Here is a 56,598-nt window from a genome sequence, read left to right on the forward strand (position 1 = left end):
TCGTCGTTCGCCGACGAGGTGACCCGGGTGGCCCGTGAGGTGGGTACCGAGGGCAAGCTGGGCGGTCAGGCCCAGGTGCGCGGCGTCGCCGGCACCTGGCGGGACCTGACCGACAACGTGAACTCGATGGCGTCGAACCTGACCAGCCAGGTGCGCAACATCGCCTCGGTCACCACCGCGGTGGCCAACGGTGACCTGTCGCAGAAGATCACGGTCGACGCGCAGGGCGAGATCCTGGAGCTGAAGAACACCGTCAACACGATGGTGGACCAGTTGTCGTCGTTCGCCGACGAGGTGACCCGGGTGGCCCGTGAGGTGGGTACCGAGGGCAAGCTCGGTGGCCAGGCCCAGGTGAAGGGCGTCTCCGGCACCTGGCGCGATCTCACCGAGAACGTCAACCAGCTCGCCTCGACGCTGACCACCCAGCTGCGGGCGATCGCCCGGGTCTCGACCTCGGTGACCCGGGGCGACCTGACCCAGCGGATCGCGGTGAAGGCGCAGGGCGAGGTCGCCGAGCTGAAGGACAACATCAACCAGATGATCGTCACCCTGCGGGAGACGACCCACAAGAACGCCGAGCAGGGGTGGCTCGACTCCAACCTCGCCCGGATCGGCGGTCTGCTGCAGGGCCAGCGCGACCTTGGTGAGGTCTGCCGGATGATCATGCAGGAGGTGACTCCGCTGGTCGACGCGCAGCTGGGCGCCTTCTTCCTGGCGGACAACTCCGAGGGGGTGATGCGGCTGAGGCTGACCGCCTCGTACGGTTACGTCTCCCGGGGGCACGACGTGACCTTCGGACCGGGCGAAGGGCTGGTCGGACAGGCCGCGCTGTCCCGGCGCACCATCCGGGTCGGTGCCGTACCGGACGGTCGGATCACGCTGCGCTCCGGACTGGCCGACACGCCACCGGCGGACCTGGTCGTCCTGCCCGTGCTCTTCGAAGGCGAGTTGCTCGGCGTGATCGAGTTCGCCACCGTCACGCCCTTCTCCGAGCTGCACCTGTCGTTCCTGGAGCGGCTGGTCTCCACCATCGGCATCGCGGTCAACACCATCCAGGCGAACCGGCGTACGGAGGAGCTGCTCGCCCAGTCACAACGGCTGGCGCACGAGTTGCAGGAGCAGTCGGCGGAGTTGCAGCGGACCAACGCCGAGCTGGAGGAGAAGGCCAAGCTGCTGTCGGAGCAGAAGGCGAACATCGAGACCCAGAACCGCGAGATCGAATTGGCCCGGCTCGGCCTGGAGGACAAGGCGCAGCAGCTCACCCGGGCGTCCGCGTACAAGTCGGAGTTCCTGGCGAACATGAGCCACGAGCTGCGTACGCCGCTGAACTCCCTGCTGCTGCTGGCCCGGCTGCTCGTGGAGAACTCGGAGCAGAACCTCACGCCGAAGCAGATCGAGTTCGCCCGCACGATCCATGGCTCCGGCTCCGACCTGCTGCGCCTGATCGACGACATCCTGGACCTGTCCAAGATCGAGGCGGGGCGGATGGATGTCGAGCCGACCGAGGTCCGGTTCACCGAGATCTGCAGCTACGTGGAGCAGGCGTTCGCCCCGCAGGCCGAGGAGAAGGGCCTGGACTTCCAGGTACGCATCGGCAAGGACCTGCCGCCGGCCGTGGTGACCGACGCGCAGCGGCTCCAGCAGATCCTGCGCAACCTGCTGTCGAATGCGGTCAAGTTCACCGACAACGGTGCGGTGACGTTGCGCATCTCCCGGGCGCCGGAGCACGCGGTCTTCGACGTACCGGCGTTGACCAACGCCCGGCAGGTGATCGCCTTCACGGTGATCGACACCGGTATCGGCATCTCCGACGACAAGCTGTCGCTGATCTTCGAGGCGTTCCAGCAGGCGGACGGCACCACCAGCCGCCGTTACGGCGGCACCGGGCTGGGCCTGTCGATCAGCCGCGACCTGGCCCGGCTGATCGGCGGCACGATCACCGTCTCCTCGGCGCCCGGCCAGGGGTCGACGTTCACGCTCTACCTGCCCGACGTACTGGCACCGGACGCGGTGGTGGCACCGGCCCCACCGTCACCGCAGCGGGCGGGCCTGCCGTCGTCACTGCTGATGCCGCCGATGGAGCTGCTGCCGGAGGCGCCGGAGGCGCCGAAGACCCGTCAGCTCGACGGCGCCACCGTGCTGATCGTCGACGACGACGTGCGTAACGTCTTCGCGCTGACCAGCGCGCTCGAACTGCACGGGATGACCGTGCTCTACGCCGACAACGGTAGTGACGGGGTGCGCCTGTTGGCCGAACACCCGGAGGTCGATATCGTCCTGATGGATGCGATGATGCCCGATCAGGATGGATACGAGACGACCCGACAGATCAGGCGCAACCACAGGTTCGCGGATCTGCCGATCGTCTTCCTGACCGCCAAGGCGATGCCAGGGGACCAGGAGTCGGCGATCGCGGCCGGGGCCAGTGACTACATCACCAAGCCGGTCGACCTGGACCAGTTGATCGAGCTCATGGGTACCTGGATCAGTGGCAGCCGTACCGAGGAGGGCTCGTGACGCAGGTGGCGAAGGCGCTGCTGGTCGATGATCGCCGAGAGAACCTGATGGCCCTGGAGGCGATCCTCCAGGGGCTGCCGGTGCAGTCGGTCGCCGTGGAGAGCGGTGAGGCGGCCCTCAAGCAGTTGCTCGTGGACGACTTCGCGGTGATCCTGCTGGACGCCCAGATGCCGGAGATGGACGGCTTCGAGACGGCCAGCCACATCAAGCGGCGGGAGCGTACCCGACACATCCCGATCATCTTTCTGACCGCTGCCGACCGGGACGCCCAGTTGGCGCTCCGCGGCTACCAGGTCGGTGCGGTCGACTACCTCACCAAGCCCTTCGACCCCTGGGTGCTGCGGGCCAAGGTGTCCGTCTTCGTGGAACTGTGGACCAAGACCCGCCAGTTGGCGGCACAGTCGGAGATGGTGCGCGAGCGTGACGCCCAGTGGCGGCTGCTGACCGACGCCGTCGACGAGGCCACCACCCTGCTGCGCAACGTCGACGACCCGGAGTCCCAGGCCCGCGCGGTGGCCCTCCTGGAACAGGCCCGCTGGGGCACCACCCCCTGATCCTGCCCGTGAACCGCCCCGTTGATCATGAGGTTGGCGGCAGATTTGGAGATCAACTTCGCCGCTAACCTCATGATCAACCCGCCTGGTGGGGCGGGGTGGGGTCAGGTGGTGGGGGCGTCGTTGCGGATCATCAGGGCGCTACGTAGGCCGGTGATGTCCAGGACGCGAAGCAGGAACTCGCCGACGTTGGTCAGGACGAGCAGGCTCTGCGCGTGGCTGGCCTTACGGCTGAGGACGACCAGGGTCCCCAACCCCTGCGAGTCGCAGAACGTCACCCCACCGAGATCGAGGACGATCCGGGGCGGTGGTTCGGTGAGCACCTCGTTGACGACGGTCGACAGCTGGGCGGCCGTGAGCATGTCGATCTCACCGGCAAGGCGCAGCACTGCTTCGTCGCCCGTCCGGTGTACGGTGATGGACAGTTCGGCACGATCCACCGGGTCAGCCTATCGCGATCTCGGTTGCCCGGCCTGTCGAGGCGTGCCGTTCCCGCGCAGCGTGCCGGGGGTGAGCCCGGTAACCCCGATCCGGGGTGCCTGCCGATCCGCCGTCGGACGCTGACACAATGGCGACATCGTGACCGAGGTGTTTACCGCCGGATCCGACCGCTACCCGGTCGACGCGCCGGCCTCAGCGGCCCTGTTCGACCGCGCCTGCGCCATCGTGCCGGGCGGGGTGAATTCTCCTGTGCGCGCCTTCCGGGCGGTCGGCGGCACCCCACGTTTCATGGTCCGGGGCGAGGGCCCCTGGCTCCACGACGCGGACGGTCGCCGCTACGTCGACCTGGTCTGCTCCTGGGGGCCGCTGATCCTCGGCCACGCCCACCCCGAAGTGGTCGCGGCCGTGCAGGCCGCCGCCGCGTACGGCACCAGCTTCGGTACGCCCACCCCCGGCGAGGTCGACCTGGCCGACGAGATCGTCGCGCGTACCCCGGTCGAGCAGGTTCGCCTGGTCAACTCGGGCACCGAGGCGACCATGTCGGCGATCCGCCTGGCTCGTGGGTACACCGGCCGCGCGAAGATCATCAAGTTCGCCGGCTGCTACCACGGGCACGTCGACGCGCTGCTGGCCGCCGCCGGCTCCGGCGTGGCCACCCTCGGCCTGCCCGACTCACCGGGGGTCACCGGCGCGGCGGCCGGCGAGACCATCGTGCTGCCCTACAACGACGTCACCGCCGTCGAGGAGGTCTTCGCGGCCGAGGGCCCGCACATCGCCGCCGTGATCACCGAGGCCGCCCCGGGCAACATGGGCGTGGTCGCCCCGCGCGACGGATTCAACGCCCAGTTGGCCCGGATCGCGCACGCGCACGGCGCGCTGCTCATCATCGACGAGGTGATGACCGGTTTCCGGGTCTCCCGCGCCGGCTGGCACGGTCTTGACCCGGTCGACGCGGACCTGTGGACGTACGGCAAGGTCATGGGCGGTGGCCTGCCCGCCGCGGCGTTCGGCGGGCGCGCGGAGATCATGTCCCGACTGGCTCCCGCCGGCCCCGTCTACCAGGCGGGCACGCTCTCCGGAAACCCGCTCGCCTGCGCGGCCGGGCTGACCACTCTGCGACTAGCCGACGACGCGCTCTACCGCCGGCTCGACGAGACCGCCGCCACGGTGGGCAGGCTCGCCACCGACGCGCTGGCCGCCGCCGGGGTTCCGCACCGGCTGTCGTACGCGGGCAACATGTTCTCGATCTTCTTTACCGACGCCGATGTGATCGACTACGACAGCGCCCGTACCCAACAGGTGCCGGCGTTCAAGGCGTTCTTCCACGCGATGCTGGCCGCCGGGGTCTACCTGCCGCCGAGCGCGTTCGAGTCCTGGTTCGTCTCGGCGGCGATCGACGACGCCGCCCTGGAACAGATCGCCGGCGCGCTGCCGGCGGCGGCCAACGCGGCGGCAGCGGCAGGTACAGGGGGGTAAGCCACGGTGAGCAAGACGGTGGTCCACGTGCTCCGGCACGGCGAGGTGTACAACCCGGACGGCATCCTCTACGGCCGGCTGCCCGGTTTTCGCCTCAGCGAACTGGGTGTCCAGATGGCCAAGGCCGCCGCGCAAGGACTCGCCGAACGCGAGGTCGTCCACGTCGCGGCCAGCCCGCTGGAACGCGCCCAGCAGACCGCCGAACCGATCGCCGCTCAGTTCCGCCTCCCCGTCGGGGTGGACGAGCGCCTGATCGAGAGCGCCAACTGGTTCGAGGGCAAGAAGGTCTCGCCCGGTGACGGCTCCTTCCGCGACCCGCGTAACTGGTGGGTGTTGCGTGACCCGGTCACCCCGTCCTGGGGTGAGGCGTATCGGGCGATCGCCGAGCGGATGTTCGCCGCGCTGCACGCCGCCCGGATCGCCGCCGAGGGGCGGGAAGCCGTTCTGGTCTCGCACCAGCTGCCGATCTGGACGCTGCGACGTTACGTGGAGCGCAAGCGGCTGTGGCACGACCCGCGTCGCCGGCAGTGCGCACTGGCCTCGCTCACCACGTTCCACTTCGACGGCGCCAAGATCGTCGGCATTGGCTACTCCGAACCGGCGGCGCACCTGGTGGCGATGTCGCCGACCGCGCGGACGGCCAAGGGGGCCTGAGGTGGGCTCCCGGAGGCTGGCCGCCGGCCTGCTCGCCACCGTGACCGCCGCGGTGGTCCTGACCGGCTGCACCGCCGACGGTCGGGAGTCCGCCTGCGACAGCGCCGGTGGCATCGTCGAGTGCTCCCCGGACCAGCGCTCCACCGCCCCCACGATCGTCGGTGAACTGCTCCAGGGCGGGTCGTACGACGTGGCTGGCCAGCGGGGACAGGTCGTCGTGGTCAACTTCTGGGGTTCGTGGTGCGCGCCGTGCCGCGCCGAGGCCGACGACCTGGAGAACACCTACCAGGCGACGAAGGACTCCGGGGTGACCTTTCTCGGCATCAACGTGCAGGACAGCCGGGACAAGGCGATCGCCTTCGAGGAGGGCCGGGTCAGCTACCCGAGCATCTTCGACCCGGGCAGCCGGCTCGCCCTCGCCATGGACATCCCGCCGAACACCATCCCGGCCACTGTCGTGCTCGACCGGGAAGGACGGATCGCCACCGTGATCCGGGCGGCGGTCCGGCAGGAGGGGCTGCAACCCATCGTCGAGCGGATCGCCGCCGAGGCGCCCGCGCCGGCCGGTCAGCGCTGATGGGCGGAACCTTCGGCCAACTCGCCGAGTCCGGCCCGCTGCTGCTCGCCCTGGGCGCGGCGGCCCTGGCCGGTCTGGTCAGCTTCCTGTCCCCGTGTGTGCTGCCGCTGATGCCCGGCTACCTGTCATACGTCACCGGCCTCGCCGGCGCCGACCTCGAAGGCCGAGATGAAAGGAAGGGCCCCCTATTAACGCCTCCGGTAGAGCAGGGGCCCCTTGTTAACACCGGAACCAGCGAGCAGACGGGCAGCGTCGGCACAGCCGTACGGGAGGACGTCCGGGCCCGTCCGGCGGTGAAGGGGCGGGTGCTCGCCGGGACGCTGCTCTTCATCGCCGGCTTCACCGTCGTGTTCACCGCCACCGCGGTCCTGTTCAGCGGCGTCGGCCGGGTCTTCTTCGACCACGAGCGGACGCTGGAGATCGTCGTCGGTGCGCTCATCGTCGTGCTCGGCCTGGGCTACCTCGGCGTGCTGCCCGGGTTCCAACGCGAGTTCCGGATCAACCGGCTGCCCGCCGCCGGCCTGCTCGGGGCGCCCGTGCTCGGTGCGGTGTTCGCCCTGAGCTGGGTCCCCTGCACCGGGCCCACGCTGGCCGCGGTGCTCGGCATGGCCACCACCAGCGGCCAGACCGACCGGGCGGTGGTGCTGGCCGTGGCGTACTGCCTCGGGCTGGGCGTTCCGTTCGTCATCTTCGGGCTCGGCTTCAACCGCCTGCTCGGGGTCTTCCGTGCGGTGCGTCGGCACAGCCGCTGGGTCACCCGGATCGGCGGGGTGCTGCTGATCCTGATCGGGTTGGCGCTGGTCACCGGCGGATGGACCAATGTGGTGATCTGGTTGCAGACCACCGTCGGGGTCGGCAGTTTCGAGGTGAGCATCTGATGACCGCCGTGGACGAGCGGCCGGCCACGCCGGCCGAGGCGCCCCGGCGCCGCCCCAACCCGCTGCTCGCCCTGCTGCGCAACTCGTGGCGGCAACTGACCAGCATGCGTACCGCGCTGGTGCTGCTCTTCCTGCTCGCGGTCGCCGCGATCCCCGGGTCGGTGCTGCCGCAACGCGGCGTCAACCCGGAGGACGTACGCGACTTCTACACCGCCCATCCCGACCTGGCCCCGCTGCTGGACCGGATCGGCGCGTTCGAGGCGTTCAGCTCGGTCTGGTTCTCCGCGATCTACCTGCTGCTGTTCACCTCGCTGATCGGCTGCATCACGCCCCGGCTGCGCGACCACGTTCGGGCGTTGCGGGCCCGCCCGCCGGCCGTGCCGAAGCGACTGGACCGGCTGCCACAGCACGCGGTGCTGCCCGCACCCGACGGCGGCGCGGCGACGGTCGCCGAGACGCTGCGGCGACGGCGGTGGCGGGTGGTGGTACGAGGCGACGAGGTCTCCGCCGAGAAGGGCTACCTCAAGGAGACCGGCAACCTGATCTTCCACACCTCGATGGTGGTGGTGCTGGTCGGCGTCGCGCTCGGCTCCTGGTACGGCTGGCACGGCAACCGGCTGCTGGTCGCCGGGGAGGACCAGATCTTCTGCAACACCCGCCAGCAGTACGCAGAGGCAAAGCTCGGGCCGCGCGTCGACGACCTGCCCCGCTTCTGCATGCAGCTCGACGAGTTCGACGCCCGTTTCCTGGAGACCGGTCAGCCCGCGTACTACAACGCGAAGGTGACCGTCGACGAGAACGGCGGTGCGCCCCGGCCGGCGGAGTTCTCGGTCAACTCGCCGCTGCGTCTCGACGGCGCGAACGTCTACCTGCTCGGGCACGGGTACGCCCCGGTGATCCGCTACACCGACCGGTTCGGCCGGAGCCAGACCAGTGCCGTGCCCTTCCTCAGCAACGGCGACGTCGGGCTGACCAGTGAAGGGTTGGCCGCCTTCCCGGACGCCAACGTCGATCCGGAGACCGGCGAGCGGAATCCAGACCTACAGATGGCCTTCGACGGCCTGTACCTGCCGACCGCCCCGCAGGAGCCGCCGTTCATCCGGTCGGAGCATCCGACCGAGCAGAACCCGCTGCTCGGTCTGGTGGCCTACCGGGGCAACCTGGGACTGGACGGCGGTATCCCCGGCTCGGTCTACCAGCTGGACCAGCGTCAGGTGCGCAACGGTCGGCTCACCGAGATCGGTGCCAAGGAACTGCGGACGGGTGAGAGCTGGACGCTGGACGACGGCACGACCGTCGAGTTCCTGGGTACCCGCCCGTTCATCACGCTTTCCGTACGCCACGACCCCGGGTCGACCCTGCTGCTGGTCAGCTCCATCGGGTTGGTGCTCGGGCTGATGGGTTCGCTCTTCGTCCGACGTCGACGGGTGTTCGTGCGGCTGCTCCCCACTGGTCCGGGCGACCCCGACAGTGGATCTCCGACGGGCGGTAGTAGTTTGGTCGAGGTGGCTGGCCTGCCGCGTACCGAGCATCCCGGGTTCGCCGCCGAGTTCGCCCAACTGGTCGCCGCCATCGGTGCCGGTGGACGAACCGGCGACGCCGGCGACCGGGGCGCGCCGGACCGGGCGCGGGAAGGAGCCGAATGATGTCCACACTCTCCGATCAGCTGGTGTCGATCGCCACGCTGGTGTACCTGATGGCGATGATCAGCCACGCCGTCGAGTACGCCCTTGGCAACTCCCGGGCAAGGACGGTCGCGGCACCGGCTCGCGAGCTGGTCGGCGCGGCGGTGGGTGCAGCCACGAGCGGTGCCGTGGCGGCTGAATCGGGAACGGGTGGCCCTACTGCGGCCGGCCCCGCCGCAGTTGGTCACGGTCTCGACGGCGACCGTGCCGCCGCCCCGCTGGTCGGCGCTGGGCCCACCGGGTCGAGCCGGGCCGAGCGCACCGCGCGGCGGGCGGAACTGGGCGGCCGGATCGCCGTCGGGTTGACCGCCGTGGCCGCCGCGCTGCACCTGGCGGCACTGGTCACCCGCGGCCTCGCCGCCGACCGGATGCCGTGGGGCAACATGTACGAGTTCGTGCTCACGGTCTCGTTCATCGGGGTCGCCGCCTGGCTGGCGGTGCTGGTGAAGTGGCCGTACCTGCGCCGCCTCGGGCTCTTCCTGACCCTGGTGATGGTGCTGCTGGTGGCCACCGCCGAGCTGGTGCTGTACACCCCGATCGTGCCGCTGGTGCCGGCGCTCAACTCGTACTGGTTCATCGTGCACGTGTCGACCATCGTCTTCGCGTCGGGCCTGTTCCTGCTCGGCGTGGTGCCGGCGGCGGCGTACCTGATGCGGGCCGGGTACGAGAACGGCAAGCGCAGCTTCCCGTACACCCTGGCGAAGCGCCTGCCGGCGGCGGCCGGGTTGGAACGGCTCACCTTCGTGCTGCACGCGTTCTCGTTCCCGATCTTCACCTTCGCGGTGATCGCCGGGGCGATCTGGGCCGAAGCGGCCTGGGGCCGGCCGTGGGGCTGGGACCCGAAGGAGACCTGGGCGTTCATCTCCTGGGTGGTGTACGCCGGCTACCTGCACGCCCGCGCCACGCCGAGCGTGCGGCGGAACGTCGCCACCTGGCTGGCCATCCTGGGCTTCCTGACCGTGCTGATGAACCTCTTCGGCGTGAACATCTTCTTCGAGGGCCTGCACTCCTACGGCGGCCTCTGACCGGTTACCCAAGGAACGGTGTTCCGCCGGTATGGCGGTGACCGCGCGTGCCTGACACCGCCATACCGCCAAAAGGGTGTCGATCTCAGCGCCGATGTGGGGCCGGAAGCGGCCGGCGTCGCCGCAGCGTCTCGCTCACTCGCAGGGTGATCTGGTAGGCGACCTCCGGTACATCTGCCAGCTCGATGCGCTCAGACCGCAGCCCGAGCTGTGCGTGCAACTCACGGGCGATGGCGTCGCGCAACTCGACCTGTAGCGGCGACAGCCCGTCCGGTTGGCCGACGACGTACGCATCCGACATGCCTCAATGCTGTCGTCGCCCAGCGTCCCCGGTCCACCGCTGGTGAGGTTTTCCTCAAGTAAGTCGAGATCTTGGACAGTTTCCGTTAGTCGCTAACGGAAACTGTCCAAGAATCACTCCGAGTCAGCGGCGTCGACGGTCACGCAGGGTTCCGCGGGTCCTGGGTTACCGCCGGCTCGTCGGGGGAGCAAGGCTGGTCGGCAGGGACGACCGTCATGAGGTGCGAGCGCACGACCAATCGCGGGACACGACAGTCGGCCGTCAACGCCTCGGCGGTCAGGCGGTGGATTGTGGGCGGGGAGCTCGTGGGGCGGCCCAGCCGAGGAAGCGTTCGTGCAGCGCGGCGGGCTTCGGCGCGTCGTGCGGGTTGAGGCGGTACAGGTCCTCGACCGCGTTGTACAGCATCCCGGCGAGGTAGAGCACCAGCACCCGGAGCAGCACCAACGGCGGCAACTGCGTCGAGGTGGCCGACAACCTGCCCGGCCTGGTCGCGGTCCGCGACAGCAAGGATCGCGACGGCGCGGTGTTGACCCTCAGCCCGACGGCCTGGCGCAGGTTCGTGGCCTCGGCCCGCCGCTGATCAGCCCGAAGGCCCTTCAGTGCCCAACGAAAGGCTGAGCGGCCCGACGGGCCGTCAGGCCCGAAGGTAGGGCTAACCGGGCGGTGAGCGCGCCGGTTGCCGTCAGGTATTCGACAGGAGCACGGCGAGGAGCATCAGCCCTGCCACACCCAGCACGGCGACGACCGCGGCGACGATGATCTGCCGGCGTGCCCGCCGACGCTTGAACTCGCGGATCGCTGCCCGCCCCGCCTCGGTGTCGCGTCGCCAGGCGGGTTCGAGCTTCGCCGTGCCGGCCGCGATTTCGTCCTGGACCCGCTGCACGTCCTCGGCTTGGTAATAGTCATTGGTGATCTGCCCTGTCGTGAGCGCCGTTACGACGTGATTGATCCGCACGCCGTTGGCCGCAGCCACCGGCCGGACCAGCCACACGACCGGCCAGGCGCTGGCGACCTCCCCGTAACTGAGGTAGCCCTCGGGCGGATGGGGGGCGTTCGGCTGTCGCCCCTGAAGGATCTCGGCCACCGTCATGGGCGTCGGGATAGTCCGCGGCTCCCCATCGTCGTCGAACTCCAGATCGTCGGTCATTCCACAATGCTATTGAGGCATGGCAATCACTCGGGCACGCTGAGTGGCCGGCGGCAGCGGCCCGGCAAGCCCGGGGAGAGGGCAGCAGCGGGTGCGCCGATGACGAGTCATCGTTGCCCTCCGCCTCATCGGGGGGCTCGACGACCCGACTGCCGACGGCGACGGTCAGATCGGTTCTTCGCGGCCACGCACGTCGTTGCGGACGGTGGCGGGGACGCGCAGTCGCTCGTCCGCGCAGAGCTGCCGCAGTTGCTCGGCGTGCTCGTCCGGGTTCCGGGTGAGCCGGGCCAACTCGTCGAAGAGGGCCATCCGTTCCTCGTCGATCGTCTCCTCCGGGGCGGGCATCGCGCCCCAGACGTCCCACGGCAGCAGCTCCACGGCGTGCAGAGCGGCGGCGTCCCGCATCAGGTTGCCGGCGATCCACCACCAGCCGCCCTCGTCGGTGATGCTCAGCCCGAACGTGTCCGGCTCGGCCTCGCCGGCCCGGCAGCGGGCCCACGCCTCGCCGGCGACCAGGAACCGGTCCCGGGGTACGTCCGTCAGGTCGAAGTCGACGCCGAACAGCTCCCGTTGGAGTTCGTCGACCTGCGCGTCGACCATGATCCACCGGTGCTGCTCGACGTCCCAGTACTCACCGACCCAGTGGTCCTCGCACCGGTTGGTCGTGAAGTAGTCGCCGAAGCCACAGCGGGCGCGGGCCGGTACACCGTGCGCCCGCAGCACGGTGACCAGCAGGACGGTGAAGTGCCGGCAGTTGCCGGCCAGCCGTTGCCCGGGCGCGCGGGGGATGTTCAGTGGCCGGCCGTCCCGAGCCGAGATGCGGGCGAGCCACTCCTCGGCGGGCCGCACGTGCACGCTCTGCCGCTCGGTGTCGGACAACGTGACGCCGTAATGGCCGGTGAGGTGCTCGTGGATCACCAACCCCTGGATGCTGCGGGCGATCCCGGCGGGGTCGTGCGGCACGGCTTCGAGGAGTGCCGCGTACGCCCCGGCGGAGGTGAGCCGGCCCGGTCGCGCGTACCGGGAGAGGTTTGTCCGGCCCTGATCCATCTGGGCTCCTTGGGAGGGACGAGTGCTCAAGCATCCCAGAATTCGCCGGATCGAGGTGTCCCGCAGTGCTCCGTCCGCGTGGTGCCTGTTAAGAAGGGGCCCTTTCTCTACCGCAGGCGTTAATAAGGTGCCCTTCCTTACATCACACCCCGGCGTGGGCAGGAGCAGGGGACGTAGGACAGACTTGCTGGCATGGCGGCTCGTGGCTTCCCGTACACCGATCTGAAGGATTTTCTCGCGGCGCTGGAGCGGGAGGGCGAACTGCGGCGCGTCAGCGTCCCGGTCGACCCGACGCTGGAGATCAGCGAGATCGTCACCCGGAACGTGCGGGCGGGCGGGCCGGCGCTGCTCTTCGAGCAGCCCACCCGGGGCGAGATGCCGGTGGCCATCAACCTCTTCGGCACCGAGAAGCGCACCGCGATGGCGCTCGGCGTCGAGTCCCTGGACGAGATCGGCAACCGGATCGGCGAGATGCTCAAGCCGGAGCTGCCGGTGGGCTTCTCCGGCATGATGGGCGGCCTCGGCAAGGTGATGCAGCTCAAGTCGATGCCACCCAAGAAGGTCAGGACCGCGCCCTGCCAGCAGGTGGTCTACCGGGGTGACGATGTCGACCTGAACCGGCTGCCCGGCCTCCAGGTGTGGCCGGGAGATGGCGGGATCTTCCACAACTTCGGGCTGACCCACACCAAGCACCCGGAGACCGGCAAGCGGAACCTGGGCCTGTACCGGCTCCAGCAGCACAGCCACAACACGCTCGGCATGCACTGGCAGATCCACAAGAATTCCACCGCGCACCACGCCGTCGCCGAGCGGCTCGGCCAGCGGCTGCCGGTGGCCATCGCGATCGGCTGCGACCCGGTGGTCAGCTACGCGTCGAGCGCGCCGCTGCCGGCCGACATCGACGAGTACCTGTTCGCCGGCTTCCTGCGCGGTGAGCGGGTGGAGATGGTCGACTGCCTGACCGTCCCGTTGCAGGTGCCGGCGCATGCCCAGGTCGTGCTGGAGGGTTACCTGGAGCCCGGCGAGCGGCTGCCGGAGGGCCCGTTCGGCGACCACACCGGCTTCTACACCCCGGTCGAGCCGTTCCCGGTGCTGCACGTCGAGGCGATGACCATGCAGCGCGACCCGGTCTACCACTCGATCGTCACCTCGAAGCCGCCGCAGGAGGACCACGGTCTCGGCAAGGCCACCGAGCGGATCTTCGCGCCGCTGCTGCGCTTCCTGATTCCGGACATCGTCGACTACGACCTGCCGGCGGCGGGTGTCTTCCACAACTGCGCGATCGTGTCGATCCGCAAGCGGTACCCCAAGCACGCCCAGAAGGTGATGAACGCGATCTGGGGCGCGCACATGATGTCGCTGACCAAGCTGATCGTGATCGTGGACGAGGACTGCGACGTGCACGACTACAACGAGGTGGCCTTCCGCGCCTTCGGCAACGTCGACTACGCCCGCGACCTGCTGCTCACCGAGGGCCCGGTCGACCACCTGGACCACTCGTCGTACCAGCAGTTCTGGGGTGGGAAGGCCGGCATCGACGCCACCCGCAAGCTCCCCGAGGAGGGCTACCACCGGGGCTGGCCCGAGGAGATGACCATGACCCCCGAGGTGGTCTCGCTGGTCGACAAGCGCTGGAAGGAGTACGGCATCTGATGGCGACCGACGACTCCGCCCGCGATCTTGCACTTTCGGTCGCCGATTCGTCGGCTTCGTCCAGCTCTGCCCCGACGGAAAGTGCAAGATCGCGAGGGCGGGTGAAGGCGTTCCTCAGGCTCGTGGCGATCGAGCACTCGGTGTTCGCGCTGCCGTTCGCGTATCTGTCGGCGTTGACCGCGATGTCGGTGAACGGGGGGCGGGTGCGGTGGGGGGACCTGCTGCTGATCACGGTGGCGATGGTCGGGGCGCGGACGTTCGCGATGGCGGCGAACCGGATCCTGGATCGCCGGATCGACGCGCGGAACCCGCGTACGGCCAACCGGGAACTGGTGACCGGGGCGGTGAGCCTGCGGACGGCCTGGACCGGAGCGGCCGTCGCACTGGTGGTCTTCCTGGCCGCCGCCGCCCTGCTCAACCCGCTCTGCCTGGCGCTCGCGCCGCTGGCCGTGGTGCCGCTGGTGGTCTACCCGTACGGCAAGCGGTTCACCAACTGGCCGCACGCCATCCTGGCCGTCGCCCAGATGGTCGGCCCGGTCGGCGCCTGGCTCGCGGTGACCGGCACGTTCGCCGGCTCCGGACCGGCCTGGTTGCTCGGTGCCGCCGTCGGGCTGTGGATCGGCGGCTTCGACCTGATCTACGCCTGCCAGGACGCCGAGGTGGACCGGAAGATCGGCGTACACAGCGTGCCGGCCCGCTACGGGCTGCGCTTCGCGCTGCACGCCTCGACGGTCGCCCACGTGGTCACCTTCGCGCTGTTCGGCTGGTTCGGTGTGCTGGTCGGCTTCGGCTGGCTCTGGTGGATCGGGCTGGCGTTCACCGCTGTCGCGTTCGGCTACCAGCACCTGGTGGTCACGCCGACCGACCTGAGCCGGGTCAACCGGGCGTTCTTCACCGCCAACGGTTTCGTCGGCATCGCGCTGTTCGCCTTCGCCCTGCTCGACCTCGTCGTCCGCCTCGGCCTGCGAGCCTGAATCGTCCGTCCGGCCGGTGGGCCTGGGTCGTCCGCGCCGGCCCTGAGGGCCTGGGTCGTCCGCGTCGGTCTGCGGACCGGTCAGCCGCTGGTCGATACGGCGTAGCGGGCGCTTTCCAACGTCCAGTCGATGGTGCCGCGAACGGCCCGGGCCACTCCGTCGAGGTGGGCGGTGACGGCCGGATCCAGCGCCGGGCCGAACGACGGCACCGCGGCGCGCAGGTCGACGAACCGGCGCATCGACTCGTGCCAGCGCGCGGCGGTCAGCTCGACGGCGGCGGGCACCGGCACGCGGTGCGCCGCAGCCAGTGCCAGCACCAGGTTGTGCCCGCCGGCGGTTGCCGCGTCCCGGTCGAGCGAGGCGAGGTCGTTGTACCAGGAGAGCAGGTCGTTTCCGACGTCGCGGAGGCGCGCCAACCGCGGGTGGTGGTAGACCGGCTCGGGCAGGGTCCGGCCGCTGACGAACTCCACCAGCGGATACGACACGTACGCCGCCGAGGTCGCCCGACGCAGCTCGACGTACTCCTCGACGCCGGGCACGTGCCCGGTCGCCTTGTTGACCGCCTCCTGCCAGGTGCCGTCGAGATGGTGGGCGACCGCGTCGGCGAACCGGAGCCGCCAGCGGGCCGGCATCCGGCGGTGCGGCTCCCGCCAGGCGTCGACCAGCAGTCGGCGCAGCGGCCCGGCCAGACCCGGGTGCCGTACCCGGAGGCCGCCGCGCAGCAGCGCGACCGCGCCGTCGCGCAGGGCTCGGATCTCGTCCAGGCCGGTCCGGTCGGGCCCGTCGCAGGCGTCGTCGACCAGGAAGAACCAGGTGAACAGCGTGGTCAGGACGCGCAGGTCGACCTCGGTGGCGTCCGGGTAGAGCCGACCGGCGTAGCGGGCGAAGCCGGCCCGACCCAGCCGTTCGCGGGTCGAGGCCGCCAACGGCAGCGAGGACACCAGCCATTCCTGCACATCGTCGGCGTACGGGGAGAGCTGCGGCGGGATGGGGCAGGCGGCACGCAGGCAGGTCAGGACCTGGTGGGCGGGAGCGGCCGACGACGAGATGATCTCGTCGCTCATCCCACACCCTTCCTCTCCGGCACCACCGCGCATGTGTACCGGGGCAGCATGCCAGCTCCCGGCGACCCCCGCAGACCCACCGGGCATCGGTGGCGTAACGGTCCACCCGCTGGCGATCAGGGGCAGGTTGCACATGCTTTCCGGGGTGCCTGACCGGGACGGACGGTGACCAGGCAGGCTGAGGGCATGCGTGAACCATGGGTGGTCGGGGTCTCCGGGGCTTCCGGCACGCCGTACGCGGCCGCGGTCGTACGCGGGCTGCTCGACGCCGGACAGCCGGTGGACCTGATCGTCTCCCGGGCCGCCCGGCTGACCGTCCTCGACGAGACGGGACGGCCGTTCCGGGACGCCCACTGGACCGAGGACCTGGCCGCCTGGCTCGGGCGGGACATCGGTGCGGCGGACCTGCGCCACTGGCCCGCCGGTGATCTGGCCGCCGGACCGAGCAGCGGCTCCTACCCGGTGCGCGGGATGGCGGTGGTGCCGGCCAGCACGGCCGCCTGCGCCGGAATCGCCATCGGCCTGTCCAAGGACCTGTTGCAGCGGGCGGCCGAGGTGAACCTCAAGGAGCGTCGGCGGGTGGTCGTGGTGCCCCGCGAAACGCCGGTGACCCGGAGCCACCTGGAGCACCTGATCGCGCTGCACGACGCCGGCGCGGTGGTGCTGCCGGCGAGTCCCGGCTTCTACGGCGCGGGAGCGGACGCCTCCGCGGCCCAGCTGGTGGACTTCGTGGCGGGCAAGGTGCTCGACGCCCTCGGCGTGCCGCACACGCTGTTCAAGCGGTGGGCCGGGAAGTTGAACGCGGACCGGACCTGACGGCCGGCCCGCGTCCCGACCCGCACCCTTCAGTACATGCCGGCGTTTGCCGGCCCCGCAGGGCCGGTCGAGGCGGCCGGGCCCGCATTGCGCGGTCTACCCATCTCATCCGCCTCGTCCAGCATGCCCTCCCCTTCAAGCAGGGCTCGCACCTCGGATTCCCGAAACCGGCGATGCCCTCCTGGAGTCCGGATGCTCCCGATCCGGCCCGCCGCCGCCCATCGCGTCACAGTCTTGGGATCCACCCGAAACAGTGCGGCGACTTCACCCGGTGTCAGCAGGCGATCTCCAGTGTCCACAGCCCCCTCCTCGCGTCGACGAAGCCCCCGGCTGAACACACTGCCCCCGGCCGGTGCGAGCCCAGAGCCGTCATGAGGGACGTATGGCAATTACAGCACCAGCGACCTGGCCTGTCCGCCAAACGCGAAAAACGCACTGAGTGGGAAGTTAGTAAATGGTACCGGCGTCGCGCCCTTCAAACCCCGGGTATGCGAACTGTCACCCGCTGCCAGTTCAAACGGATACCGGAGTCCGAGTGTCACGCCGTGCCGACTAGGGTCTACAGTCCGTGGACGCCATCGACCTCAATCTCGTGGACCTGCTCCGCGGTAACGCCCGCCTGTCGTACGCCGAACTCGCCCGCCAGGTCGGCCTCTCCGCTCCGGCAGTGCACGAGAGGGTCGGCAAGCTGGAGTCCGGCGGCGTCATCCGGGCGTACCGGGCGGAGGTCGAGCCGGAGACCATCGGGCTGGGCGTGACCGCGCTGATCGGCATCGTGGAGGACTCCGGCGCCGACACCGACGACGTGCTGGAGGCGTTCCGGGCCATGCCCGAAATCGAGTCCTGCTACTTCATGGCCGGCGTCGAGTCGTTCCTGCTCAAGGCCCGGGTGGGCACCATCGCCGAGCTGGAGCAGCTGATCGTACGACTGAACCGGACACCCGGGGTCGCCTCCACCCGTACCGGCATCGCCCTGTCTACCAAGTGGGAGAACCGCCCGCAGCCGGTCGCTCCGCCGTCGGCCTGAGCCCCGGCGCCGCAGGCCTGCTTGCTAGGTTTCCGGCGTGACTCAACTCGACCGGTGCGACGAGGCCAGCCGGCGGTGGGTGACCGACGCGATCGCGGCCGTGGAGGCGGACGCGAACCGGTCCGCCGACACCCACCTGCTGCCCTTCCCGCTGCCCCGGCAGTGGGGAATCGACCTCTACCTGAAGGACGAGTCGGTCCACCCGACCGGGTCGCTGAAGCACCGGCTGGCCCGCTCGCTGTTCCTGTACGGGCTCTGCAACGGCTGGATCGGGCCGGAGACCACGATCATCGAGGCGTCGTCGGGCTCCACGGCGGTCTCCGAGGCGTACTTCGCCCGGATGCTGGGGTTGCCTTTCATCGCGGTGATGCCCGCCTCCACCTCGCCCGAGAAGATCGCGCAGATCGAGTTCCAGGGCGGCCGATGCCACCTCGTCCAGGATCCGGCGAAGGTGGTCATCGAGGCACGCTGGCTCGCCGAGGACTCCGGCGGGCACTACATGGACCAGTTCACCTACGCGGAGCGGGCCACCGACTGGCGCGGCAACAACAACATCGCCGAGTCGATCTACGCGCAACTCGCCCTGGAACGGCATCCCGTGCCGGCCTGGATCGTGGTTGGTGCGGGTACGGGCGGCACCAGCGCCACCATCGGCCGGTACGCCCGCTACCGGCGGCTGCCCACCAAGCTCTGCGTGGTCGATCCGGAGAACTCCGCGTTCTACCCGGCCTGGCAGGCGGCCGACTGGTCGGTGCGGACCGGTCGGGGGTCCCGGATCGAGGGAATCGGCCGGCCGACCGTCGAGGCGTCCTTCCTGCCCTCGGTGGTGGACCGGATGGTGCAGGTGCCAGATGCGGCCTCCCTGGCGGCCATGCGGGCCGCCTCGGCGGTACTGGGCCGACGGGTGGGCGGGTCGACCGGCACCAACCTGTGGGGTGCCTTCGGTCTGATCGCCGAACTGCTGGCCGCCGGCCGGACGGGCTCGGTGGTCACCCTGATCTGCGACGCCGGTGACCGGTACGCCGACACCTACTACGCCGACGAGTGGGTCGCCGGGCAGGGACTCGACCTGTCGCCGCACCTGGCCACCGTCGAGCGTTTCCTGGCTGACGGCAGCTGGCCGGCCTGAGCTGCCGGCCAGCGCGCTCACTGGAACAACCGCACGATGAACTGGGCCGCGGTGCCGGCGATCGTGTTCTGCAACACCGGGCCGAAACCGTTGCTGACCGCTCGGCCGAGGTTGCCGAAGCGGGACTTTTCCGCGTCGACGTGAGCGGTGGCGGCCGCCGGGTCGACGAGGTTGCCGTGGTTGTCGACGTGCCCTTTCTCCTGAAGCGCGGTGATCAGCTGCATCAGCTCGGAAAGAGCTGGTCCAACAATTTTTCCGATCTGCACCTGGCCGTTGTACATGTTTATCTGATCGCCGTCGACATGCTCAGTCACCGCGCGCCACCTTCCCGATCTGGACGCCGCCGCCCATCATGTTGATTTCGTCGCCGAATACCAACTTCCGGTTGTCGATGTTCTGGACGATCTCCCGGGCCGGCGGGTTCTCGAGGGCGTCCGCGATCAGGTTGACCAGACCCTCCACCATCGCGCGATCGGTACTCACCAGCGCGGCACTGGTCGCACCGTTGGTCTCGACCACGAGCGCGTACTGGGTCGCCTGGCGGGCAATTCTGATGGCCTGCCGGACGTGGTACGCGACCACGCCCAGGCCGGCGGCGGCGACCAGTAGGAACACGACACCTGGAGCTTCCGTCTGCCCGACGCAGCAGAGCAGCAGCACGCCGCCAGCGAACCAACCGCAGGCGCGGGCGATAGCACGCCCGACGCCCCGACGATCCGGTTCGGACATCAGTGACCGGACGCGGGCGATGCTGCTGAGCTGATAAACGTCACCGCCGATCCACAATGTGGCACGGTTGACCCGTATCTGTGTGACTCCGGAATGCTCCGTCACGTTACTCCCCTCCTTGCGGACGCTTGGGTGTCGGCCGTCCGAGCCGCGCGAGGAATTGCATCTCGTGCGGCTCGGAGGCTCGGAGCGATAAAGGCTGTCGCGAATTGATTACGCGAACCATACTCCGGCAGTCGATCCAGTCCCATCGGCAGGACTGTCGGGAAAGTGACATCCTGACATTTGTCTCCGGATATTGTTCAGCAATTGACGCTGTCAATCAGTGAACCGTGGGAAGCGCTTCCCCAATCGTGGCCGGGCAGCCATCAGACGTGCCGGAGGGGCACCCACAAGGAGGAGCGTGCCGTCCCCGCAGCGGGTGGGCGTGGAGCCATCGGCCGGTGGTGTGCAGCCGAAGGGGCCCGGCACCGTGGCCCGTACGTCGGCCCGATCGGTTACGCCAGACCTCAGCGCGCCGCCGCGCGTTCGGCCAGACCGGGGTAGCGCAGCACGTAGCCGTCGGCGTCCAGCTCCACCTCGGCGCTGAAACCGTTGCTGGCGTACCGGAAGCGACCCGGGCCCAGCCCGGTGTAGACCTGCTCGGTGGGGAGCACCGTGAGGCTGGGCAGCAGCACCCAGGCCACGCTGATCCGGTGCGCGGTGTCGGCCGGCGCGGTGGTGAGCCCGAGTCGGCGGAGCGGCAGGGTGTTGAACAGCGGCGAGCCGCCCAGATCCACGTCGAGGGCGTCGGCCAGCCGGTCCGGGTCCTCCACGCCGGGCAGCCCGGCCGGGGCGTGCCCACCGGCGACCAGGACCGCGTCGAGGTCACCCTGCTCGGCGGCGGTCACCCGCCACCGCTGCGTCGCCCGCTCCAGCCGTACGCTGCGCCGCCATCCGGCGCCCTCGACCTCGACCTCCAGCCGGACGCTCGTCCAGTCCGCGTCGGTGGTCACCTGGTAGCGACACGTGTAGGGAACCGGGTCGACCGCCACCTGCGTACCCTGCGCCGTCAGGCCGTGGCCGTCGTCGACCAGGGCGTGTTCGGCCCCAGCGGTATCCGTACGGGTCCACAGCAGCGACTTCGGCGTGGTCGGCATGAGCCGGACGTTACGCCACCCGAGGGAGCAGGGCAGCGGATGCGCCGAAGACCAGCACACCGCCGCCCGCGCCGCCGTGACGCGCCCGCCGCGAATCGGGTGGGCACCGCAGCGATGGTGATGCCGCCCGATCCAGGGCCGGGCGGCATCATGCCTCGTGGCGTGCTGCGGTCAGTAGCTACGGGCCCGTGGCCGGCCGCCTGCCCCGCGCCGCTCCTCGCGTGGCCGGTCGTGCGTGCTCCAGCCCTCCGACCGGCCGCCCCGCTCACCGCCGAACCGGCGCTCCCCGCGCGGATGGTCGTGATAGCGGCGCTCGCCGGGTGCCTGCTCCGGGAAGCGGCGCTCGCCCCGGTGGCCGTGGTCGTAACGGCGCTCACCGCCCGCACGGTCGCCGTAGCTGCTGGACCGGTCGCCGTAGCCGCCGGGCCGGTCGCCGTAGCGGCGGGGGCCACCCGGCCGGCCGCTACGGCGGGGCTGCTCCGGCTCGTCGCGTACCGGCACTCCGCTCGGCTCCCGCGCCCCGGTCAGCTCGGCGAGCACGGGGTCACCGGCGCGCACCCGGACCTGGGCCGGCTCCACACCGGCCTTCTCCAGCATCGCCAGGGTGCTGCGGCGCTGCTTCGGCAGCACCAGGGTGGCCACCGCGCCCGCCTCCCCGGCCCGGGCGGTACGCCCGGCGCGGTGCAGATAGTCCTTCGGGTCCTTCGGTGGGTCGACGTGCAACACGAGCGAGACCCCGTCGACGTGGATGCCTCGCGCCGCGACGTCCGTGGCGACCAGGACGTTGGTCCGTCCCTCGCGGAACTCCGCCAGGGTGCGGGTACGCATCCGCTGGGTCTTGCCGCCGTGCAGCCCTCCGGCGCGTACGCCGACGGCGGCGAGCTGCGTGACCAACCGGTCAACCCCCAGCTGGGTACGGGCGAAGACGATGGTCCGGCCGGAACGTGCGGCGATCGACGCGGTCACCGGGAACTTGTCGTGCGGCGGGATGAGCAGCAGGTGGTGGTCCATGGTGGACACCGCTGCGGTCGGCGGCGCGGTCGAGTGGGTCACCGGGTCGGTCATGAACCGCTGCACCAGCGCGTCGACGTCAGCGTCCAGAGTGGCCGAGAAGAGCAGGCGCTGGGTGCGCGCCGGAGTCTTGGCCAGCAGTTCGGTGACCTCGGGCAGGAAGCCCATGTCGGCCATCTGGTCGGCCTCGTCGAGGACCGTGATCTCGACGTCGTCGAGCTGGCAGACACCCCGGTCGATCAGGTCCGCGAGCCGGCCCGGGGTGGCCACCACCACCTCCACGCCGCGCCGCAGCGCGTCGACCTGACGGTCGTAGGGCACCCCGCCGACCGCGGTCTTGAGGAACACGCCGACCGCCTTGCCGAGCGGCAGCAGCGCGTCGTTGACCTGCATGGCCAGCTCCCGGGTGGGCACCAGGACCAGAGCCCGTGGATGCCGGGGCCGGGCCCGCTCGCCAGCGGCGATCCGGGCCAGCAGCGGCAACCCGAAGGCGAGGGTCTTGCCGGAGCCGGTCTGCCCACGGCCCAGCACGTCGCGTCCGGCCAGGGCGTCCGGCACGGTGGCCTGTTGGATCTCGAACGGGGTGGTGATGCCCTGCCGGTCCAGGGCCCGGACCAGCGGTCGGGGAAGCCCGAGCGAGTCGAAGGTGACCGGGGCGGTCGTGCCGGCCGACTGAGGGTCGGCGGGAAGGTCGGTGGAGAACGGGGGCATGCCGAGGTCGGCGGAGGTGGTCAAGAAATGCCTTTCGAGCGGGGCGCATCTTCGCGATGTCCCGCTGCGGCCGTGGCCGCCGGATCTTCCGCAAGAACGCCCATGGGCGCGTGGTCACGCGCCAGGTCAATGATCACCGACCAGTGTACGGCGGTTGACCCGCGCCCACGCGTCTCGTGGCCGGGTAGTGGGCGGACTCACCCGCGCTGCGCGATCCGTCCGTCACTCCGGCGGGACGCTGCTCGCGGCGGCCAGGGCGTCGTTCGCGAACAACACCACCAGCACGCTGATCGCCACCAGCACCGCCATCGCGACCCCCATCAGGATCACGACCCGGAGCGTGCTGCTCGACCTCTCGGCTGCCGTGTCCGCCCAGCCCTGCGCCAGGATGTGCCCGGTCAAGGAGCCCGAGTTCTCCTGCTCGCCGGTGGGAAAGGCCAGGGTCGCCGAACTCTCCGTTCCGGCGTAGTACGCACTCAGGTCGGACCCACCGGGACGGTGCGTCTCCGCCGAGCCCTTGAGCAGTCCCGGACGGGACGAGGGCCGGGGTGCGGCACCCGTCGAGCTGGGCGAGGGTTCGTCCCGGCGACCGGCGGGGCTGGCCGGTGGCGGCCAGACGGGCAGCGCCGGTGCCGGTACGACAGGAGCCGGCTCGCCGCCCTCGCCGCCGGGCGGGACGTTGCGGGGCACGCCGACCACGGACGTCCCGGCCGGGGCGGCGCCGGCCGTCGCGGGCGGCGGCGGGAACGGCGGTGCCGGCATCGGCCCGGGCGGCGGCGGTGGTGCCGGCACGGGCGGACCGGGAGGCGGCGTCGGCGGGCCCGGAACCGGTGGTGCGGGTCGGGGGCCGGGCGGCGGAGCTGGTGCCGGTCCCGGCGGGTACGGCCCGGGAGTCGGCGGTGCCGGGGCCGGGGAGGGCGGTGCCGGCGAGGGCGGGGTCGGTCCGGGTGGAGTCGGTCCGGGCACCGGAGGATGGGGTGCGGGATCCGGCTCGGGTGCGGGGGGCGTCGGCGGCTCGGCCGGCTCCGGTGGCCGGGCGGGCTCCGGCGGCTCGACCGGTCGGGGGTCGACCGGGGTGGACCGGTAGACACCGGAGGCCCTGCCGCCGCTGCCCGCGGCCTGTGCCTCGTCCACGCTCACCTGGCTGACTCCAGGAACCCGGACGCTGGCCCGCGCCGGTCTCGGCGCTCCGGCCTGGCCGCTGGGCCGGCCGGTAGCCCGCTGACCGGGAACGTCGGGGTTGCCCGTCGCGGCAGCGGCGACACCTCCGCTCGTACCCGCCGGCCCGGCAGTGGCCGTGGCCCGGTACGTGGTGCCTCCGGGTGAGCCGGGCGGTCCGGCGTCGGCCGGTCGCTGGGACACGCCGCCGGGGACCGTCACCCGGGCGACACCTGCCCGCCCCCGGGCCGGCCCCGCCGAGTGGTCCGTGCCGCCCGTCTGGCGACGGGCGGAGGGCGGGGTGGAACCCGCGGGTCGTACGCCGCCCTGGGCGGTGCCGTGGGCGTCATCGGTGGCCGGACCCGAGGCAGCAGCGGCCGGTTCGGGCTCGGCGGCTGCGGTAGGGGTAGGGACCGGCCCGGCCGGGCCCGCCGCAACCTCGTGCTCCGTCATCGTCGCCTCCACGCCACGCTTGCCACCGGACCCGTGCCGCCGGACCGGGAGTGCCTGAGAGACACCGTGCCACATTCCGCCCGTGCGGCACACCCGGAGCACGGACAGCGCACCGGGTGTCATCGGCCGCCGGCCGGATGGTCACCGGGCGACGGCCGACGCGTCGGTCCCGCCGAGCCGCAGGTGGCTCCTGGTAGGCGGCGCGATGGCCGCCGTCACCATCCGCGCCGGTCAGCGTCAGTCGTCGGCGGACGGGCCGGCCGAGACGCTCTCCGCCGGCGCCCCACTGCTGGCCGCCATGGTCGGACCGGTGCTGGTGGCGGACGTGGTCGGAGCGAGACTGCTGGCACCGAGCGTCGGTGAGGACTCGCCCGACGGCGAGCTGGTCGCCGACGGGGTCGCCGAGGGAGTCGTGGAGCCCGACGGCGTCGGTGTCGGGGTGGTGGATCCCGACGGGGTCGGTGACGGCGAGGTGCTGCCCGACGGGGTGGGCGAGGGAGTCGGCGTCGTGGTCGGCTTCGGCGTCGTGGTCGGCTTCGGCGTGGGCTTCGGCGTCGACGTCGGCTTGGGCGTGGGCTTGGGCGCCGGCGGCTGCGACGGTGTGGGGGAGGATGTCGGTCCCGGAACCGCGCCCACCACCCGGGTCGCCGCGTACAGCCGGGACCACCGGACGGTCGAAATCTTCACCACGTCACCGGTGGTCGGTGCGTGGATCATCTTGCCGCCGCCGATGTACATCCCCACGTGGTGGATGCTCGTCCAACTGCTGCCGGAGGCGAAGAAGAGCAGGTCGCCGGGGAGCAGGGCGGTGCGGGGCACCGTCCGCGAGCTGGTCGCGCGGTACTGGTCGCGGGAAACCCGCGGCAACTGGTAGTGACCCGCCGAACGGTATGCCGCCCACATCAGGCCCGAGCAGTCGAACGCGTTCGGTCCCTCGGCCGCCCAGACGTACGGGTCGCCGAGTTGCTTCCGGGCGTACGCGACGGCGGCCAGCGCCGTGGGGTGGGCGACCAGCCCGCCGGCGGACTGGTCGACGTAGTCGGCACCGAGCTGTTGCTCGGCGGCCTCCTGCTGGCGGGCCAGCTCGATGAGCTGCGCGGCGTTGTCCTCGCGCAGCTTGAGCAGCTTCGCCTCTTCGTCACGCAGTGCCCGTTGGGTGGCGGTGTACTGCTCCTGGACACCCTGGAACCGGGACTGGGCGGCCGTGTAAGCCTGCGTCGCCACCTGCTCCTCGGCCCGGGTGCGGGCCAGCGCGCCCGATGCCGGTCCGGTGGCGTGGTCGACCTTCTCACCCCGGTTCGCCCGGCTGAGCAGGTCGAGGTCGCGCAGGGCGGTGGCGAAGTCCCCCGGCGGCAGCGCGGCCGCCGCCTTGATCGCTTCGGCGGCGACCTGGTCGGCGCGCTGCTGCGCCTGCTGGACCGCACCCCGGGCGAACTCGAGGTCACGCTCGGCGGTGCGGAACTGGGTCTCCACGTCGTTGCGCTGCTGCTCCAGTTCGAGCAGCCGGGTGCCCAGCTCGGCGACGCGCGCCTCGGCGGCGTTGATCTGGATTTCCAGTGCGCTGGCACCCGGGGTGCCGAGCGGCGGGGTCACCAGGCCCGGGGTGGCTCCGGCGGGCGCGCCGGGCAGTTGGAGGGGGCCGGTGACGACCGGGCGGGAGCCGGTGTCGGGCACGGTGACGGGTACGCCCGGCTCGGCGTACGCCGGTGCGGCGAGGACCGCGCTGGCGACCGCGGCGAGCAGTGTGGACCAGAGCGCCGGCCGTAGCACCGGCGAGACCACCGGATCCCGTCGCCGCTGCCGTCCGCCCGCGCTGTCGATCATTCCGCTCCCCGCTTGTCTTGCACTGCCACGCCGGGTCGGCGCGGCGGTTCGGGACGCTACCAGGGTGTGTCGTGCCCCACCCTGTCTTACCTCACCGGACGCAGTGATGTCGATGTCTGCCCGGGTAACAGGAGGCTGAGAGTCCGGTGTCCGGCGCACTTTCGGCAGACCACGGTGTGAGCTGCGGGTGCGGCCGACGTAGGCTCGGGTTGCGACCGGGACCCGGTCGCAACCGCAGGTGGGAGGGACGGGCTTTCGATGGACGCCGGACTCAAGCGTGAGCTCGAAGCGAAGGTGTACGCGGGGGAGCGACTGACCCGGGAGGACGGGATCGCCCTCTACTCCAGCGACGACCTGACCTGGTTGGGTCGGCTGGCCCACCACAGGCGCACCGAGATGAACGGCGACCGGGTGATGTTCAACGTCAACCGGCACCTGAACCTGACCAACGTGTGCAGCGCGAGCTGCGCGTACTGCTCCTTCCAGCGCAAGCCGGGCGAGAAGGACGCGTACACGATGCGCATCGACGAGGCGGTCCGCAAGGCCAAGGAGATGGAGGACGAGCAGCTCACCGAGCTGCACATCGTCAACGGCCTGCACCCCACGCTGCCCTGGCGCTACTACCCCAAGGTGCTGCGCGAACTGAAGGCCGCCCTGCCGAACGTCAAGCTCAAGGCGTTCACCGCGACCGAGGTGCAGTGGTTCGAGAAGATCAGCGGGCTCGGTGCCGACGAGATCCTCGACGAGCTGATGGACGCCGGTCTGGAGTCGCTGACCGGCGGCGGCGCGGAGATCTTCGACTGGGAGGTCCGCCAGCACATCGTCGATCACGCCTGCCACTGGGAGGACTGGTCGCGGATCCACCGGCTGGCGCACAGCAAGGGGATGAAGACCCCGTCGACCATGCTCTACGGCCACATCGAGGAGCCCCGGCACCGGGTCGACCACGTGCTGCGGCTGCGCGAGCTGCAGGACGAGACCGGCGGTTTCCTGGTCTTCATCCCGCTGCGCTACCAGCACGACTTCGTCGACTCGGCGGACGGCAAGATCCGTAACCGGATCCAGGCCCGGACGACGATGGCCTCGCCGGCCGAGTCGCTGAAGACCTTCGCGGTCTCCCGCCTGCTGTTCGACAACGTCCCGCACGTGAAGTGCTTCTGGGTGATGCACGGCCTGTCGGTGGCTCAGCTCTCGCTCAACTTCGGCGTGGACGACCTGGACGGCTCAGTCGTCGAATACAAGATCACCCACGACGCCGACTCCTACGGCACGCCGAACACCATGCACCGTGACGACCTGTTGCACCTGATCTGGGACGCCGGGTTCCGCCCGGTCGAGCGCAACACCCGCTACGAGGTGGTCCGCGAGTACGATGCCGCCCCCACGCTGGCGGAGCGCCGCGCCGAGCCGCAGCAGGTCTGGGCCTGACCGACGCGTACCCTGGCACGACCATGACCGAGCAGCAGAGCGCGTTTCCTCGCCGGGACGAGGAGGGGCGTATCCGGACCCTGGGCGACCTGTTGGGTGTCGGCCTGGCCGGGGTGGTGATCGGGCTGCTGGTGCTGCTGCTCTTCGACGTGGCCTTCGCGTGGCTCGGTGCCGGTGACTTCGGTCAGGCCAACGGTTGGCTGGCCGTGATCCTGCCGGTCTGGCTGTTCTGGGAGGACTTCCGGGCCTGGGAGTTCGGCGCGGCCCGGGTGGTGGCCGCGCTGATGGCCGTCGCGCTGGCGGTGGTTTCCGGGCTGCTGGCGGCCGGCGTGGCGACGGCGACGGCGCTGCCGCCGCTGCTGTCCGGTGCGCTCGCCGCCACCACGTTCACCGTGGTGTACGCGTTGGTCTGGTTTCCCGGAGTGCGCTGGCTGGCCAACCGGACGGGCTGAGGCCACCGGACCGGTCGGGTGGGACTGAGGGCGCCGTCACGGGACGGCGGAGAAGGAGTGGCGACGTGAGCGAGCGGAGCGAACGAACGTGAGTGCGGCGGTGAAGTACACGCTCGGCCGGATCGGGCTCTTCGTGGCCGTGGTGGCGGCCCTCTGGCCGGTCGACATGGACATCTTCCTGAAGTTGATCCTGGCGCTGCTGTTCTCCGCCGCTGTCTCGTTCTTCCTGCTCAAGGGGTGGCGCGACGAGATGGCCGAGGAAATGGCCGCCGCCGCCGAGCGCCGTCGTTCGGAAAAGGAGCGCCTGCGGTCCGCCCTGGCCGGCGACGACCAGGCGGGCGGCGACGGTGACGACCGGCCCGCCGACGGGAAGAGCTGAGCGTCGCTCGGCTTCGTGGAGTGTCGGTCGGCGGAAACATGTTGCCGGCATGAGGATCCGGCTGGGATGGACCAAATAGCGATCGATATTGATATGACCATGTGACCGGTGGTGGGCTGTCCGCTACCGAGCGGGGGATCCCCGCGCCTCCAGGAGGTTGTCCATGGCCTTCCGTTCCATCCCCGTCCGCCGTGCCCTGGCGCTCATCGTCGCCGCCGGGCTCGGCCTGCTCACCATCGCCGCGCCACCGGTGTCGGCCGAACCGGCGCCCAACCGGGACGCCCAACCGGCCGCTGTGCCCTACCGGGTGCTCGGCCCCAAGACACTCGCCGACCGCAACGCGGTCGCCCGAACGGGTGCCGCCATCGACTACTCCGAACACGGGGTGCTGCACGTCTCGGCCACCCGGGCCGAGGCAGCCGCCATCACCCGGCTCGGCTTCCGGCTGGAGGCGATCGCCGCACTGCCGACCGACCGTGGTCGGGTCGACCCCGGTCAGGCCGACGGTGACGTCGGGATCCTCGGCTTCCCGCCGGCCGACTCCAACTACCACGACTATCCCGAGATGATCGCGGCGGTCAACAAGGTGGTCGCCGACCACCCCACGATCGCGCGGAAGATCAGCATCGGCACGTCGTACGAGGGTCGCGACCTGGTCGCGGTGAAGATCTCCGACAACGTCGCCACCGACGAGAACGAGCCGGAGATCCTGTTCAACGCCCAGCAGCACGCCCGTGAGCACCTGACCGTCGAGATGGCGCTCTACCTGCTCGACCTCTTCACCGACAATTACGGCTCCGACTCCCGGATCACCAGCCTGGTCAACAACCGGGAGATCTGGATCGTGCCGTCGGTCAACCCGGACGGCAGCGAGTACGACATCGCCACCGGCTCCTACCGGTCGTGGCGCAAGAACCGCCAACCCAACAGCGGATCCTCGTACGTCGGCACCGACCTGAACCGTAACTGGAGCTACAACTGGGGTTGCTGCGGTGGCTCCTCCGGCTCCACCTCCTCGGACACCTACCGCGGGCCGTCGGCGTTCTCCGCCCCGGAGACGCAGGCGCTGCGCAACTTCGTCAACAGCCGGGTGGTCGGCGGCGTACAGCAGATCAAGGCCAACATCGACTTCCACACCTACTCGCAGTTGGTGCTCTGGCCCTACGGCTACACCTACAACGACACCGCGACCGGGATGAACGCCGATCAGTACAACACCTTCGCCACCATCGGCCGGCAGATGGCGGCGACCAACGGCTTCACCCCGCAGCAGTCCAGCGACCTGTACATCACCGACGGCAGCAGCATCGACTGGATGTGGGCGGTGCACGGCATCTGGGCGTACACCTTCGAGCTGTATCCGGGCTCGGCCTCCGGCGGCGGCTTCTACCCGCCCGACGAGGTGATCCCCGCGCAGACCTCGCGCAACCGCGAGGCGGTGCTGATCCTCTCCGAGTACGCCGACTGCCCGTACCGGGCGATCGGCAAGCAGGCGCAGTACTGCGGCGGTGGCGGGGGGACCACGGTCTGGTCCGACACCTTCGAGACCGCGACCGGCTGGACGATCAACCCGAACGGCACCGATACCGCGACCTTGGGTCAGTGGGAGCGGGGTGCCGCGCAGGCCACCAACTCCAGCGGGGCCAAGCAGCTCACCCCGTACGCGGGCAGCAACGACCTGGTGACCGGCCGGCTGGCCGGCAGCGCCGCCGGTGACCACGACGTCGACGGCGGCGTGACCAGCGCCCGGTCCCCGGCCGTCACGCTGCCGTCCAGCGGCACCTTGACCCTGTCGTTGGCCTGGTACCTGGCCCACGGCTCGAACTCGTCCTCGGCGGACTACTTCCGGGTCAGCGTGGTGCACAACGGTGGCACCACCGCACTACTGACCCAGGCCGGTGCGGCCAGCAACCGCAACGGTGCCTGGACGGTGTCGAACCTCAACCTCACGCCGTACGCCGGTCAGTCAATCCGGATCCTGGTGGAGGCCGCGGACGCCTCGACCGCCAGCCTCGTCGAGGCTGCTGTGGACAACGTCACCATCACCGCCTCCTGAGTCGGGCGGGGCCCCGCCACCCCCCTCGCGCGGGGCCCCGCCGCAGGACCAAACGGACAGACCGGGCTTCTTCCGGTGGTCCGTGATCGGGTCCCCACCTGGGCGACGACCTTCTCAACGGGACCCGGTCGCGGGGTGCGCTACGGTCTTAGCGACCCGCCCCAGCGAAGCCGGTGCGACACCGGCGCTGTCCCGCAACTGTGATGCCCCGTTCCCGGGGACGAGCCAGGTCGCCTGGGGCGCGGTCGCGATCCGCGCTCTCGAGGAAGGGCGCCTCGCGGACGGGCGCCCCGGCTCCCTGTCGGCGAAGCAGCACACTCCTCGACCGACAGGAGGACCGATGTCCAGACGTACCCCCAGGCTATTCGCCGCCAGCCTCGCGGTGGCCGCGATCGCTCTCGGCGCCTGCGCCGAGAAGACCGACGACACCCCCGCCACCGGTGGCAGCCCCGGCGCCGCCGCCTTTCCCGTCACCGTCGGCTCGCTGACGCTGGAAGAGCGGCCCGAGAAGATCGTCTCGCTGTCGCCGACGGCCACCGAGATGCTCTTCGCCATCGGCGCCGGTCCGCAGGTCACCGCCGTCGACGACCAGTCCAACTTCCCGGCCGACGCGCCGAAGACGGACCTCTCCGGCTACCAGCCGAACGCCGAGGCGGTCGCCGCCAAGGATCCCGATCTGGTGGTGCTCAGCGACGACCGTAACAAGATCGTCGACCAGCTCGGCGCGCTGAAGATCCCGGTCTACGTCACTCCGGCGGCGCAGACCCTGGACGACTCGTACCGGCAGATCAGCGAGCTGGGCACGCTCACCGGCAATGCGGACGCGGCGGCCGACGTGGTCCAGCGGATGAAGGACGACATCACCAAGATCGTCGCCGAGGTGCCGCAGCGGGTCAAGGCGCCCACCTACTTCCACGAGCTGGGGCCGGAGCTGTACACCGCCACCAGCAAGACCTTCATCGGTTCGATCTACGCCCTCGCCGGCCTGGAGAACATCGCCGACGCGGCCGACGCCGACGGCAGGAGCGGGGGTTACCCGCAGCTGTCCCAGGAAGTGATCGTCAAGGCCAACCCGGACTTCGTCTTCCTCTCCGACGTGAGGTGCTGCCAGCAGAGCGCCGAGACCGTCAAGGCGCGCAGCGGCTGGTCCGGGATCAACGCGGTACGCAACGACCAGATCGTGGAGCTCGACGACGACGTCGCCTCCCGCTGGGGGCCGCGCGTGGTGGACCTGCTACGCACCATCGTGGACGCCACCGCCAAGGCGTCCGAGTGAGCGAGGTCAGGCGTTAACAGGGGACCCTTCCTATGCACCAGGCGTTAAGAAGGGGCCCTTCCTTCACCCCGGCCGGGGCGGCGGTTGCGTCCCGGCCGGCGGGCCTGCGGCGGCGCTGGCTCGCGGCCGGCGTACTCGCCGTACTCGTCGCGCTGGTGGCGGGGGTCTCGCTCGGCCCGGTCAGCCTGCCGCCCGGCAGTGTCGCGATCGAACTGCTCAACCTGCTGCCCGGGGTGCACCTGGAGAGCGGGCTGACCGAGCGGGAGATCGCCATCGTCACCGAGCTGCGGCTGCCCCGGGTGGTGCTGGGTCTGCTGGTCGGCGGGCTGCTCGCGCTGGCCGGCGGCGCCTACCAGGGGGTGTTCCGCAACCCGTTGGCCGACCCGTACCTGCTCGGCGTCGCGGCCGGGGCCGGGCTGGCGGTCACCGTGGTGCTGACCCTGGGCGTGGGGGCCGGCGGTGCACTCACCGGGCTGCCCGTCACCATCCCGCTGGCGGCCTTCGTCGGTTCGCTCGGCGCGGTGGCGATGACCTACCTGCTCGGCTCCGCCGGTGGGCGCAGCCGATCACCCGCCACGCTCATCCTCGCCGGGGTGGCCGTCTCCGCGTTCCTCAGTGCCGGGCAGACGTACCTGCTCCAACGGCACGCGGAGAGCATCCAGCAGGTGTACTCCTGGCTGCTCGGGCGACTGGCCACCGCCGGTTGGCAGGACGTCCGTCTGGTCCTGCCGTACTTCCTGCTGACCAGTGTGATCATCCTGCTGCACCGGCGGGAGCTGGACGTGCTCTCGGTCGGTGACGACGAGGCGGCCAGCCTCGGCCTGCACCCGCAGCGGTCCCGGTACCTGCTGATCGCCGCCGCCTCGCTCGGTACTGCCGCCGCGGTCTCCGCCTCCGGCCTGATCGGGTTCGTCGGCATCATCGTGCCGCACACCGTCCGGATGCTCGCCGGATCGAGCTACCGGGTGATCCTGCCGCTGTCGCTGCTGTTCGGCGGCGCCTTTCTGGCCCTGACCGACGTGGTGGCGCGGACCGCCGCCGCGCCGCAGGAGATACCGATCGGGGTGGTCACCGCCCTGCTGGGCGGCCCGTTCTTCGTGGTGGTGCTGCGCTCCGTCCGGCGGGTGCTCACATGACCCCGTCCGCACCCGCCGTCGAGGTCCGGAAGCTACGGATCAGCCTGGACGGTGCGTCGATCCTCGACGGCGTCGACCTGACCGTCAGCACCGGCGAGTGGGTCACGGTGATCGGTCCCAACGGTGCCGGCAAGTCGACGCTGCTGCGCGCCGTCGGCGGCCTGCTCCCCGCGCCCGACGCCGTCCGGCTCTTCGGTACGCCGCTCAACGGGCTGCGCCGCCGGGAACGGGCCCGGGTCGTGGCCACGGTCGCCCAGTCACCCGTCGTGCCGCCCGGCATGGCGGTGCTGGACTACGTGCTGCTGGGCCGCACCCCGTACATCCCTCCGCTGGGTCGGGAGTCGGCCGCCGACCTCGCCGTGGTGCACGAGGTGCTCGACCGACTGGATCTCGCCGGCTTCCACGCCCGGGAACTGGCCACCCTCTCCGGCGGGGAACGGCAGCGGGTCTTCCTGGCCCGGGCGCTGGCCCAGGGCGCCACCCTGCTGCTGCTCGACGAGCCCACCAGCGCTCTCGACATCGGTCACCAGCAGGAGGTTCTCGAACTGGTCGACCAGCTACGCCGCACGCACGGCCTTACGGTGCTGGCCACCATGCACGACCTCTCCATCGCCGGCGAGTACGCCGACCGCATGGTGCTGCTGGCCGACGGTCGGGTGGTCGCCACCGGCCCACCAGAGCAGGTCCTCACCGAGGACCTGCTCTCCCGCCACTACCGCGCCCACGTGACGGTCATCCCCGGCCCGCACGGCCCGCTGGTCCTGCCCACGCGTCCCGCTAGGGGGTGAGGGCGATGAGGGAGAAGAGGGCACCGTGCGGGTCGCGCAGGGCGGTGATCCGGCCGGCGGGAATGTCGCGTGGCGGGACCAGGATCGTGCCGCCCAGTTCGGCGGCGTGCGCCGCGGTGGCATCCGCGTCGGCGACGGAGAAGTAGACCGTCCAGTAGGCCGGTGAGTCGTCCGGAAACTCGGTACCCAGCGGTGGCATCATGCCCGCCACCACCCGGTCACCCAGGCGCCAACCGGTGTAGGCGGCCTGGCCCATCGGCTCCTCCTCCGGCTGCCACCCGAAGACCAGTTCGTAGAAGACCTTCGCCCCGTCCGGGTCGGGAGTGACCAGTTCGGTCCAGCTCATCGCGCCGGGGACGTCGAACACCTCGGCACCGGCGAAGGTCATCGGCTGCCAGACACTGAAGGCGGCCCCGGCCGGATCCGTGAAGACCGCCATCCGACCCCGGTCGAAGACCTCGAACGGCGGCACCACCACCTGCCCGCCGGCCCGCTCCACCCGGCCGGCGACCAGGTCGGCGTCGTCGGTGGCGACGTACGTCGACCAGATCGGCACCTGGTCCGGCACCGCCGGTGGACCTGCTCCAGCCACCGCCCGTCCGCCCAGCAGGAAGACCGTGTACCCGCCCGTCTCCGGCTCGGGGTCCACCCGGCCGGTCCAGCCGAACAGCTCCGGGTAGAACCGCCGGGCCGCGTCGAGTCCCGGTGTCGCCAGGTCGGCCCAGCAGGGGGTACCCGGTGCGACGCTGACCACGGCCACCCCTCTCACCCCCGGGGGACCACCGGCGGGCCACCCTCCCCGGCATGGTGGCACCGGTCCGCCGTCGTCCGGGGCGGAAACGGGCCGAACGTCAACTGAACCGGCGACCCCCCGGCCGTGCCGGCGGAGGCCTCAGCGCAGCGGCGCGGGCAGCGGCTCGGCGTGCAGCACGGACAGCCGGGACACCGCCCGGGTGAGCACCACGTACAGCCGGTGCAGGCCGCGTGGCTCGGCCGCCACGATGGCGGCCGGCTCGACGGCGATGACGTGGTCGTACTCCAGGCCCTTGACCAGGGTCGCGGGCATCACCGTGACCCGCGCGCCGCCGGTCGGCTCGTCGGCGGTCACCGTCTCGATCCCCGCCTCGGCCAGCGCCGTGCGCAGCCGGTCCACCGCGTCGTCGGCGGCGATGACGCCGATCGACCCCTCGTGCGCGAGCGCCGCCCGTACCTCGGCCACCGTCTCCCCGGAAAGATCGGTCACGGTACGCACCTCGAGCGCGCCGTCGCCGCGCAGCGACTCGGCCGGCGGCACGTCGACGGCCAACGCCGGAAGCAGCCGGTTCGCGAAGGCGAGCACGGCGGCGGGCACCCGGAAGCCGATGGTCAGTGGCACCACGGTCGCCTCCGGCTTGCCCAGGTGACGCAGGGTCTCCCGCCAGTCGGTGGCCGCCCACGGCGCGGTGGCCTGCGCCAGATCGCCGAGGAGGGTGAGCGAGCCGTGCTCGCTGCGCCGGGCGACGACCCGGCACTGCATCGGGGAGAGATCCTGGGCCTCGTCCACCACGACGTGGCCGTAGCCCGTCGACCGTTCGAGCAGGCCGGCCGCCTCGTCGATCAGGACGGCGTCCGCCGCCGTCCATCGGGTCGCCCTGGGCGTACGCCCCAGGCCGGTGCCGACCCGGCCGAGCAGGGCCTGCTCGGCCGGATCGAGCAGTCCGTGGGCGGCGGCGGCGAGCCGGTCCGGATCCGTGTACAACGCATGCAGCAGGCCCTCCGGGGTGAGCGCCGGCCAGACCGCGTCCAGGAACGCGGTGACCGGTTTCGAGCGACTCATCCGGCGCAGCCACGCGTCGCTCGGCGACTCCGCCCGCCGCGCCTCGGCCTGCCGTTGCAGCAACCCGACCACCCGGGCGCGGATCCGCTCCCGTCCCACGGTGTACGGGGGACGCTCCGCCCGGGTCTCGTGGACCAGCCGGTGCAGCGGCTCCAACCCGATCCGCCAGCGGAGCGAGCCGTCGGAGACGACCATCGGCTCCACCGGCTCGCCGACGTACGCGTCGACCGCCCGGCGCAGCACCTCGGCCATCCGGGCGTCGTGCTTGAGCGTGGCCACGACCGGGGGGTCCACCGCCCGCACCGACACCCGGTCGACCAGATCCTCCACGGTGGCCTGCTCCACCTCCACCTCGCCCAGCGCGGGCAGCACCGCCGCGATGTAGCCGAGGAAGGCCCGGTTCGGACCCACCACCAGCACCTTCGACCGCCGCAACCGCTCGCGGTGCAGATAGAGCAGGTACGCCGCGCGGTGCAGCCCCACGGCGGTCTTCCCGGTGCCCGGTGCGCCCTGCACACAGATCGAGTCGGCCAGGTCGGCTCGGACGAGTTCGTCCTGCTCGGGCTGGATGGTGGCGACGATGTCGCGCATCGGTCCGACCCGGGGCCGCTCGATCTCGGCGGTGAGGATCCGGCTGGCCGTGCCGAGTTCCTCGCCCCGGTCCAGATGCTCGTCCTCGAAGCTGGTCAGCACCCCGTCGCCGAACCCGAAGCGGCGGCGCACGGCGAGACCCTGCGGGTCCCGGGCGCTGGCCCGGTAGAACGCGCGGGAGACCGGCGCCCGCCAGTCCAGCACCAGCGGTTCGCCCTGCTCGTCGGTGACGTGCCGGCGACCGACGTGGTAGCGCCGACCGGCGTGGTCGGCCTCCGCGTCGCCGAAGTCGAGCCGGCCGAAGAAGAGTGGGGTGCGGGGGTCGTCGGCCAGCTCGGCGACCCGCCGGGCGAGGTGCCGGCCGAGCTGTTCGGCGGTGTAGGCGTCCCCGGCCACCTTGTCGCCGGTGGCGAAGAGCGCTTCGGCGCGTTCCCGCATCCGGTGCAGGGCCTCGCGGGACCGGGACAGGTGCGCCCGTTCCGCGGCCAGTTCGTCCTCCAGGGAACCCCTCTGGGCGTGCAGGCTCATCCACGTACTCCTCGAAACGGGAAGAAGGCTGCCGCTCGCGTTTCCGACTCGTGGGTCGGCGCGGGGACGTCCGCTGCGGTGCTACTCACCGCGGCCGTCGGGCGGAACGAACAGCCTACTCCCGGGCGTGCCGTGGACAACCGGTTTTCCGCCCGGCCGGGGATCATGGGGGCATGACGCAGGCGCACCCCGAGCCGCCCCGGGTGACGATCAGCGACCCGCAGACGCTGCGGGCGCTCGCCCACCCGGCCCGGCTCGCGATCATGGAACACCTGGCGACGACCGAGGGCGCGGTGACCGCCACCGAGTGCGCCGAGGTGGTCGGCCTGTCGCCGAGCGCGACCAGTTACCACCTGCGGGCACTGGCCAGGTTCGGGCTGGTGGAGCAGGCGCCGAGCCGAGGGGACGCCCGTGAACGGCTGTGGCGTGCCGCGATCCAGCAATGGACCATCGACGCCGGCCGGGACGCCGACCCGTCGGTACGCGACGCCGAGCAGACCCTGGTCGAGGTGTTCCTGGCCCGGGAGTTGGAGCGCAGCCGGGACTGGCTGCGCCGGGCACCGGACGAGTCCGAGGAGTGGTACCGCAGCGCGATGATCAGCGAGTCGTTGCTGCTGCTCACCGCCGAGGAGTTGGCGGAGTTGAACGAGGCCGTGACCGCCCTGCTCAAGCCGTACCGGAAACGCACCCGGACCGATCCGCCGCCGGGCGCGCGCCGGGTGGCCGTCCAGTACCGGGCGCTGCCGCTGGCCTGACGCGCTTGCACCGACAAGATGTGAAGCATTACTTTCGAAGCATGTCTTTCACATCGGGGGAGTCACGGTGGACCGACGTCGCCCTGGCCACCTCCGCCCGTGGCCTCGCCACCTGCGGGCAGTTCCTCGCGGCCACCACGTTGACGTTGACCCTCCAGAGCAGCGGGGCCGGTGGCCGTGCCGTCGCCGGTCTGCTGCTGGCGGCGGCCCTGCCGCTCGTGGTGCTGGCTCCGCTGACCGGGCGGCTCGCCGATCGGGTGGACAGCCGGACGCTGCTGGTCGGTGCCGGGCTGGCCCAGTCGGTGATCTGCCTCGCGCTGGCGTACGCCGGAGACCCGCTGCTGGTCGTGGGCCTGGTCGCGCTGCTCGCCTCCGGGCTGGCCGTCGCCCAGCCCGTGCTCGCCGCCCTGGTGCCCGCCATGGTGCGCGCGGTGGACCTGCCCAGGGCCACGGCGCTCAACCAGACCGCCGGCATGCTGGGGGTGCTGACCGGGCCGGCCATGGCCGGGTTCCTGGTCGGCGGCTTCGGCGCCCGGGTACCTCTGTTGATCGCCGCGGTCGGCTACCTGGCGCTCGTCGTCGCCGGCCTGCTGGTGCGTACCCGCCGGGGCGGTCGGCGACGCGCGGCGGTGACCGGCGGTGCCGCGCCGGTGGACGCGGTGCCCGCCACGACGGCGGAGGACGACGTCGCGAAGGCGCGGAGCTGGCGGCTCCGACGGGACCCGTTGCTGGTGGCGATGGTGGCGACCCTGGCCGGGGTGATCGCGGCCATCGGCGCGATCAACGTCATCGAGGTCTTCTACGTACGCGAGACCCTCGGTGCCTCGGCCACCGCCTACGGCCTGGTGACCGGGGCGTGGACGCTCGGCGTGCTCTGTGGTGCCTGGATCTTCGCCCGGCTGGCTCGGCGGTTCGCCGACGACGCCGCACTGATCCAGGGCGGCCTGCTCCTGCTCGGTGGGTGCTGCCTGATGGTGCTGGTGTCGGTGACGGTCCCCGCAGCGATGCTGCTGGTGCCGATCTGGCTCGTCGGCGGCATCTGCAACGGCGGCGACAACGTGTTCCACAACCTGGTGCTGGCGCGGCGGGTGCCGGAGGGCGCGCGCGGGCGGGCCTTCGCCGCCGTGGGTGCCGCGGTGCAGGGTGCGGCGATGTTCGGCTACCTGCTCGGTGGCCTGCTGCTGGAGGTGACGCAGCCGCGGCCGTTGATCGTCGCCTGCGGGACGGCCGGCCTGCTCGTGCTGCTCGGCTTCGTCGTGCCCGTCCGCCGGGCGGTCCGGGCCGAGCGGGCCCGCGCCCGCCAGATTCCGTCGTCGAGCCCGGCGGGTGCGGGGTTGGCCACTTCGACGGCGTCCGGCTGAGCAGGTCACGGGGGGCGGGGATACGGTCGGGGCATGGTCGAGCGCCTCGCCCGCCCCCGCGTCGGGCACATCCAGTTCCTCAACTGCCTGCCCATCTACTGGGGGCTGATGCGCTCCGGCGCCCTGCTCGACGTCGACCTGCGCAAGGACTCACCGGACCGGCTCAGCGCCCAGCTCGTCGCCGGTGACCTGGACATCGGGCCGATCACCTTCGTCGAGTACCTGCGACACGCCGACGAGCTGCTGCTCCTGCCCGACCTGGCGGTGGGCAGCGACGGGCCGGTGCTGTCGGTGAACCTGGTCAGCACCGTGCCGCTGGCCGATCTCGACGGTGCCCGCGTCGCGCTGGGCTCCACCTCGCGGACCGGGGTGCTTCTTGCCCAGTTGCTGCTGCGCGAGCGGTACGGGGTCCGCCCGGAGTACTACCGGTGCCCGCCCGATCTGACCCAGATGCTGCTGGAGGCCGACGCCGCGGTGCTCATCGGCGACGTGGCCCTGCGGGCGATGTACGAGGCACCCCGACAGGGGCTGACCGTGACCGACCTGGGTCAGGCGTGGCGGGAGTGGACCGGCCTGCCGATGGTCTTCGCCGTCTGGGCGGTCCGCCGCGACTTCGCCGCGGCCCATCCCGGCCTGGTCAAGGAGGTGCACGACGCGTTCCTGCGCTCGCGTGACCTGTGCCTGGCCGAGCTGGACCAGGTCGCCGAGTCGGCGGCCCGGTGGGAGCCCTTCGACGCGGCCACCCTCGCGGAGTACTTCCGTGCCCTGGACTTCTCCCTCGGCGAGCGTCAGATCGCCGGCATCCGCGAGTTCGCCCGCCGAGCGGCGGCCCTCAACGAAACCCCCGCGCTGCCCCCCGCCGGCCCCACCTTCTTCACCCGCTGACCCCAGCCCTCCCCAATCTCCCCGCGATCTTGCACTTTTCGTCGCCGCTTTTCGGGGACAAGCCGTGTTCCGGCGACTGAAATTGCAAGATCGGCGCGGGTCAGGGTGCGGCGCGGATCAGGGGGCAGTGGTGAGCAGGGCTTCGGTGACCTTCTGGCAGTTGTCCATGCCGTACTCGTAGCCCTTGTTGATGGGGTACTGGAGCATCACGCCCATCGTCCAGGTGTCACCGATCGCCAGGCAGTTGACGTGGATCTCCTGCTCGCGGGTGCGGTCGACCCAGCCGTTCTTGATGGCGATCTTCTTCGCCTCGGCGGCGGGGAACGCCTTGCGGATGCCGAAGTCGCCGGCACCGCGTACCTGGCGCATCTCGCTGAGCAGCCACTTGGTCCACTTCGGGCCGGCGGCGGTGCCGTCGGCGATGCAGTTGCCGAGGCGGGCGGTGTCGCGGGGGGAGAGTTCGGTACGGCTCCACCCGAGATCGCTGGACACCTTGCTGTCGGTCAGCTTGCAGGTGGACAACAGCCGCTTGATCGAGGCGGACCGGCCGATCTGGGTGTAGAGCTGCTCGGTACGGGTGTTGTCGCTGTCCCGGATGATCCGGGTCAGATCGTCCAGCTTCGCGTCGCTCGGCGTCTGCCCGGCGTCGGCGGTGCGGCGCAGGTAGTCGGCGACGATCCAGGACTTGATCAGGGAGGCGGTGGTGCTGGTCTCGGACATGTTGTCCGACCCGATGATCTCGCCCGACCGGCGGTCCAGCACGCTCCACGCGTACCAGCCGTCGATGTCCAGGTCGATCTCCTTCGCCTCGAACGGCAGCGGCTCGGGCTCCGGCGAAGGGCTGGGCGACGGTGACGGCCGTACGCTGCGGTCGGTCAGGGTGCCGCCCCGGGCCGCCGGCGACTCGCCCCGGCCCCACTGGGCGGCGGCGGTGGACTCGAAGGGTGAACCGGGCAGCAGGCGCAGCGACACCAGGACCAGCCCGATCAGCACGGCCGCGATGGCGATCAGGCGCAGCGGCGATGTCTCACCGTTGCGGTCGCGGCGGCTGCGGCCGGCCATCAGAGCTTCCCGACCGGCTGCTGGGGCACCTTGAGGGCCCCGCCGGGCTGCGGCGTCACCAACTGGCTGGCGACGCTGGCGCAGACGTCGGATCCGTAGTCGAGCCCGTTGCCACGGGGGTAACGCAGCATCACCGCGAGGCTCCACTTCTCGGTCACGGCCAGGCAGTTGACGTGCCAGTTGCCGTCGTAGTTGAGGACCGTCCAACCGTTCTTCATGCCGACCGGCCCCTGGCTGGTGATCGACTCGGGCAGGCCGTCGATGATGCCCCACTTTCCGCCGCCCGAGCGGGGCCCCTGGTCCTTGGCCGCGGTGCTGCCGCGAACCTTGCTCATCTCCGAGAGCAGCCACTTCGTCCACTTGGGCCCGGCTGCCCGGCCGTCGGCGATGCAGTCGCCGAGTCGGACGGCGTCCCGCGGGGACATCAGGGTGAAGCTCCAGTACCCCTCGTAACCCTTCACGTTGCCGCGCTTGGTGTCGGTGAGGTCGCAGGTGTTGATCGCCCGCTTGATCACCGGGTTCGGCTGGCCACCGGCCGGCACCGCGTACGAGCCGCCGGCGGCGCGGTAGACCAGGTTGGTCGCGTCGTCGTCGCTGTCCCGGATGGCCAGGCTGGCCGCCTTCTTCATCGCCGCGGGTGGCTCCTTGTCGCCGAGTTGACGCAGGTAGTCGGCGACGATCCAGGCCTTGATCATCGACTCGGTCGAACTGGTCGCGGCCATGTTCTTCGAACCGGAGAGTTCATCGGTCTCCCGGTCCAGCAGCGCCCACGAGAAGAACTCGCCCTTGAAGTTCACCGACACCTTGCCGGCGGCCAGGGTCGGCGGCGGCGGTGGGGTGGGGGCGGGCGCGGCGACGCTCTGCTGGCGGGCGTTCTCCTCGCCGGCCGCGAGCCGGGCGTATGCGGCCGGCACCAGCATGACGCCGCCGAGCAGCACCGCCGTGACGGCGAGCACCATGGTCACGCGAGATCGCATGAGCGGGTGAGCTCCAGATGTCGGGGCCGGGAGGACCGGCTTGTTGCCAGGACTGACCGGTGCGGATCGCCCGGGCCGGGGGAAGTGGCCCTGTCAGCCGGCGATCGTCGTCAGCCGATCGGTGTGACGCAGGAAGTCTACGTGCGGATCGGCGTTATGCCAGGACTCGACACTGGGCAACTCGCCGTGAAGGCGGGATAACGAACCGCTATGCATCTGTTGCGAGGATTTGTCGCGGCTTGGTGACCTAACTCATAGTCACCGGTCGTACCGATGGCGATCGCCCGGTGACTGTGGGAAGTCCTGGAAGTGTATGACACCCTCTGGTGTCCTAGACCGCTAGCTGTAACACTTAGGGCATGTATGGCAATGACTTCCCGGGCGAGGACCCGCCCGGCGGCCTGCTCGGCGAGGTCGAGGCCGCGGAGGCGGCGCTGCGCGCGGCCGCGGAACGCGGTCGCGGTGGCGCCGAGCCTGGTGAGGACCTGGCCGCCTACTTCGCCGAGGTCGTCGAAGCCGACCAGAAGATCGAGCCGCGCGACTGGATGCCGGAGGCCTATCGGCGGACGCTGATCCGGCAGATCGCCCAGCACGCCCACTCCGAGATCATCGGCATGCAGCCGGAAGGCAACTGGATCAGCCGCGCCCCGTCCCTCAAGCGCAAGGCGATCCTGCTGGCCAAGGTGCAGGACGAGGCCGGGCACGGCCTGTACCTCTACGCCGCCGCCGAGACCCTCGGGGTCAGCCGGGACGAACTGGTCGACCTGCTGCTCAACGGTCGGCAGAAGTACAGCTCGATCTTCAACTACCCCACCCTGACCTGGGCCGACGTGGGTGCGATCGGCTGGCTCGTGGACGGCGCCGCGATCGTCAACCAGGTGCCGCTGTGCCGCTGCTCCTACGGCCCGTACGCCCGCGCGATGATCCGCGTCTGCAAGGAGGAGTCGTTCCACCAGCGGCAGGGCTACGAGATCCTGCACACCCTGGCACACGGCACCCCGGCCCAGAAGGCGATGGCTCAGGACGCGGTCGACCGGTGGTGGTACCCGTCGCTGGCCATGTTCGGACCGCCGGACGGCGACTCCACCCACTCCGCCCAGTCGATGGCCTGGAAGATCAAGCGCTTCTCCAACGACGAGCTGCGCCAGCGTTTCGTGGACATGTGCGTCGGCCAGGCCGAGGTGCTCGGGCTGACCCTGCCCGATCCCGACCTGCGCTGGAACGACGAGCGCCAGGCGTACGACTTCACCCAGCCGGACTACGACGAGCTGATGCGGGTGATCAAGGGCAACGGGCCGTGCAACCGGCAGCGGATGGAGCACCGGCGCCGCGCCCACACCGAGGGCGCCTGGGTGCGTGAGGCCGCCGAGGCGTACGCCGCCAAGCGGGCGGAGAAGGAGAAGGTGGCCGCGTGAGTCAGCAACACACTCCGCTCTGGGAGGTCTTCGTCCGGGCCCGGCGCGGGCTGGCGCACACCCACGTCGGCAGCCTGCACGCGCCGGACGCGGAACTGGCCCTGCGTAACGCCCGCGACCTCTACACCCGACGGCAGGAGGGCGTGTCGATCTGGGTGGTGCCGGCGAGCGCCATCACCGCCTCCAGCCCGGACGAGAAGGACGCCTTCTTCGACCCGGCCGCCGACAAGGTGTACCGCCACCCCACCTTCTACGAGGTGCCAGAAGGGGTGGCCCACCTGTGAAGAAGCCCCTCGCCTTCACCCTCGCCCTCGGCGACGACGCGCTCATCGCGGCGCAGCGGCTGGCCGAGTGGACCACCCGGGCACCGGAGATGGAGGAGGACATCGCGCTGGCCAACATCGCCCTGGACCAGCTCGGCGCCGCCCGCCTCCTGCTGTCGTACGCGGGTGAGCTGGAGGGTGCCGGCCGGGACGAGGACGCGCTGGCCTACCTGCGCGACGACCGGGAGTTCCGCAACTGCCTGCTGGTCGAGCTGCCGAACGGTGATTTCGCGGTGACCATGGCCAAGCTGCTCGTCCTGGCGGCGTACCAGGTGCCGCTCTACACCGCGCTGGCCGACTGTCCGGACGAGCGGCTGGCCGCCATCGGCGCGAAGGCCCGCAAGGAGTCCGCGTACCACCTGGACCACGCCGCGCTCTGGGTGCGGCGGCTGGGCGACGGGACCGAGGAGTCGCACCGGCGGATGCAGGCCGGTGTGGACCAGATCTGGCCCTACGCCGACGAGTTGTTCACCCCGTGGCCGGACGCACCGGTCGACCCCGCGAACCTGCGGTCCGAATTCGACGACACGGTGACCGCGGTGCTCGCCGAGGCAACGCTGACCATGCCGGAGTCCGGCTGGACGCCGACCGGCGGGCGCGACGGGGTGCACACCGAACACCTGTCGTACCTGCTCGCGGAGATGCAGGTGCTGCACCGCGCCCATCCCGGGGCGCGCTGGTGAACACATGAGCAGGGCGAGGCAGGCGGTGGCGGCGGTGGTGGACCCGGAGATCCGGGTCGTCACCATCGACGATCTCGGCATCCTGCGGTCGGTGCAGGAGGATCCGGCCAGCGGCCGGGTGGTGGTGACCATCACCCCCACCTACACCGGCTGCCCCGCGATGGACGTCATCCGCGCCGACATCCGTCGCGCACTGGCCGCTGCCGGTCACCCGGAGGTCGAGATCCGTACGGTGCACAGCCCGGCCTGGAGCACCGACTGGATCAGCGACGCCGGGCGGGCCAAGCTGGCCGCCGCCGGCATCGCTCCACCCGCCCCGGTCCGGCGCGACGGGGTGGTGCCGCTCACCCTGGCGGTGCGCTGCCCACGCTGCGGTTCGCCGGAGACCGAACAACTCAGCCGCTTCGGCTCCACCGCCTGCAAGGCGCTGTGGCGCTGCCGCTCCTGCTCCGAACCCTTCGACCATGTGAAGGCCCTGTGACTGTCACCATCACCCGCCCGGTCCGTCGCCGGCCGGTGTTCCACCCGCTGCCCGTCGTCGCCGTGGACCGGCTCACCTCCGACGCCGTCGCGATCACCTTCGCCGTGCCCGAGGAACTGCGCGAGACGTTCGCCTTCCGCGCCGGCCAGCACCTGACCGTACGCCTGCCGGCCGTGGCCACCGGCGCGGAGCGCGACGCTGCCGGCGCGGCCGGTGCGGACGTGCGCCGTTCGTACTCGATCTGCTCGACCCCGGCGGAGCTGGAGCGGCACGGCCGGTTGCGGATCGGCGTGCGGGAGATCCCCGGCGGAGCCTTCTCCAGCTACGCCTGCGGGGCGCTGCGGCACGGGGACACCGTTGAGGTGCTGCCGCCGCTGGGGCACTTCACCACGACGTTCCGGCCCGACCGGGTCCGACGCTACGGCGCGGTGGTCGCCGGCTCGGGCATCACTCCGGTGCTGTCGCTGGTCGCCACCGCGCTGGCCGTCGAACCGGCCAGCACCTTCACCCTGGTGTACGGCAATCGCACGGCCGGCAGCGTGATGTTCGCCGAGGAACTGGCCGACCTGAAGGACCGCTACCCGACCCGGCTGCACCTGGTGCACGTGCTCTCCCGTGAGCAGGGCGACTCGCCGCTGCTGTCGGGCCGGATCGACGCGGAGCGGCTGCGTCGCCTGCTGGACACCATCGTGCCCGGTGACGCGATCGAGGAGTGGTTCCTCTGCGGCCCGTACGGACTGGTGGTGGATGCCAAGGCGGTGCTCGCCGAGCGGGGCGTGGCCGAGTCGGCGGTGCACACCGAACTGTTCCACGTGGACGCGCCGCCCGAGCCGATGCGCCGCACGGATGACGCGTCGGGTGGCACCGACGTGACGATCATGCTCGACGGGCGCTCGTCGAGCTTCACCATGCGCCGCGACGAGCGGGTGCTGGACGCGGCGCTCAAGGTTCGCGGCGAGCTGCCGTACGCCTGCAAGGGTGGGGTCTGCTCGACCTGCCGGGCGAAGGTCGTCTCCGGCGAGGTCGAGATGGCCCGCAACTACGCCCTGGAGCCCGACGAGGTGGCCGCCGGCTACGTGCTGACCTGCCAGTCCAGCCCGCTCACCGACACCCTCTCCATCGACTACGACGCGTGACGTGTAGAACATCTCGTTCCACACTCGTTCCGTGGAGCAGATCGCGGTACGGGAGCTGAACCAGCACACGAGCGGGGTGTTGGCACGGGTGCGCGCCGGAGAGACGGTCGAGGTGACCGACCGGGGTGAGCCGATCGCCCGGCTGGTTCCGGTTGTGGCGGGTGACGCCCTGCTGGGGCGGTTGGTGGCGGAGGGCCGAGCGACCGCCCCTGCTTCCACCGGGCCCCTGCCGCTGCCCCCGGTCTTCGGCGACCCCACGGTCGACGTGGCAGCGGTGCTCGCCGCGTCGCGGGACGAGGAACGCTGGTGATCTACCTCGACTCGGCAGCCGTCATCAAGCTGCTCCGTCGAGAGCAGGAAACCGAGGAGCTTGTCACCTGGCTCAACGACCGCGGAGCCACCTGAGGTACCTCCGCGCCACGCCGTGCGACCGGACCGCGTCGGCGAGAAGGATGGGTCACAGGTCGGGCGCGCGCCTGAGAGCTGGGCGGGAGGTCGGCGTAGGCTCGGGGGCGTGACGGTGAACCGGGAGATCGACGACATCCTGCAACGCGGCGCGGACGGCGGGCGGATCACGCCCGAGGAGGCCCTGCGGCTCTACACCGACGCCCCCTTCCACGCTCTCGGCGAGGCGGCGGACGCGGTGCGTCGGCGGCGGTACCCGGACAACGTCGTCACCTACCTGATCGACCGCAACATCAACTACACCAACGTCTGCGTGACGGCGTGCAAGTTCTGCGCCTTCTACCGCGCGCCGAAGCACAAGGAGGGGTGGACCCACCCGACCGAGGAGATCCTGCGTCGCTGCGGCGAGGCGGTCGAGCTGGGTGCCACCCAGGTCATGCTCCAGGGCGGTCACCACCCCGACTACGGCGTGGAGTACTACGAGGAGCTGTTCTCCTCGGTCAAGAAGGCGTACCCGCAGCTGGCGATCCATTCGATCGGGCCGAGCGAGATCCTGCACATGGCCAAGGTCTCCGGGGTGAGCCTGGACGAGGCGATCGCCCGGATCAAGGCCGCCGGGCTCGACTCGATCGCCGGTGCCGGCGCCGAGATGCTGCCGCAACGCCCCCGCAAGGCGATCGCGCCGCTGAAGGAGTCCGGGGAGCGCTGGCTGGAGGTCATGGAGCTGGCGCACCGGCAGGGCGTCGAGTCGACCGCCACGATGATGATGGGCACCGGCGAGACGGCCGCCGAGCGGATCGAGCACCTGCGGATGATCCGCGACGTGCAGGACCGTACGCGCGGCTTCCGGGCCTTCATCCCGTGGACGTACCAGCCGGAGAACAACCACCTCAAGGGCCGCACCCAGGCCACGACGCTGGAGTACCTGCGGCTGGTGGCGGTGGCCCGGTTGTTCTTCGAGACCGTGCCGCACCTGCAGGCGTCCTGGCTGACCACGGGTAAGGACGTCGGCCAGCTGGCGCTGCACATGGGTGTCGACGACCTCGGCTCGATCATGCTGGAGGAGAACGTCATCTCCTCGGCGGGCGCCCGGCACCGTTCCAACCTGCACGAGCTGATCGGGATGATCCGCTCGGCCGACCGGATCCCCGCCCAGCGGGACACGCTCTACAACCGGCTGGCCGTGCACCACACGCCCGACGACGACCCGAGCGACGACCGGGTGGTCTCGCACTTCTCGTCGATCGCCCTTCCCGGCGGCGGCGCCGGCCGGTCGCTGCCCCTGGTCGAGGCCCGCTGATCGAACCTCGCGTCCCCGGACGCCGTAACCTGGGGTGTCCGGTCGGCGGGAGACCCTCCGTAGCGGCGAGTGGGTCATCCACGCCCGCAGAGCGTCCAGTTTGCCGCGAATTGGGATGCTGTTCACGTGCAGGCGATGTTCGCCCGGCGTCGCGTTGAGTGATCGGCCGGCCGACAGGAAGTCATGATCCAGACGCGCTGCCACTCGTCCGAATGGTCGAGACGCGTCATCCATCCGGCTCGAAGCGTCGAGCCGCCCCGACCGGATGGTGGTGCGTGGTCAGGCAGCAAGACCCATCAATCCGGACAATCTTTAAGTCTCCATTAGCTGAGCAGCTTGTGACGGGTGTGGTCCGGGGTGGCGCACGTGATCGTTGACCGCTAACGTCCCCGCCCGTACGTTTTCATTCACCCTACGGGGGAGACCATCCCATGATCTTCCGAACCCGCCGTGCCGCCAGCCTGGCCGCGGCCGCACTGCTCGCCTCGGGCACCTTCACCGCCCTTGGTGCGCCGGCCTACGCCGCTGGCACCGAGACGGACCTGGCGATCACCGCCGCCGGCACCCGCCTTGCCAGCGGCGTCGAGGGCAAGATCGCCTGGATCAAGATCTCAAACCAGGGCGAGGGCACCCCGAGCAAGGTCGTTGTCAAGACCGATGCGTCCAGTGTGGACGACACCAAGCTCACCGTCATGCCGTTGACCTGGGGCGGATGCGAGGCCGTCGATGCCGCCCCCACGCCCAAGGTCTTCGCCTGCGAACTCGATGAGGAGGAGGTTCCCGGGCCGGGCGAGACGGTCGAGGTGATGCTCCTCATCGGCAACCTCGCCAAGGGCGCCACTGAGCCGTACAGCGCTCCGGTGACCATCACCATCGAGTCGCCGGACGACACCGACGACAGCAACAACAGCAAAGAGGTCAACCTTGAGCTGACCCCGGAGAGCGGCGCCGACCTGAGCGTGGTCGTACCCGACGTGAAGACCCGCATTGACCTCGACACCTACGAGGAGGAGGGCCCGCTGCGGCCGGGCGACACCGCCCTCGTCTTTGGTCTCGTCCTTAACCAGGGCGACCGGACGGCCAAGGGCTTTAAGCTGACCTACCAGCTGCCGGCGGGCGTGACCGCGCTGCCGATCGAGGGTTGCGACTTCGACGCTGCGACGCGCGCTGGTGCCTGCGAGGACAAGACGTTCCTGATCGAGCCCGACGAGCCGCAGTTCCTGGGGCTGCCGGTCGAGGTGGACGCGGACCTCGACGCACCGGTCACCCTCAAGGATGGCTGGGCGGAGATCCAGGCACTCGGAACGCTTGAGCCGGGTGCCCGGGTGAGTGCGCAGGCCAAGCGGCCGGCCTTCGTCGCCGCGGTGCCGGACGCTCCGGAGTTCGCCGACCTCGACCCGACCGACAACAAGGACGACTTCGCCGTCGTTGTCACCGCCCCGACCGGCGGCGGTGGCGGTGGCGGTGGCCTGCCGGTCACCGGTGTGCAGGCCGGCCTGATCGGTGGCATCGGCGCGGGCGTGCTGGCCGCCGGTGTGGCGATGTTCCTGGTGTCCCGTCGTCGCCGGGTGGTCCTGGTGACCCCGGGTGACGAGAAGACGAACGCCTGAGGCTCGTCCTCTATCGGCCCGCGCGGGCCGTTCACATAACGCACGGCAGTGAGGGCGGGATGGGTGACCATCCCGCCCTCACTGTGTCTCCGACCCTGCCCCGACCGGCGGAGACCGGGCTGGCAGAGTGGAGGGGTGAGCCGTACCCCGCAGGGCCAGCGCGCCAGCCTGGACAAGCAGCCGCACGAGGTCGCCGCGATGTTCGACGGCGTCGCGGCCCGCTACGACCTGACCAACACCGTCCTGTCCTTCGGTCAGGACCGGTTCTGGCGACGGGCCACCCGGTCCGCGCTCGACCTGCGCCCCGGCGACCGGGTGCTGGACGTGGGGGCGGGAACCGGCGTCTCCACTGAGGAGCTTGCCCACTCCGGGGCGTACGCGGTCGGTGCCGACCTGTCCCTCGGCATGCTGTACGCGGGCAAGCGCACCCGTCCACATGTGCCGTTGCTGGCCGGGGACGCTCTGCGGTTGCCCTTCGCGGACGCCAGCTTCGACGCGGTGACCATCTCCTTCGCGTTGCGCAACGTCAACGACACCGCCGCGGCGCTGCGCGAACTGGCTCGGGTGACCCGTCCGGGCGGCCGGCTGGTGATCTGTGAGTTCAGCACCCCGGTCAACCCCGCGTTCCGCACCGTGTACCTGTCGTACCTGATGCGCTCCCTGCCGGCGGTGGCCCGCGCGGTCTCCAGCAACCCCGACGCGTACGTGTATCTCGCCGAGTCGATCCGGGCCTGGCCGGACCAGCCGGCGCTGGCCGCGCGGGTGGCCGCGGCGGGGTGGGGCCGGGTGGCATGGCGCAACCTGACCGGCGGGGTGGTGGCCCTGCACCGAGCGGTGCGGACGTGAACGTCGCCATTTAGGCGAATGTGGCGATTTTGTCGTCTTTGCCGCTTAGGCTGGCCGACATGACGGATCCGAAGAATGTGGCCATCGGGGATGCCGCCGAGCTGGTCGAACAGCTCAGGGGCCTGGCCGGAGCGGATCCCGCCGACGTGCGCCAGGTGGTGACCGAGGTGCTCGCGGCCCTCGACCGGGCCGCTGGCGGTACGTTGCGCGAGCAGTTGCCGGAGACCATCCGCGCGGGCCTCGATGCCGCCGAGCCGGTGCGCCGTTGAGTGCCGAGCGCGAGCGCTGTTCGGCGGATGTTAAGAAGGGGCCCCTGCTCTACCTGAGGCGTTAACAGGGGGCCCTTCCTTGCATCCAGGCAGGTTAGGTCGACCTAACAAGGCGAGCGTACGCCGCCGGTCATAGACTCGTCCCGGCTGGCTTGTGAAGCATTTCACGAGCATGGTGGGGAGGAGGCGCGGATGACCGCGGTGGAGAACGACGCCGACGTGATCGTCGTGGGCGCCGGTCCCGGTGGTTCGGCGACCGCGTACCACCTGGCTCGGCACGGCGTGCGCGTGCTGCTGCTCGAGAAGACCGAATTCCCCCGGGAGAAGGTCTGCGGCGACGGGCTGACCCCGCGCGCGGTGCGGCAGCTGATCCGGATGGGCGTGGACACCTCGCCGGAGGCCGGTTGGCTGCACAACCGCGGCCTGCGCGTGATCGGTGGCGGCGTCCGGCTGGAGCTGGACTGGCCGGATCTGGCCAGCTTCCCGAACTACGGCCTGGTGCGCACCCGACTCGACTTCGACGACCTGCTCGCCCAGCGCGCGGTGGCCGCCGGTGCCAAGCTGCGTACCAGTGTGAACGTGATCGGCCCGGTGCTGAACGAGGACGGCCGGGTGACCGGGGTGGAGGCCGAGGACGGCCCGGACAAGGCGCCCGTGACGTTCCACGCCCCCCTGGTGGTGGCCGCGGACGGCGTCTCGGGCCGCTTCCCGCTGGCCCTCGGCCTGGCCAAGCGGGAGGACCGCCCGATCGGCGTGGCCGTCCGGCGTTACTACCGCTCCGATGCCCGCCACGACGACGACTACCTGGAGTCCTGGCTGGAGCTGCGGGCCAAGGGCACCAACGAGCTGCTGCCCGGGTACGGCTGGATCTTCGGTCTCGGTGACGGCCGGGTCAACGTCGGGCTCGGCATCCTCAACTCGTCCTCGGCCTTCGGCAAGACCAACTATCGGCGGCTGCTCACCGACTGGCTGGCCAACACCCCGCCGGAGTGGGGCATGACCGACGAGGCGAACGCCGAGGGGTCGATCCTGGGCGCGGCCCTGCCGATGGGGTTCAACCGGGTACCGCACTACACGCGGGGCGTGATGCTGGTCGGTGACTCCGGCGGCATGGTCAACCCGTTCAACGGCGAGGGCATCGCGTACGCGATGGAGTCCGGCGAACTGGCCGCGGAGGTCGCGGTCCAGGCCCTCGCGCGGCCGGCCGGTGCGGAGCGGGAGCGGGCGCTGCTGGCGTACCCGCAGGAGTTGAAGACCCGGTTCGGCGGCTACTACCGGCTGGGCGGGATCTTCGTGAAGCTGATCGGCCGCCCGGAGGTCATGCGTGTGGCGACGAAGCACGGCATGCCCCACCCCACGCTGATGCGCTTCGTGCTCAAGCTGCTGGCCAACCTCACCGACCCGCGCGGCGGTGACGCGATGGACCGGGTCATCAACGCGATGACCCGGGTCGCGCCCGCGGTGTAGCGGCGCGGAACAGGCAAGGTCCACCCCCGCCGAAGGTGGCGGGGTGGGATGTGAATAGTGTGAATTTCGCCAACCACCGAGGGCAGGGAAGGACGAGCAGGAGAAGAAATGTCGCTCTCGCCTTACGTACCCATCATCGGGCTGTTCGCCCTCGCCGCGGGTTTCGCGCTGTTCTCGATAGCCGCTGCCCGGTTCGCCGGCCCCCATCGCTACAACAAGGCCAAGCTCGAAGCTTACGAGTGTGGGATCGAGCCTAGCCCGCAGCCGATCGGTGGAAGCCGGTTTCCGGTCAAGTTCTACCTGACGGCGATGCTCTTCATCGTCTTCGACGTGGAAATGATCTTCCTGTACCCGTGGGCGGTCTCCTTCGACATCCTGCCGGTGTTCGGGTTCGTCGCCATGTTGGTGTTCATCGGTGCCGTCTTCGTCGCGTACGCCTACGAGTGGCGGCGCGGCGGCCTGGACTGGGACTGAGGGAGGAACGGCTATGGGTATCGAGGAGAAACTTCCCGCCGGCGTCCTGCTCACCTCGGTGGAGAAGCTGGTCAACTGGTCGCGCAAGTCGTCGGTCTGGGGCGCCACGTTCGGCCTGGCCTGCTGCGCGATCGAGATGATGGCCGCCGGTGGCCCGCACTACGACATGGGCCGGTGGGGCATGGAGGTCTTCCGGGCCTCGCCCCGGCAGGCTGACCTGATGATCGTGGCCGGGCGGGTGAGTCAGAAGATGGCCCCGGTGCTGCGCCAGATCTACGACCAGATGGCCGAGCCCCGCTGGGTGCTCTCCATGGGCGTCTGCGCCAGCAGCGGCGGCATGTTCAACAACTACGCGATCGTGCAGGGCGTCGACCACGTCGTGCCGGTCGACATGTACCTTCCCGGCTGCCCGCCCCGGCCGGAGATGCTCATCGACGCCATCCTCAAGCTCCGCGAGAAGATCGGCCACGAGCCGCTCGGCCCGAACGGCCGCAAGATGCTGGCGGCCCGCGAGGCGCGCGGTGACGTGCCGGTGGTGCCGTACGGCTCGATGCCGTCGTCGTACCGCAGCGACAAGGCCCGGCGGGCCGAGTGGACGAAGGCCGTCCGCGAGGGCCGCGAGGAGCAGTTGCGGATCGAGAACTGGATGAAGGCCCAGAACCACCTCCACCCGTACGGGGGGATCAAGTGACTGACGACAAGCCGACCACCGGCGGCGTGCCGGTCCCGGTGACGCCGGCCGGAGCGACCAGTGGCGCACCGGCGGAGTTCCCGCCGGCCGCGCCCGCCGGCCGGGGCATGTTCGGCAACCAGGGCACCGGCGACGTCTCCGGGTTCGGTGGGCTGGTCCGGCGGCACCACACCATCGAGGACTCGCCACGGCCGTACGGCGGCTACTTCGACGAGGTCCGGGACGCGCTGGAGGAGGCGTACCCGGCCTTCGGCGAGGCGATCGAGAAGGTCGTGGTCGACCGGGGCGAGCTGACCCTGCACATCCGCCCGGAGCGGATCGCCGAGGTCTGCCAGGTGATGCGGGACGATCCCGCGCTGCGCTTCGAGCTGTGCTCCTCGGTCTCCGGGGTGGACTACCTCGGCGCCGACGCCCGTCGGCTGCACGTGGTCTACCAGCTCACCTCGATGACGTACCGGCGGCAGGTCCGACTGGAGGCCGCCGTCACCGCCGAGGAGCCGCACCTGCCCAGCGTCACCTCCGTCTACCCGACCGCCGACTGGCAGGAGCGGGAGACGTACGACATGTTCGGCGTCATCTTCGACGGCCACCCGGCGCTGACCCGCATCCTCATGCCGGACGACTGGGAGGGCCACCCGCAGCGCAAGGACTACCCCCTCGGCGGTGTGCCCGTGGAGTACAAGGGCGCCGAGATCCCGCCGCCCGACAAGCGGAGGTCGTACCAATGAGCGCGTCGAACTACGCCACCGAGCGCGAGACGACCGAGGGCCGGGTCTTCACCGTCACCGGTGGAGACTGGGACGACGTCGTCTCCGGCGTCGATCCGATCAACGAGGGTCGGATCGTGGTCAACATGGGCCCGCAGCACCCGTCCACGCACGGCGTGCTCCGGCTGATCCTGGAGCTGGAGGGCGAGACGGTCCGGGAGGCCCGCTCGGTCGTCGGCTACCTGCACACCGGTATCGAGAAGAACCTGGAGTACCGCAACTGGGTGCAGGGTTCGACCTTCGTGACCCGGATGGACTACCTCTCCCCGATCTTCAACGAGACGGCGTACTCCCTCGCGGTGGAGAAGCTGCTCGGCATCACCGACGACGTGACCGAGCGGGCCAACACCATCCGGGTGCTCATGATGGAGCTGAACCGGATCTCCTCGCACCTGGTGTGGCTGGCCACCACGGGCATGGAGCTGGGCGCGATCTCGATCATGCTGTACGGCTTCCGGGAGCGTGAGTACATCCTGGAGATCTTCGAGCTGATCACCGGCCTGCGGATGAACCACGCCTACGTCCGGCCGGGCGGCGTCGCCCAGGACGTACCGGACGAGGCGATCGTCAAGATCCGTGAGTTCCTCAAGGTGATGCCGAAGCGCCTCAAGGAGTACGAGGACCTGCTCTCCGGCCAGCCGATCTGGCTGGAGCGGACGCAGAACGTGGCGGTGCTCGACGTGACCGGCTGCGTCGCGCTCGGCGTCACCGGTCCGGTGCTCCGCTCGGCCGGGCTGGCCTGGGACCTGCGCAAGACGATGCCGTACTGCGGCTACGAGACGTACGAGTTCGACGTGCCGACCCACCCCGACGGTGACGTCTGGGGTCGCTACCTGGTCCGGCTGGCCGAGATCCGGGAGTCGCTGAAGCTGGTCGAGCAGGCCCTGGACCGGCTCAAGCCGGGCCCGGTGATGGTGGCCGACAAGAAGATCGCCTGGCCGGCGCAGCTGGCCATCGGCGTCGACGGCATGGGCAACTCGCTGGAGCACGTCGCCAAGATCATGGGCCAGTCGATGGAGTCCCTGATCCACCACTTCAAGCTGGTGACGGAGGGCTTCCGGGTGCCGCCGGGCCAGGTGTACGTCGCCGTCGAGTCGCCCCGTGGCGAGTTGGGCGTGCACGCGGTCTCCGATGGCGGGACGCGGCCGTACCGGGTGCACTACCGGGAGCCGAGTTTCGTCAACCTCCAGGCCCTGCCGGCGATGGCCGAGGGCGGCCTGATCGCCGACGTGATCGCCGGCGGCGCCTCGCTGGACCCCGTGATGGGAGGTTGTGACCGGTGAGCACGGTCTTTACCGACGAGACCAAGGCCCGGGCGCGGGAGATCATCGCCCGTTACCCGGCCGACCGGTCCCGCTCGGCCCTGCTGCCCCTGCTGCACCTCGTGCAGGCCGAGGAGGGCTACGTGTCCCCGGCCGGCGTGGCGTTCTGCGCCGAGGTGCTCGGCCTGAACAAGGCCCAGGTCGGGGCGGTGGCCAGCTTCTACACGATGTACAAGCGCCGGCCCACCGGTGACTGGCTGGTCAGCGTCTGCACCAACACCATGTGCAACGTGCTCGGTGGGCAGGAGGTCTACGACACCCTCACCGAACACCTGGGCGTCGGACACGACGAGACCACCGCCGACGGCAAGATCACCCTGGAGCACGCCGAGTGCCTGGCCGCCTGCGACTACGGCCCGGTGATGACGGTCAACTACGACTTCTTCGACGGCGTCGACCCGCAGACCGCGGTCGGGGTGGTCGACGAACTGCGTTCCGGCGGCCGGCCCACGCCGAGCCGCGGTGCCCGTCTCTGCACCTTGAAGGAGATGGCGGTCCAGCTCGCCGGCTTCGCCGACGAGCGGGAGGGCGCCGTCGCCGACGGGGTGCCGGGCGAGCCGACCCTGCGCGGTCTGCGGCTGGCCCAGCAGCACGGCATCTCGGCGCCGGGGTTCGACCCGAACACCCCGATCCGCAGCGGCCGGGACGGCGACAAGCCCGCGCCGGCCACCCCGGCGAAGGCCGCGCCGACCGGCAGCACGGCACCCGATGTGCCGGCGCCGGACCGCAAGTCGCCGCAGGTGCGTACCGCCGAGACCCGGCAGCCGGACGCGCAGACCGCCGTACCGGACGCCCCCGGCACCAAGGTTCCGGTCGACGGGACGCCGCCCTCGTCGGACGACGCCCGGGCCGCCGAGGCCGCCGGGGTGGCGGCCAACAAGCCGGCGGGCGACGCCAAGCCGGCCGGTGACGACACCGGGGCGCAGGAGCGCAACCTCAGGGAAGCGGAGTCGACCGGCGGTGGTCGGGACTCCGCGCACGACAAGGGGGCTCAGAAGTGACCACGCCTGCGCCGGAGACCCTGGCCAAGCTGACGCCCGTGCTGACCAAGCGCTGGCTCTCCCCGGACGCCTGGCGGATCGACACCTACGAGAAGCTGGACGGGTACGCGGCGCTGCGCAAGGCGGTCAAGGCGCACCCGGACGACCTCATCCAGCTGGTCAAGGACTCCGGGCTGCGCGGTCGTGGCGGTGCCGGGTTCCCCACCGGTCTCAAGTGGGGCTTCATCCCGCAGGGCGACGGCAAGCCGCACTACCTCGTGGTCAACGCCGACGAGGGCGAGCCCGGCACCTGCAAGGACCTGCCGCTGATGACCCACGACCCGCACTCGCTGGTCGAGGGCGTGATCATCGCCTCGTACGCGATCCGGGCCAACCGGGCCTACATCTACATCCGGGGCGAGGCCGTGCACGCCGCCCGGCGGCTGCGCAACGCGGTGAACGAGGCGTACGCCAAGGGCTACCTCGGGCGCGACATCCTCGGCTCCGGCTTCGACCTGGACCTGGTGGTCCACTCGGGTGCCGGCGCGTACATCTGCGGCGAGGAGACGGCGCTGCTCGACTCGCTGGAGGGCTTCCGGGGGCAGCCCCGGCTGCGTCCGCCGTTCCCGGCCACCCACGGCCTGTACGCCAGCCCCACCGTGGTCAACAACGTGGGGACCATCGCCAGCGTGCCGTACATCGTGCTCGGTGGCGCCGACTGGTGGAAGAGCATGGGCACGGAGAAGTCCTCCGGGCCGATGATCTACTCGCTCTCCGGCCGGATCGCCAACCCCGGCCAGTACGAGTGCGGGCTCGGCATCACCCTGCGCGAGCTGATCGAGCTGGCCGGCGGGATGCAGCCGGGGCACAACCTGAAGTTCTGGACTCCGGGTGGTTCCTCGACCCCGCTGCTCACCGCCGAGCACCTGGACGTGCCGCTGGACTT

Annotated in this window: 56 protein-coding genes, 3 pseudogenes and 1 riboswitch (1 of these 60 cut by a window edge); of the genes and pseudogenes, 42 read left to right on the forward strand and 17 right to left on the reverse strand. The window is 70.8% G+C overall.

Annotated elements, in window-relative coordinates:
• Both SM447_RS05565 and SM447_RS05570 read left to right on the forward strand, forming a co-directional pair.
• Positions 1-2,517: hybrid sensor histidine kinase/response regulator (locus SM447_RS05565; RefSeq protein WP_474571629.1), on the forward strand; the 2,517-nt coding region annotated here is incomplete at its 5' end.
• Complete coding sequence (locus SM447_RS05570) at positions 2,514-3,071, forward strand: response regulator (RefSeq protein WP_474571630.1); 558 nt, start codon at positions 2,514-2,516, stop codon at positions 3,069-3,071. The genes SM447_RS05565 and SM447_RS05570, both read left to right, overlap by 4 nt.
• 104 nt (positions 3,072-3,175) lie before the next feature.
• On the opposite strand, the gene SM447_RS05575 is transcribed toward SM447_RS05570, so the two are convergent.
• Entirely contained in the window at positions 3,176-3,511 is a 336-nt protein-coding gene (locus SM447_RS05575) for an STAS domain-containing protein (RefSeq protein ID WP_474571631.1), read from the reverse strand.
• Positions 3,512-3,650: 139 nt separating this feature from the next.
• On the opposite strand from SM447_RS05575, the gene hemL reads away from it, so the two are divergent.
• The 7 genes and pseudogenes from hemL (at position 3,651) to ccsB (ending at position 9,807) form a co-directional block, all read left to right on the forward strand.
• The gene (gene hemL / locus SM447_RS05580; RefSeq protein WP_474571632.1) at positions 3,651-4,988 is read left to right on the forward strand and encodes a glutamate-1-semialdehyde 2,1-aminomutase; all 1,338 of its coding nucleotides are present in this window, start codon (positions 3,651-3,653) and stop codon (positions 4,986-4,988) included.
• A 6-nt stretch (positions 4,989-4,994) separates the two neighbouring features.
• Positions 4,995-5,642, forward strand: coding sequence for a histidine phosphatase family protein (locus SM447_RS05585; RefSeq protein WP_093403947.1), 648 nt, complete (start codon positions 4,995-4,997; stop codon positions 5,640-5,642).
• A gap of 1 nt (position 5,643) precedes the next feature.
• Complete coding sequence (locus tag SM447_RS05590; RefSeq protein WP_474571633.1) at positions 5,644-6,219, forward strand: TlpA family protein disulfide reductase; 576 nt, start codon at positions 5,644-5,646, stop codon at positions 6,217-6,219.
• Positions 6,219-6,390, forward strand: a pseudogene (locus tag SM447_RS05595) (cytochrome c biogenesis CcdA family protein); the annotation flags it as partial. The gene SM447_RS05590 and the pseudogene SM447_RS05595, both read left to right, overlap by 1 nt.
• A 110-nt stretch (positions 6,391-6,500) precedes the next feature.
• Positions 6,501-7,097 (forward strand): annotated as a pseudogene (locus SM447_RS05600) (cytochrome c biogenesis CcdA family protein); the annotation flags it as partial.
• Positions 7,097-8,743: a cytochrome c biogenesis protein ResB gene (locus SM447_RS05605; RefSeq protein WP_474571634.1), complete on the forward strand. Its 1,647-nt coding sequence runs from the start codon at positions 7,097-7,099 to the stop codon at positions 8,741-8,743. The pseudogene SM447_RS05600 and the gene SM447_RS05605, both read left to right, overlap by 1 nt.
• Positions 8,743-9,807, forward strand: coding sequence for a c-type cytochrome biogenesis protein CcsB (gene ccsB, locus SM447_RS05610; RefSeq protein ID WP_474571896.1), 1,065 nt, complete (start codon positions 8,743-8,745; stop codon positions 9,805-9,807). Before SM447_RS05605 ends, ccsB begins: the two co-directional genes overlap by 1 nt.
• An 85-nt stretch (positions 9,808-9,892) precedes the next feature.
• Here ccsB and SM447_RS05615 read toward each other — a convergent pair whose 3' ends face one another.
• Positions 9,893-10,108 carry a hypothetical protein gene (locus tag SM447_RS05615; protein WP_474571635.1) on the reverse strand — a complete coding sequence of 72 codons (216 nt, stop codon included), beginning with the start codon at positions 10,106-10,108 and terminating at the stop codon, positions 9,893-9,895.
• A 276-nt stretch (positions 10,109-10,384) separates the two neighbouring features.
• Positions 10,385-10,582, reverse strand: coding sequence for a hypothetical protein (locus tag SM447_RS05620; protein ID WP_474571636.1), 198 nt, complete (start codon positions 10,580-10,582; stop codon positions 10,385-10,387).
• Between SM447_RS05620 and SM447_RS05625 the strand changes: the two are divergent.
• Positions 10,533-10,688 (forward strand): annotated as a pseudogene (locus SM447_RS05625) (DUF397 domain-containing protein); the annotation flags it as partial. The gene SM447_RS05620 and the pseudogene SM447_RS05625 sit on opposite strands and share 50 nt — an antisense overlap.
• A 102-nt stretch (positions 10,689-10,790) precedes the next feature.
• Here SM447_RS05625 and SM447_RS05630 read toward each other — a convergent pair.
• Positions 10,791-11,255, reverse strand: a complete 465-nt coding sequence (locus SM447_RS05630; RefSeq protein ID WP_474571637.1) for a hypothetical protein — start codon at positions 11,253-11,255, stop codon at positions 10,791-10,793.
• A 165-nt stretch (positions 11,256-11,420) separates the two neighbouring features.
• A complete protein-coding gene (locus SM447_RS05635) occupies positions 11,421-12,305 on the reverse strand; it encodes a transglutaminase-like domain-containing protein (protein ID WP_474571638.1) in 885 nt (294 codons plus the stop codon).
• A gap of 192 nt (positions 12,306-12,497) precedes the next feature.
• Here SM447_RS05635 and SM447_RS05640 point away from each other — a divergent pair, with 192 nt between their 5' ends.
• Positions 12,498-13,958 (forward strand): menaquinone biosynthesis decarboxylase, encoded by a 1,461-nt coding sequence (locus tag SM447_RS05640; RefSeq protein WP_474571639.1) that lies wholly within the window; start codon positions 12,498-12,500, stop codon positions 13,956-13,958.
• Positions 13,958-14,932, forward strand: coding sequence for a menaquinone biosynthesis prenyltransferase MqnP (gene mqnP / locus SM447_RS05645; protein ID WP_474571640.1), 975 nt, complete (start codon positions 13,958-13,960; stop codon positions 14,930-14,932). Before SM447_RS05640 ends, mqnP begins: the two co-directional genes overlap by 1 nt.
• A gap of 80 nt (positions 14,933-15,012) precedes the next feature.
• On the opposite strand, the gene SM447_RS05650 is transcribed toward mqnP, so the two are convergent.
• The gene (locus SM447_RS05650; RefSeq protein ID WP_474571641.1) at positions 15,013-15,996 is read right to left on the reverse strand and encodes a terpene synthase family protein; all 984 of its coding nucleotides are present in this window, start codon (positions 15,994-15,996) and stop codon (positions 15,013-15,015) included.
• Between the two features lie 186 nt (positions 15,997-16,182).
• Between SM447_RS05650 and SM447_RS05655 the strand changes: the two genes are divergently transcribed.
• Positions 16,183-16,812, forward strand: a complete 630-nt coding sequence (locus SM447_RS05655; RefSeq protein WP_474571642.1) for a UbiX family flavin prenyltransferase — start codon at positions 16,183-16,185, stop codon at positions 16,810-16,812.
• Positions 16,813-16,841: 29 nt separating this feature from the next.
• On the opposite strand, the gene SM447_RS05660 is transcribed toward SM447_RS05655, so the two are convergent.
• Entirely contained in the window at positions 16,842-17,111 is a 270-nt protein-coding gene (locus SM447_RS05660; RefSeq protein WP_281565634.1) for a BldC family transcriptional regulator, read from the reverse strand.
• Positions 17,112-17,380: 269 nt separating this feature from the next.
• On the opposite strand from SM447_RS05660, the gene SM447_RS05665 reads away from it, so the two are divergent.
• Positions 17,381-17,839 carry an Lrp/AsnC family transcriptional regulator gene (locus SM447_RS05665; RefSeq protein ID WP_474571643.1) on the forward strand — a complete coding sequence of 153 codons (459 nt, stop codon included), beginning with the start codon at positions 17,381-17,383 and terminating at the stop codon, positions 17,837-17,839.
• Positions 17,840-17,876: 37 nt separating this feature from the next.
• Positions 17,877-18,968 carry an L-cysteine desulfhydrase Cds1 gene (cds1, locus tag SM447_RS05670; RefSeq protein WP_474571644.1) on the forward strand — a complete coding sequence of 364 codons (1,092 nt, stop codon included), beginning with the start codon at positions 17,877-17,879 and terminating at the stop codon, positions 18,966-18,968.
• A 17-nt stretch (positions 18,969-18,985) separates the two neighbouring features.
• Here cds1 and SM447_RS05675 read toward each other — a convergent pair whose 3' ends face one another.
• The 6 genes from SM447_RS05675 to SM447_RS05700 all read right to left on the reverse strand — a co-directional run bounded on the left by SM447_RS05675 (position 18,986) and on the right by SM447_RS05700 (position 25,993).
• Entirely contained in the window at positions 18,986-19,282 is a 297-nt protein-coding gene (locus SM447_RS05675; RefSeq protein ID WP_474571645.1) for a hypothetical protein, read from the reverse strand.
• Positions 19,275-19,802, reverse strand: coding sequence for a DUF6232 family protein (locus tag SM447_RS05680; protein WP_474571646.1), 528 nt, complete (start codon positions 19,800-19,802; stop codon positions 19,275-19,277). Before SM447_RS05680 ends, SM447_RS05675 begins: the two co-directional genes overlap by 8 nt.
• Before the next feature lie 404 nt (positions 19,803-20,206).
• A complete protein-coding gene (locus tag SM447_RS05685) occupies positions 20,207-20,836 on the reverse strand; it encodes a putative glycolipid-binding domain-containing protein (protein ID WP_474571647.1) in 630 nt (209 codons plus the stop codon).
• 171 nt (positions 20,837-21,007) lie between these two features.
• On the reverse strand, positions 21,008-22,582 hold the full coding sequence (locus SM447_RS05690; protein WP_474571648.1) for a DEAD/DEAH box helicase: 1,575 nt from the start codon (positions 22,580-22,582) through the stop codon (positions 21,008-21,010).
• A gap of 198 nt (positions 22,583-22,780) precedes the next feature.
• Entirely contained in the window at positions 22,781-24,169 is a 1,389-nt protein-coding gene (locus SM447_RS05695; RefSeq protein ID WP_474571649.1) for a hypothetical protein, read from the reverse strand.
• Positions 24,170-24,406: 237 nt separating this feature from the next.
• Positions 24,407-25,993: a C40 family peptidase gene (locus SM447_RS05700; protein ID WP_474571650.1), complete on the reverse strand. Its 1,587-nt coding sequence runs from the start codon at positions 25,991-25,993 to the stop codon at positions 24,407-24,409.
• 258 nt (positions 25,994-26,251) lie between these two features.
• Between SM447_RS05700 and mqnE the strand changes: the two genes are divergently transcribed.
• The 7 genes from mqnE to SM447_RS05735 all read left to right on the forward strand — a co-directional run bounded on the left by mqnE (position 26,252) and on the right by SM447_RS05735 (position 33,508).
• A complete protein-coding gene (mqnE, locus tag SM447_RS05705) occupies positions 26,252-27,421 on the forward strand; it encodes an aminofutalosine synthase MqnE (RefSeq protein ID WP_474571651.1) in 1,170 nt (389 codons plus the stop codon).
• Positions 27,422-27,444: 23 nt separating this feature from the next.
• A complete protein-coding gene (locus SM447_RS05710) occupies positions 27,445-27,873 on the forward strand; it encodes a hypothetical protein (protein WP_474571652.1) in 429 nt (142 codons plus the stop codon).
• A gap of 88 nt (positions 27,874-27,961) precedes the next feature.
• Entirely contained in the window at positions 27,962-28,252 is a 291-nt protein-coding gene (locus SM447_RS05715) for a DUF4229 domain-containing protein (protein WP_474571653.1), read from the forward strand.
• A 163-nt stretch (positions 28,253-28,415) separates the two neighbouring features.
• Positions 28,416-30,308: a M14 family zinc carboxypeptidase gene (locus tag SM447_RS05720; RefSeq protein WP_474571654.1), complete on the forward strand. Its 1,893-nt coding sequence runs from the start codon at positions 28,416-28,418 to the stop codon at positions 30,306-30,308.
• Between the two features lie 169 nt (positions 30,309-30,477).
• A riboswitch (cobalamin riboswitch) is annotated at positions 30,478-30,538 on the forward strand.
• A 110-nt stretch (positions 30,539-30,648) separates the two neighbouring features.
• On the forward strand, positions 30,649-31,584 hold the full coding sequence (locus SM447_RS05725; protein ID WP_474571655.1) for an ABC transporter substrate-binding protein: 936 nt from the start codon (positions 30,649-30,651) through the stop codon (positions 31,582-31,584).
• A gap of 32 nt (positions 31,585-31,616) precedes the next feature.
• Complete coding sequence (locus SM447_RS05730; protein ID WP_474571656.1) at positions 31,617-32,720, forward strand: FecCD family ABC transporter permease; 1,104 nt, start codon at positions 31,617-31,619, stop codon at positions 32,718-32,720.
• Positions 32,717-33,508 (forward strand): ABC transporter ATP-binding protein, encoded by a 792-nt coding sequence (locus SM447_RS05735; protein ID WP_474571657.1) that lies wholly within the window; start codon positions 32,717-32,719, stop codon positions 33,506-33,508. Before SM447_RS05730 ends, SM447_RS05735 begins: the two co-directional genes overlap by 4 nt.
• On the opposite strand, the gene SM447_RS05740 is transcribed toward SM447_RS05735, so the two are convergent.
• Together SM447_RS05740 and SM447_RS05745 are read right to left on the reverse strand one after the other, a co-directional pair.
• Positions 33,498-34,262 (reverse strand): VOC family protein, encoded by a 765-nt coding sequence (locus SM447_RS05740; RefSeq protein ID WP_474571897.1) that lies wholly within the window; start codon positions 34,260-34,262, stop codon positions 33,498-33,500. The two genes, SM447_RS05735 and SM447_RS05740, sit on opposite strands and share 11 nt — an antisense overlap.
• A 138-nt stretch (positions 34,263-34,400) precedes the next feature.
• On the reverse strand, positions 34,401-36,443 hold the full coding sequence (locus tag SM447_RS05745) for a HelD family protein (RefSeq protein ID WP_474571658.1): 2,043 nt from the start codon (positions 36,441-36,443) through the stop codon (positions 34,401-34,403).
• 173 nt (positions 36,444-36,616) lie between these two features.
• On the opposite strand from SM447_RS05745, the gene SM447_RS05750 reads away from it, so the two are divergent.
• From SM447_RS05750 to SM447_RS05760, 3 genes are read left to right on the forward strand one after another with little or no spacing between them, the layout of a single operon-like run.
• Positions 36,617-37,198, forward strand: a complete 582-nt coding sequence (locus tag SM447_RS05750) for an ArsR/SmtB family transcription factor (protein ID WP_474571659.1) — start codon at positions 36,617-36,619, stop codon at positions 37,196-37,198.
• A 41-nt stretch (positions 37,199-37,239) separates the two neighbouring features.
• Positions 37,240-38,559: an MFS transporter gene (locus tag SM447_RS05755; RefSeq protein WP_474571660.1), complete on the forward strand. Its 1,320-nt coding sequence runs from the start codon at positions 37,240-37,242 to the stop codon at positions 38,557-38,559.
• Between the two features lie 33 nt (positions 38,560-38,592).
• The gene (locus SM447_RS05760; RefSeq protein WP_474571661.1) at positions 38,593-39,444 is read left to right on the forward strand and encodes a menaquinone biosynthetic enzyme MqnA/MqnD family protein; all 852 of its coding nucleotides are present in this window, start codon (positions 38,593-38,595) and stop codon (positions 39,442-39,444) included.
• A gap of 117 nt (positions 39,445-39,561) precedes the next feature.
• Here SM447_RS05760 and SM447_RS05765 read toward each other — a convergent pair whose 3' ends face one another.
• Positions 39,562-40,506 (reverse strand): serine hydrolase, encoded by a 945-nt coding sequence (locus SM447_RS05765; RefSeq protein ID WP_474571662.1) that lies wholly within the window; start codon positions 40,504-40,506, stop codon positions 39,562-39,564.
• On the reverse strand, positions 40,506-41,483 hold the full coding sequence (locus tag SM447_RS05770; RefSeq protein ID WP_474571663.1) for a hypothetical protein: 978 nt from the start codon (positions 41,481-41,483) through the stop codon (positions 40,506-40,508). The genes SM447_RS05765 and SM447_RS05770 overlap by 1 nt, the downstream gene beginning before the upstream one ends.
• Before the next feature lie 359 nt (positions 41,484-41,842).
• Between SM447_RS05770 and paaA the strand changes: the two genes are divergently transcribed.
• The 17 genes from paaA to nuoF form a co-directional block, all read left to right on the forward strand.
• Positions 41,843-42,898 (forward strand): 1,2-phenylacetyl-CoA epoxidase subunit PaaA, encoded by a 1,056-nt coding sequence (gene paaA, locus SM447_RS05775; RefSeq protein WP_474571664.1) that lies wholly within the window; start codon positions 41,843-41,845, stop codon positions 42,896-42,898.
• Entirely contained in the window at positions 42,895-43,182 is a 288-nt protein-coding gene (gene paaB, locus SM447_RS05780; RefSeq protein WP_357581090.1) for a 1,2-phenylacetyl-CoA epoxidase subunit PaaB, read from the forward strand. Before paaA ends, paaB begins: the two co-directional genes overlap by 4 nt.
• A complete protein-coding gene (paaC, locus tag SM447_RS05785) occupies positions 43,179-43,904 on the forward strand; it encodes a 1,2-phenylacetyl-CoA epoxidase subunit PaaC (RefSeq protein ID WP_474571665.1) in 726 nt (241 codons plus the stop codon). Before paaB ends, paaC begins: the two co-directional genes overlap by 4 nt.
• Before the next feature lie 4 nt (positions 43,905-43,908).
• The gene (gene paaD / locus SM447_RS05790) at positions 43,909-44,385 is read left to right on the forward strand and encodes a 1,2-phenylacetyl-CoA epoxidase subunit PaaD (RefSeq protein ID WP_474571666.1); all 477 of its coding nucleotides are present in this window, start codon (positions 43,909-43,911) and stop codon (positions 44,383-44,385) included.
• On the forward strand, positions 44,382-45,521 hold the full coding sequence (gene paaE, locus SM447_RS05795) for a 1,2-phenylacetyl-CoA epoxidase subunit PaaE (protein ID WP_474571667.1): 1,140 nt from the start codon (positions 44,382-44,384) through the stop codon (positions 45,519-45,521). Before paaD ends, paaE begins: the two co-directional genes overlap by 4 nt.
• 31 nt (positions 45,522-45,552) lie before the next feature.
• Positions 45,553-45,831: a type II toxin-antitoxin system Phd/YefM family antitoxin gene (locus SM447_RS05800; RefSeq protein ID WP_474571668.1), complete on the forward strand. Its 279-nt coding sequence runs from the start codon at positions 45,553-45,555 to the stop codon at positions 45,829-45,831.
• A 204-nt stretch (positions 45,832-46,035) separates the two neighbouring features.
• Complete coding sequence (mqnC, locus tag SM447_RS05805; protein ID WP_474571669.1) at positions 46,036-47,226, forward strand: cyclic dehypoxanthinyl futalosine synthase; 1,191 nt, start codon at positions 46,036-46,038, stop codon at positions 47,224-47,226.
• A 431-nt stretch (positions 47,227-47,657) separates the two neighbouring features.
• Positions 47,658-48,836 (forward strand): COG1361 family protein, encoded by a 1,179-nt coding sequence (locus SM447_RS05810; RefSeq protein WP_474571670.1) that lies wholly within the window; start codon positions 47,658-47,660, stop codon positions 48,834-48,836.
• 135 nt (positions 48,837-48,971) lie between these two features.
• Positions 48,972-49,682: a demethylmenaquinone methyltransferase gene (locus SM447_RS05815; RefSeq protein WP_474571671.1), complete on the forward strand. Its 711-nt coding sequence runs from the start codon at positions 48,972-48,974 to the stop codon at positions 49,680-49,682.
• A 59-nt stretch (positions 49,683-49,741) separates the two neighbouring features.
• Positions 49,742-49,951: a hypothetical protein gene (locus tag SM447_RS05820; protein ID WP_474571672.1), complete on the forward strand. Its 210-nt coding sequence runs from the start codon at positions 49,742-49,744 to the stop codon at positions 49,949-49,951.
• A gap of 192 nt (positions 49,952-50,143) precedes the next feature.
• On the forward strand, positions 50,144-51,418 hold the full coding sequence (locus tag SM447_RS05825; RefSeq protein ID WP_474571673.1) for a geranylgeranyl reductase family protein: 1,275 nt from the start codon (positions 50,144-50,146) through the stop codon (positions 51,416-51,418).
• A 108-nt stretch (positions 51,419-51,526) separates the two neighbouring features.
• Positions 51,527-51,892 (forward strand): NADH-quinone oxidoreductase subunit A, encoded by a 366-nt coding sequence (locus SM447_RS05830; RefSeq protein WP_093404019.1) that lies wholly within the window; start codon positions 51,527-51,529, stop codon positions 51,890-51,892.
• A 13-nt stretch (positions 51,893-51,905) separates the two neighbouring features.
• Positions 51,906-52,583 carry a NuoB/complex I 20 kDa subunit family protein gene (locus SM447_RS05835; RefSeq protein ID WP_093404021.1) on the forward strand — a complete coding sequence of 226 codons (678 nt, stop codon included), beginning with the start codon at positions 51,906-51,908 and terminating at the stop codon, positions 52,581-52,583.
• On the forward strand, positions 52,580-53,311 hold the full coding sequence (locus SM447_RS05840) for an NADH-quinone oxidoreductase subunit C (protein WP_474571674.1): 732 nt from the start codon (positions 52,580-52,582) through the stop codon (positions 53,309-53,311). The genes SM447_RS05835 and SM447_RS05840 overlap by 4 nt, the downstream gene beginning before the upstream one ends.
• Positions 53,308-54,633 (forward strand): NADH-quinone oxidoreductase subunit D, encoded by a 1,326-nt coding sequence (locus SM447_RS05845; RefSeq protein WP_474571675.1) that lies wholly within the window; start codon positions 53,308-53,310, stop codon positions 54,631-54,633. The genes SM447_RS05840 and SM447_RS05845 overlap by 4 nt, the downstream gene beginning before the upstream one ends.
• The gene (gene nuoE / locus SM447_RS05850) at positions 54,630-55,673 is read left to right on the forward strand and encodes an NADH-quinone oxidoreductase subunit NuoE (protein WP_474571676.1); all 1,044 of its coding nucleotides are present in this window, start codon (positions 54,630-54,632) and stop codon (positions 55,671-55,673) included. The genes SM447_RS05845 and nuoE overlap by 4 nt, the downstream gene beginning before the upstream one ends.
• A protein-coding gene (gene nuoF / locus SM447_RS05855) for an NADH-quinone oxidoreductase subunit NuoF (RefSeq protein ID WP_474571677.1) crosses the window boundary here: on the forward strand, positions 55,670-56,598 show its 5' portion. The gene runs 388 nt beyond the window's last position; only the first 929 of its 1,317 coding nucleotides appear in the window; the start codon lies at positions 55,670-55,672; its stop codon lies beyond the right edge, outside the window. Before nuoE ends, nuoF begins: the two co-directional genes overlap by 4 nt.

This window comes from Micromonospora aridisoli (assembly GCF_056150025.1).

Bases quoted from the DNA above. Each gene is read 5' to 3' on its own strand.
- SM447_RS05710 (WP_474571652.1), top strand. From the start codon at position 27,445: ATGACCGAGCAGCAGAGCGCGTTTCCTCGCCGGGACGAGGAGGGGCGT.
- SM447_RS05845 (WP_474571675.1), top strand. From the start codon at position 53,308: ATGAGCGCGTCGAACTACGCCACCGAGCGCGAGACGACCGAGGGCCGG.
- paaA (WP_474571664.1), top strand. From the start codon at position 41,843: ATGTATGGCAATGACTTCCCGGGCGAGGACCCGCCCGGCGGCCTGCTC.
- SM447_RS05730 (WP_474571656.1), top strand. From the start codon at position 31,617: ATGCACCAGGCGTTAAGAAGGGGCCCTTCCTTCACCCCGGCCGGGGCG.
- mqnE (WP_474571651.1), top strand. From the start codon at position 26,252: ATGGACGCCGGACTCAAGCGTGAGCTCGAAGCGAAGGTGTACGCGGGG.
- paaD (WP_474571666.1), top strand. From the start codon at position 43,909: ATGAGCAGGGCGAGGCAGGCGGTGGCGGCGGTGGTGGACCCGGAGATC.
- SM447_RS05635 (WP_474571638.1), bottom strand. From the start codon at position 12,305: ATGGATCAGGGCCGGACAAACCTCTCCCGGTACGCGCGACCGGGCCGG.
- SM447_RS05745 (WP_474571658.1), bottom strand. From the start codon at position 36,443: ATGAGCCTGCACGCCCAGAGGGGTTCCCTGGAGGACGAACTGGCCGCG.
- SM447_RS05615 (WP_474571635.1), bottom strand. From the start codon at position 10,108: ATGTCGGATGCGTACGTCGTCGGCCAACCGGACGGGCTGTCGCCGCTA.
- SM447_RS05700 (WP_474571650.1), bottom strand. From the start codon at position 25,993: ATGATCGACAGCGCGGGCGGACGGCAGCGGCGACGGGATCCGGTGGTC.
- SM447_RS05605 (WP_474571634.1), top strand. From the start codon at position 7,097: ATGACCGCCGTGGACGAGCGGCCGGCCACGCCGGCCGAGGCGCCCCGG.
- SM447_RS05750 (WP_474571659.1), top strand. From the start codon at position 36,617: ATGACGCAGGCGCACCCCGAGCCGCCCCGGGTGACGATCAGCGACCCG.
- SM447_RS05630 (WP_474571637.1), bottom strand. From the start codon at position 11,255: ATGACCGACGATCTGGAGTTCGACGACGATGGGGAGCCGCGGACTATC.
- SM447_RS05810 (WP_474571670.1), top strand. From the start codon at position 47,658: ATGATCTTCCGAACCCGCCGTGCCGCCAGCCTGGCCGCGGCCGCACTG.
- SM447_RS05640 (WP_474571639.1), top strand. From the start codon at position 12,498: ATGGCGGCTCGTGGCTTCCCGTACACCGATCTGAAGGATTTTCTCGCG.
- SM447_RS05835 (WP_093404021.1), top strand. From the start codon at position 51,906: ATGGGTATCGAGGAGAAACTTCCCGCCGGCGTCCTGCTCACCTCGGTG.
- SM447_RS05725 (WP_474571655.1), top strand. From the start codon at position 30,649: ATGTCCAGACGTACCCCCAGGCTATTCGCCGCCAGCCTCGCGGTGGCC.
- SM447_RS05720 (WP_474571654.1), top strand. From the start codon at position 28,416: ATGGCCTTCCGTTCCATCCCCGTCCGCCGTGCCCTGGCGCTCATCGTC.
- mqnP (WP_474571640.1), top strand. From the start codon at position 13,958: ATGGCGACCGACGACTCCGCCCGCGATCTTGCACTTTCGGTCGCCGAT.
- SM447_RS05695 (WP_474571649.1), bottom strand. From the start codon at position 24,169: ATGACGGAGCACGAGGTTGCGGCGGGCCCGGCCGGGCCGGTCCCTACC.
- SM447_RS05655 (WP_474571642.1), top strand. From the start codon at position 16,183: ATGCGTGAACCATGGGTGGTCGGGGTCTCCGGGGCTTCCGGCACGCCG.
- SM447_RS05765 (WP_474571662.1), bottom strand. From the start codon at position 40,506: ATGGCCGGCCGCAGCCGCCGCGACCGCAACGGTGAGACATCGCCGCTG.
- SM447_RS05735 (WP_474571657.1), top strand. From the start codon at position 32,717: ATGACCCCGTCCGCACCCGCCGTCGAGGTCCGGAAGCTACGGATCAGC.
- SM447_RS05830 (WP_093404019.1), top strand. From the start codon at position 51,527: ATGTCGCTCTCGCCTTACGTACCCATCATCGGGCTGTTCGCCCTCGCC.
- SM447_RS05685 (WP_474571647.1), bottom strand. From the start codon at position 20,836: ATGCCGACCACGCCGAAGTCGCTGCTGTGGACCCGTACGGATACCGCT.
- SM447_RS05650 (WP_474571641.1), bottom strand. From the start codon at position 15,996: ATGAGCGACGAGATCATCTCGTCGTCGGCCGCTCCCGCCCACCAGGTC.
- ccsB (WP_474571896.1), top strand. From the start codon at position 8,743: ATGTCCACACTCTCCGATCAGCTGGTGTCGATCGCCACGCTGGTGTAC.
- SM447_RS05820 (WP_474571672.1), top strand. From the start codon at position 49,742: ATGACGGATCCGAAGAATGTGGCCATCGGGGATGCCGCCGAGCTGGTC.
- SM447_RS05825 (WP_474571673.1), top strand. From the start codon at position 50,144: ATGACCGCGGTGGAGAACGACGCCGACGTGATCGTCGTGGGCGCCGGT.
- SM447_RS05770 (WP_474571663.1), bottom strand. From the start codon at position 41,483: ATGCGATCTCGCGTGACCATGGTGCTCGCCGTCACGGCGGTGCTGCTC.
- SM447_RS05760 (WP_474571661.1), top strand. From the start codon at position 38,593: ATGGTCGAGCGCCTCGCCCGCCCCCGCGTCGGGCACATCCAGTTCCTC.
- SM447_RS05755 (WP_474571660.1), top strand. From the start codon at position 37,240: ATGTCTTTCACATCGGGGGAGTCACGGTGGACCGACGTCGCCCTGGCC.